Consider the following 57,671-nt stretch of genomic DNA (forward strand, 5'->3'; position numbering starts at 1 on the left):
GGACGGACCCCCGGCGCGACCGCTTCGGTCTCGCCCCCTACATCGACTTCGCGGCGACGGAGAAGAACTGGGAGGAGTACCGGGAGGGGTGGCTCACGTCCTGACGGCCCGGCTACCGCCGCCGGATCTTCGAGCCCAGCCACACCAGCGGGTCGTACTTGCGGTCCGCCGCCCGCTCCTTCATCGGGATGAGCGCGTTGTCGGTGATCCGGATGCCCTCGGGACAGACCTCCGTGCAGCACTTGGTGATGTTGCAGTAGCCGAGACCGTGTTCGTCCTGGGCCGTGCGCTTGCGGTCCAGGCCGGACTCCTCGGCCTCGTCCAGCGGATGCATGTCCAGCTCGGCGACCCGCATCAGGAAACGCGGCCCGGCGAACGCCTGCTTGTTCTCCTCGTGGTCGCGGACCACGTGGCAGACGTCCTGGCACAGGAAGCACTCGATGCACTTGCGGAACTCCTGCGGCCGGTCCACGTCCTCCTGCATCATCCGGTACTCGCCCGGCCCGAGACCTTCCGGCGGCACGAACGCGGGAACCTGCCGGGCCTTGGTGTAGTTGAAGCCGACGTCCGTCACCAGGTCCCGGATCACCGGGAACGCCCGCAGCGGCGTCACGGTGATGGTCTCGTCGCGGCCGAACACCGACATGCGGGTCATGCACAGCAGCCGGGGACGGCCGTTGATCTCCGCCGAGCACGAACCGCACTTGCCGGCCTTGCAGTTCCAGCGCACGGCGAGGTCGGGGGCCTGGGTGGCCTGGAGGCGGTGGATGATGTCGAGGACGACCTCCCCGTCGTTCACCTCGACCGCGAAGTCCTCCAGGCCGCCGCCGTCCACGTCCCCGCGCCACACCTTGAAGCGGGCCTCGTAGCTGCTCACTCGTACAGCTCCTCTTCGGCGAGGTACTTGACCAGCTCCTCCTTCTCGAAGAGGGCGAGCAGGTCCGGGCGGATGGGTTCGGTGGTCTCACGCGACAGGGTGATCTGGCCGCGCACGGGGTCGGTCGCCGCGAGACCCCCCGTGGGGTCGGTCAGCCGGCACAGCAGGTTGACGTTGCGCCAGACGCGGTCCATCGCGGCGTGGTCCTCGCGTGTGTGGCCGCCGCGCGACTCGGTGCGCTCGAGGGCGGCCCGCGCCACGCACTCGCTGACCAGCAGCATGTTCCTGAGGTCCAGTGCGAGGTGCCAGCCCGGGTTGAACTGCCGGTGCCCCTCGACCCCGGCCCGGCGGGCGCGCACCCGCAGCTCCGCCAGCTTCTCAAGGGCCTGCCGCATCTCGTGGTCCCGGCGGATGATGCCGACCAGGTCGTTCATGGTCTGCTGGAGTTCCTGGTGCAGGGTGTAGGGGTTCTCCGGCGGGCCGTCGTCCCCTTCCCCGTCCTCCGACTCGGCAGAGAACGGCCGCAGCGCCTCCGCCGCCGCCGTGTCGATCTGCGGGTCGTCCACCCGCGGCCGGCGTCCGCCGCCCTCCCCGGCCGCGTACGCGGCGGCGTGCAGGCCCGCCCGGCGGCCGAAGACCAGCAGGTCGGACAGCGAGTTCCCGCCGAGCCGGTTCGAGCCGTGCATGCCGCCGGCCACCTCACCGGCCGCGAACAGTCCCGGCACCCCGCGTGCCGCCGCCGTGTCGGAGTCGACGGCGATGCCGCCCATCACGTAGTGGCAGGTCGGGCCGACCTCCATCGGCTCCGCCGTGATGTCGACGTCCGCCAGCTCCTTGAACTGGTGGTACATCGACGGCAGCCGCCGCTTGATCACCTCGGCCGGCATCCGCGTGGACACGTCCAGGAACACCCCGCCGTGGGGGGAGCCCCGGCCGGCCTTGACCTCCGCGTTGATGGCGCGGGCCACCTCGTCGCGCGGGAGCAGCTCCGGCGGACGCCGGTTGCGGTCCGGGTCCTCGTACCAGCGGTCGCCCTCCTCCTCGGACTCCGCGTACTTGTCCTTGAAGACGTCCGGCACGTAGTCGAACATGAACCGCTTGCCCTCGGAGTTGCGCAGCACCCCGCCGTCGCCGCGCACCGACTCGGTGACGAGGATGCCCTTCACCGACGGCGGCCAGACCATGCCGGTGGGATGGAACTGCACGAACTCCATGTTCAGCAGGGGTGCCCCGGCCAGCAGGGCCAGGGCGTGCCCGTCGCCGGTGTACTCCCAGGAGTTCGACGTGACCTTGAACGACTTGCCGATGCCGCCGGTGGCGATCACCACCGCGGGGGCCTGGAGCACGAAGAAGCGGCCGGTCTCCCGTTCGTAGGCGAACACCCCCGAGACGCGGTCGTCCTCCTTGAGCACCCGGGTGACGGTGCACTCCTGGAAGACCTTCAGCCGGGACTCGTAGTCCCCGGTCTCCCGGAAGTCCTCCTGCTGGAGGGCCACGATCTTCTGCTGGAGCGTGCGGATCAGCTCCAGGCCGGTCCGGTCGCCGACGTGCGCGAGACGCGGGTACTCGTGGCCGCCGAAGTTCCGCTGCGAGATCCGCCCGTCCCCGGTCCGGTCGAACAGCGCGCCCCACGTCTCCAGCTCCCACACCCGCTGCGGTGCCTCCTGCGCGTGCAGCTCGGCCATCCGCCACTGGTTGAGGAACTTCCCGCCGCGCATCGTGTCGCGGAAGTGCACCTGCCAGGTGTCACCGGAGTTGACGTTGCCCATGGCCGCCGCGATGCCGCCCTCGGCCATCACGGTGTGCGCCTTGCCGAACAGCGACTTGCAGATCACGGCCGTGCGGGCGCCCCGCTCGCGCGCCTCGATGGCGGCGCGCAGTCCGGCGCCGCCCGCCCCGACCACGACGACGTCCCACTCCTGCCGGTCGACCACGGTCATTCCTCAACGCCCCAGTCATCGAAAGCCATCAGAAACACGGACACCGTCAGAAGAAGCGCGGATCGTCGAAGACGCCGGTGGCGACGAGATACACGTAGAGGTCGGCGAGCGCCACGCTCAGCAGGGAGGCCCAGGCCAGCTGCATGTGGCGGGCGTTCAGCCGCCCCACCCACTGCCACATCCGGTAGCGCACCGGATGCTTGGAGAAGTGCTTCAGCTTCCCGCCGACGATGTGCCGGCAGGAGTGGCAGGAGATCGTGTACAGCCAGATCAGCACGATGTTGACCAGGAAGACGAGGGTGCCCAGGCCCATGTGACCCCACGCGTAGTTCTCGTCCCGGAAGGCCAGCACGGTGTCGTAGGTCAGGACGAGCGCGACCAGCAGGGCCGCGTAGAAGAAGTACCGGTGGACGTTCTGCAGGATCAGCGGGAAGCGGGTCTCACCGGTGTACGTCCGGTGCGGTTCGGCCACCGCGCAGGCCGGCGGGGACGCCCAGAACCCCCGGTAGTAGGCCTTGCGGTAGTAGTAGCAGGTCAGACGGAAGCCCAGCGGGAAGATCAGGATGATGATCGCGGGCGAGATGCCCCACCAGCTGCCGAACAGCTCCCAGTTCGGTCCGGCCCGCATCGGCACGCAGTTCTCCGCCAGGCAGGGCGAATAGAACGGCGAGACGTACGGTGCCGCGTAGTAATCGGTGTTCGCGAAGGCCCGCCAGGTCGAATAGACGACGAACGCCAGCAGACCGGCCGCGGTGGCGGCCGGGGCCAGCCACCAGCGGTCGGTCCGCAGGTGCGGGGCCGCGATCGCGGCGCGCGTACCCGTTCGTACGCCGCCGCGGCGGGGATGGGGTTCGGTGGCGGGAGGTTCCGTACCAGTGGCCACGTGTCCGCTCCGGTAGGGGTCGACGAGTCGCGGCGGTCGGGGACAGGACTGCGGTGGTCGGGTCGGGGACAGGACTGTGGTGGTCGGGTCGGGTCGGGTCGGGGACGGGGGCCGGCGGGCCGCGGGGCCCGCCGGGGCCGGGGTCAGGGGGCGCGCCGGTCGCGGGCGCCGAGTCCCTCGTCGTCGGTGTCGATCCACAGCGAGGGGTCGTACGGCGTGTCGGAGATGGTCACGAGGTCGGGCCGCGGCGGCGCGCCGGCCGGACCGGCCGCCGTCTCCCGCAGCAGCGCCACGCTCTCGCGCAGGTGATCGGTGTCGGTGCGGACGCGGCGCATCTCCAGGCCACCGCTGCCCAACTGCTTCTCCAGGCGCCCCACCGACCGCATCAGGTCGTCGAGGCAGCGCTGGACGGACGTCAGCTCGTCGTGCACGGACATGACTTGCCCTCACTTCCGCGGGTCCTTCAGGCCCAAGGCGGCAACGTTCATGCGCCTGAGAGTGTCGCGCGTCACACCTTGTGCTGTGAAGGGATGTGCATCGATTGGCCGAGGCGCACAGGCGCACCGGCCGGTGCGTTGCGCCGCACGGGTGGGCTTCCCGGCCGTGGTCGCCGTGTCGCCCTCGGTTGCCGAACCCTTTCCTCTTCAGTGGCCGCATACATCAGATGAGCACCAAATACCGCCAAAAGTGATCGTAACGCCCGCGGCCTTCCGGAGGTACCCAGAGATGTCCCACGACGGAGTCCGCCCGCGCGCGGTCCTGCGCTCGATCACCTTCCTCACCGCGGGCGCGCTCGCGGTGACCGCCCTGGCCGGATGCAGCTCCGAGGACCCCTCGGGCAAGCCGCTCGCCGGCGCGGACGTGGCCCCCGCGGAACGCTCGAAGATCGCCGACGGCGGCACCCTGCGCTGGGCCGTGGACACCGTCCCGGACACCCTGAACACCTTCCAGTCCGACGCCGACGCCACCACCGTCCGGGTCGCCCAGGCCGTCCTGCCGTCGATGTTCCGCATGGACGCGAGCGGACGGCCGGAACGCAACCCCGACTACCTGGAGTCCGCCGCGGTCGTCGAGACCGAGCCCAAGCAGGTCGTGCTCTACAAGCTCAACCAGCAGGCCGTGTGGAGCGACGGCCGCGAGATCGGCGCCGCCGACTTCGCCGCCCAGTGGCGCGCCCTGTCCGGCAAGGACACCGCCTACTGGACCGCCCGCAACGCCGGCTACGACCGCATCGAGAAGATCGAGCGCGGCAAGGGGAACCTGGAGGTCAAGGTCACCTTCAGCCGCGCCTACGCGGACTGGCGGTCGCTGTTCACGCCGCTGTACCCCAAGGAGGTCATGGGCTCGCCCGACTCCTTCAACGACAGCGCCCGCAAGAAGCTCAAGGTCACCGCCGGCCCCTTCGAGGTCAAGAAGGTCGACGGCAAGAAGGACGAGGTCACCCTGACCCGCAACGCGCGGTGGTGGGGCGACCCGGCCCGGCTGGAGAAGATCGTGCTGCGGGCGGTTCCCCGCGACGAACGGGTCTCCGCGCTCGCCGCCGGGGACATCGACCTGGCGGAGATCGACGCCTCCGCCGCCCGCCGCATCACCGTCAGTGCCACGGCGCGGGACGGGGCCACCCCCCTGATGGGCCCCGGCAGCGCCGCCTCCTCCTCCGCCGAGGCACTGCACTCCTGGGCCGTCGCCAACGGCTCGGACGAGAAGGCCGCCGAGGAGGAGACCACCGCCCGCGAGAAGGCGGCGGCCCGGGCGCGGGAGCAGAAGGCCCTCGGCGCCTTCGAGCTCCGCAAGTCCCTGGAGCCCGCCTACACCCAGCTCGCCCTCAACGGAGCCGAGGGCCCCCTCGCCGACGAGCGGGTCCGCCGGGCCGTGGCCCGGGCCCTGGACCGCAGGGCCCTGGCCGAAGCGGTCCTCAAGCCGCTCGGCCTGCCCGCCGAACCGGTCGGCAGCCACCTCGCCCTGGCCGGCCAGGCCGCCTACGCCGACAACAGCGGCGCCCTCGGCGACCAGGACGCCAAGGAGGCACGGGCGCTCCTCGCGGACGCCGGGTGGGTGCCGGGCGGCCCGGTGGAGAAGGAGAAGGGGGACAAGGAGAAGGCGGCCGGCTCCGAGGGGAAGAAGGCCGAGGGCTCCGGGAAGGACGCCGAGGACGACGACGGCACGTACATCGTCGGCGAGGACGAGAAGAAGGACGCCGAGAAGAAGGACACGAAGGAAAAGAACGCGGACGGCGAGAAGAAGGACGGCGGGGACGACGGCAAGGCGCCCGGCGAGACGGCGGGGGACCGGGAGGACCACCTGGCCCAGGACGGCCCCCAGCACCAGCAGGTGAAGCAGGGCACGGCCCCCGGCGCGTACGCCCCCAAGGGCACCGCCGCCCCGGCCAAGGCGGAGACCGCCCCGCTCGCCAAGAACGGCAAGGCGCTCACCCTGCGCTTCGTGCTCCCCTCCGGGCCCGGCTCCGACGTCCTGCGCACCGTGGCCGACCGGATCACCAAGATGCTCTCCGAGGTCGGCATCCGCACGGATGTCACCAAGGTCGAGGACGACAGCTTCTTCAAGGACCACATCGCGTCCGGCCAGTACGACCTCGCCCTGTACTCCTGGCCCGCGACCGCCTACCCCGCCACCGACGCCCGCCCCGTCTACGCCAAGCCCGTCCCGGCCGCCGACGGCTCGCTGAACGTGGAGCAGAACTACACCCGGGTCGGCACCGACCAGGTCGACCAGCTCTTCGACCAGGCCATCACCACGCTCGACGACGGTGAGCGCAGCGCCCTGATCCGCAAGGCCGACTCCCGGATCTGGGCGGCGGCCGGGTCCATTCCCCTCTACCAGCGCCCCCAGCTCACGGCCGCCCGCAAGAACCTGGTCAACGCGGGCGCCTTCGGATTCCGCTCCCCGGTGTACGAGGACATGGGCTTCCTCAAGAAGGGCGCCAAGGGCCCGGCGGGCGAGCGGGCGACGCACAGCGCGAAGTGATCCCGGGGCCGCACGGCGGGGGCCGGTCCGGCCCTCCCGGCGGCCCCTCGCGAAACTGTGCGGCAGGTCACGCCGGGCGGTGACGGAAGGGCCTCGGCGACGGCCCCGCCGGCCGCCCCGACCGGCTTCCGGGGCCGGTGGAGTGCGGCGTTTCCGCCCGAGGGCGGTGGTGGAGGGGAGCCCGGCGAGGCGCTGATCAGGGGGTGCGGAGGGCCCGGGCGGGCCGTTGCGCGCGGGCGGCGGGATGCGAGGCCCGTAACATGGGGAGAGGCCGTGGCGTGTTCAGCCCGGCAGGGTCCGCGCACCACAGCCGTCTGCGCAGGGCCATTCCTCACCATTCCGGGAGTACGCCAACCCATGGCTTTGTCCATCCAGCGTCACGACATCCGCAACGTCGCCATCGTCGCCCACGTCGACCACGGCAAGACCACCATCGTCGACGGCATGCTCAAGCAGGCCGGTGCCTTCGCCGCCCACCAGCTCGACCAGGTCGACGAGCGCATGATGGACTCCGGCGACCTGGAACGTGAGAAGGGCATCACGATCCTCGCCAAGAACACGGCGGTGAAGTACCACCCCAAGGACGGCGGGGACCCGATCACGATCAACATCATCGACACCCCCGGCCACGCCGACTTCGGCGGCGAGGTCGAGCGTGCGCTGTCGATGGTCGACGGTGTCGTGCTGCTCGTCGACTCCTCCGAGGGGCCGCTGCCGCAGACCCGCTTCGTGCTCCGCAAGGCGCTCCAGGCCCGGCTGCCGATCATCCTGTGCATCAACAAGACGGACCGCCCGGACAGCAGGATCGACGAGGTCGTCAACGAGGCCTACGACCTCTTCCTGGACCTGGACGCCGACGAGGAGCAGATCGAGTTCCCGATCGTCTACGCCTGCGGCCGTGACGGCATCGCCTCGCTGACCAAGCCGCAGGACGGCACGGTCCCCTCGGACTCCGACTCCCTGGAGCCGTTCTTCTCCACGATCCTGCAGCACATCCCCGCGCCCACCTACGAGGAGGGCGCCCCGCTGCAGGCCCACGTCACCAACCTCGACGCGGACAACTTCCTCGGCCGTATCGCCCTGCTGCGCGTACACCAGGGCGAGCTGAAGAAGGGCCAGACCGTCGCCTGGATGAAGCGCGACGGCTCCGTGCAGAGCGTGCGGATCTCCGAGCTGATGATGACCGAGGCGCTCACCCGCAAGCCCGCCGAGAAGGCCGGCCCCGGTGACATCTGCGCGGTGGCCGGCATCCCGGACATCATGATCGGCGAGACGCTGGCCGACCCGGAGAACCCGGTCCCGCTGCCACTCATCACGGTGGACGAGCCCGCGATCTCGATGACCATCGGCACCAACACCTCCCCGCTGGTGGGCCGTGGCGGCAGCGGCAAGGGCGCCGACAACAAGGCGGCCGTGAAGGACCGCAAGGTCACCGCCCGTCAGGTCAAGGACCGGCTGGACCGCGAGCTGATCGGCAACGTGTCGCTGCGCGTGCTGGACACCGACCGGCCCGATGCCTGGGAGGTGCAGGGCCGCGGCGAGCTGGCGCTGGCCATCCTGGTCGAGCAGATGCGCCGCGAGGGCTACGAGCTGACCGTCGGCAAGCCGCAGGTCGTCACCAAGGAGGTCGACGGCGCGGTGCACGAGCCCGTCGAGCGGATGACGATCGATGTGCCCGAGGAGCACATGGGCGCGGTCACCCAGGTGATGGGTGTGCGCAAGGGCCGTATGGACAACATGTCGAACCACGGCTCCGGCTGGGTGCGCATGGAGTTCGTGGTGCCCTCCCGCGGCCTGATCGGCTTCCGTACGGAGTTCCTCACGCAGACCCGCGGCACCGGCATCGCCCACTCCATCCACGAGGGCCACGAGCCCTGGTTCGGCACGCTCCAGACCCGTAACAACGGCTCCCTGGTCGCCGACCGCGCCGGTGCGGTCACCGCGTTCGCGATGACCAACCTCCAGGAGCGCGGCGTGCTCTTCGTGGAGCCCGGCACCGAGGTGTACGAGGGCATGATCGTCGGTGAGAACTCCCGCTCCGACGACATGGACGTCAACATCACCAAGGAGAAGAAGCTCACCAACATGCGCTCCTCCACGGCCGATGTGACCGAGTCCATCGTGCCGCCGCGCAAGCTGTCGCTGGAGCAGTCGCTGGAGTTCTGCCGCGACGACGAGTGCGTCGAGGTGACGCCGGAGTCCATCCGGATCCGCAAGGTGAACCTGGACGCCCGCGAGCGCGCCCGCGCCGCGAGCCGCGCCAAGCACGGCTGATCCGCCAGTCCGGGGGCCCTCCGGGGCCCTGTGGCCGCCCTTCGGGGCGGCCCGGACCGGCGTGCGGTCCGAGGCCGGCGTGAGCGTGCGGCCCAAGGCGGGACCGGGGTGGGGCCCGAGGCCGGACCGGCGTGCGGCCTGACGCGGGACCGGCGTGCGGCCCGAGCCCGGCGTGAGCGTGCGGCCCGAGCCCGGCGTGACATCCCGCGCCGGCCGAAGTCGCGCCCCACAGGCCCCTGATGTGACGTGGGCCTCAGTGGGTGCGGCCGGTCTCCGTCCCGCGGGTGTCGGCCGGCCGACGGGCGGGTGAACGGCGCCCGCACAGGGGGTAGGGGGAAAACCCTCGATTCGCCCTGCGAACCCGTTCCGAGCGGCCCTTTCGCACTACCCTGCTGCCGGACGGCGCGCGTGGCCGTCCGTATGTCCGCCGATCCGTGCCCCCACGGTCAACGGCCGTACGGGGCAAGCGCGCTGAGTGCACGGCAGCCCTCACGGGCACCCTGCGCCGCGGTCAGGTTACGCGCAATCGATTTTTCTCTCCCGGGCGTCCGCATAGCGGACGCCCGCTTCCGATAGATGTGTAACAAGTCCGTTTCGCAGGGATCTTTCACCAAACCCTTTGTCCGGATTTTGGAAGATGTAGGACCGAGCTGTGATCGAACCGAGACCTCGTGGGTGTGGTTCGGCCCAGGCGCATGGCAGATAGTTAGGCGCGTAGAGCTCGGGAAAACGGGTCACGCGCTGACGGCGCCGACTCACGAGCACGGGGGCACCTGACAATCTCCGGCACCGGCGACGGGCGGTGGACGGTGATGTGTCGTGTGCTCCCCTTTGCGGTGAACCAATGGACTCATGAGGAGGAACCCATGCGCGGTGCCAAGAGCGCCAAGTGGGTCGCGATAGCCGCGGTTGTGGCGCTGGGCGCGACCGCCTGTGGTGGGGGAAGCGGTGACAGCGGCAACGACAACAGCAACGCCGCGGTCGACCCGAAGGGGATTTTCTCGGTTGACGTCGGGGAGCCGCAGAACCCGCTCCAGCCGGCGAACGCCAAGGAGTCGAACGGCTCCAAGGTCATCAAGGCCGTGTTCTCGCAGCTTGTCGACTTCGACGACAAGGGCAAGATCGTCTACGAGAACGCCGAGTCCATCAAGACCGAGGACAACAAGGTCTGGACGGTCACCCTCAAGGACGGCTGGAAGTTCCACAACGGCGAGGCCGTGACGGCGAAGTCCTACGTGGACGCCTGGAACTGGGCCGCCAACATCAAGAACAACCAGACGAACAGCTACTGGTTCGCGGACATCAAGGGCTTCGAGGACGTCCACCCGGAGAAGGGTGACCCGAAGGCCGACGCCATGTCCGGTCTGAAGGTCGTCGACGACAAGACCTTCACCATCGAGCTGTCCTCGCCGATCCCGTACTTCGAGTACAAGCTCGGCTACGACGTCTGGTCGCCGCTCCCCTCCGGCTTCTTCAAGGACCCGGCTGCCTTCGGCGAGAAGCCGGTCGGCAACGGCCCCTACGAGTTCGTCAAGTGGGAGCACAAGAAGCAGATCGAGCTCAAGACGTACGCCGACTACAAGGGCGCGGACAAGCCCAAGAACGGCGGTGTGATCCTCAAGAACTACACCACCGTCGAGGCCGGCTACCAGGACCTGCTCTCCAACAACCTGGACGTCATCCGCCAGATCGGTCCGAAGGACCTGCCCAAGCGCAAGGCGGACCTGGGCGACCGCGCGGTGGACCAGGACTACAACGCCGTCCAGACCATCACGCCGGCCTTCTACACCAAGCAGTGGAAGGACATCGACCCCAAGGTCCTGCAGGGCCTGTCGATGGCGATCGACCGCGAGACGATCACCAAGACCGTCCTCAACGGCACCCGTGAGCCCGCGAGCAGCTTCGCGGCCAAGGGCGTGGCGGGTTACCAGGCGGGTGTCGCCGGCGACATCCTCACCTACAACCCGGACAAGGCCAAGCAGTACATCAAGGACGGCGGCGGCGTCCCCGGCAACAAGATCACCATCCAGTTCAACGCGGACGGCGGTCACAAGGAGTGGGTCGAGGCGGTCTGCAACAGCATCCGCCAGGCCACCGGCGTCGACTGCGTCGGCGACTCCAAGCCGGACTTCCAGACGGACCTGGACGCGCGTGACGCCAAGGAAGTCAAGTCGATGTACCGCGGCGGCTGGGTGCAGGACTACCCGCTGAACGTCAACTTCATGCGGGACCTGTACGGCTCCAAGGCGGACGGCAACACGTCCGGCTTCGCCGACAAGGAGATCGACGCCCTGTTCAAGAAGGGCGACAACGCCAAGGACCTGGACAGCGCCATCGCGGCCTACCAGGAGGCGGAGAAGGCCATGTTCGAGAAGATGCCTTCCATCCCGCTCTGGTACTACAAGGCCAACTTCGGCTACTCCACCAACGTCAAGAACGTGAAGTTCGACAACAACGGTGACCCCGTCCTCACGGACATCGAGGTCCTGAAGAAGTAATCGAACAGTTCGCACGCGGTGACGGTCCCCGATCCGGGGCCGTCACCCCGTGCCGGCGGGGGCCGACGGGCGTGAGTCTCCGGAACGGAGCGAACACCCGTCGGCCTTTCCCGCTGTGACAAACATGGAGGAACCATGGGGCGCTACGTCGCGCGGCGACTGCTCCAGATGATCCCGGTCTTCATCGGGACGACACTGCTGATCTTTCTCATGATGTACGCGCTCCCCGGCGATCCCGTGCGCGCGCTGTACGGAGAACAGTCGGTGGACCCGTCGCAGATCGCCTCGATCAAGGCGGAGTACGGGCTCGACAAGCCGCTCTGGCAGCAGTACATCAACTACCTCGCCGGTCTGCCGCAGGGTGACTTCGGTACCCAGATCGCCAGCCGGCGACCGGTCGCCGAAGTGATGGGCGAGGCCTTCCCCGTCACGGTCCGGCTGACCATCATCGCCTTCGTCTTCACCGTCCTGGTGGGCGTGTCGATGGGCATCATCTCGGGCATGCGGGCCGGTAAGAAGACCGACACGAGCGTGCTCGTCGTCACGCTCCTGCTCATCTCGATGCCGTCGTTCGTTCTCGGCTTCCTGTTCCAGTGGTTCTTCGCCATGCAACTGGGCTGGGTGACACCGACCGTCCAGGACTCCATGAACTTCGGGCAGTTGTTCCTGCCCGCGATCGTCCTGGCCTCGCTCTCCCTGGCGTACGTGGCGCGGCTGACCCGGACGTCGATCGCCGAGAACCTCCGCGCCGACTACATGCGCACCGCCGTCGCCAAGGGCCTGCCGAGGCGCCGCATCATCTCCATGCACCTGATGCGGAACTCGATGATCCCCGTGGTCACGTTCCTCGGCATCGACATCGGCAACCTGATGACGGGTGCGATCGTCACCGAGGGCATCTTCAACGTCCAGGGCATCGGTAAGCTCGTGTACGACGCGCTCAGCCGGCGCGAGGGCGCGACAGTGGTGGGCATCGTCACGGTGATGGTCCTCATCTACCTCTTCGTCAACCTGATCGTCGACCTGCTGTACGCGGTCCTGGACCCGAGGATTCGCTATGCCTGAGCTGGCCTCGAAAACAGACACCGCCGTGGCCGCCCAGGCCGCGACCACACCGGACGCCGTGCTCAACACGGACGCCGGCCCCGCCCCCGGCAAGCCGCGCAGCCTCTGGTCCGACGCCTGGCACGACCTGCGCCACAACTGGATGTTCCTGATATCCACGGCCCTGATCCTGCTGCTGCTGATCATCGCCGCGGTCCCGGACCTGTTCATCTCGGGGTCGGTGAGCCCGCGCGACGGCGACCTGACGAAGCACTACCTGCAGAAGCCCGAGCTGGGACACCTCTTCTCCGCCGAGTGGCTCGGTTACGACCACCAGGGCCGCTCCATCTACGCCCGCGTCCTGCACGGCACCCGCGCCTCGATCCTCGTCGGTGTCATCGTCACCGTGGCGGTGACCCTGCTGGGCGGTCTGGTCGGCCTCGTCTCCGGCTACTTCGGCGGCTGGTTCGACTCGCTGCTGTCCCGCATCACCGACGTCTTCTTCGGCATTCCCTTCCTGCTCGGCGCCATGGTGGTGCTGAACACGTTCGCCGAGCGGTCGGTCCCGGTGGTCGCCCTCGCGCTGGCCGTCCTCGGCTGGACCTCCATCGCCCGCGTGATGCGCGGTTCGGTGATCACGGTCAAGCAGGCCGACTACGTGACCGCGGCCAAGGCGCTCGGCGCCGGCACGGGCAGAATCTTGTTCAAGCACATCCTTCCGAACGCCGTCGCCCCGGTGATCGTCGTCGCCACCATCGCGCTGGGTGGCTACATCACGGCCGAGGCAACCCTGTCCTTCCTGGGCATCGGTCTGACCGACTCGATCTCCTGGGGCCAGGACATCTCGGCGGGCAAGGACTACCTGCGGGTCGCGCAGTACGTCCTGTTCTTCCCCGCCGCGATGCTGAGCATCACCGTGCTGGCGTTCCTCATGTTCGGCGATGCGGTCCGCAACGCCCTTGACCCCAAGTCGCGCTGAGGGAGGCGTTACGTGAGCATCATCGACAAGACCGACGCCGTCCTCGAGCCGAGGGCCGAGGGCTTCGACGGGCCGCTGCTGGAAGTCCGTGACCTGCACGTGGAGTTCCACACCCGGGACGGCGTCGCCAAGGCCGTCAACGGCGTGAACTACTCCGTCGACGCGGGCGAGACGCTCGCCGTGCTCGGTGAGTCGGGCTCCGGCAAGTCCGTCACCGCGCAGGCGGTCATGGGCATCCTCGACATGCCGCCCGGCCGCATCCCGCAGGGCGAGATCAAGTTCCGCGGCCAGGACATGCTGAAGATGTCCGAGGAGGAGCGGCGCCGGATCCGCGGCCGGAAGATCGCCATGATCTTCCAAGACGCCCTGTCCTCGCTCAACCCCGTGCTCTCGGTGGGCTACCAGCTCGGCGAGATGTACCGGGTGCACCAGGGCCTGTCCAAGAAGGACGCCAAGCGCAAGGCCATCGAGATGATGGACCGGGTGAAGATCCCGGCCGCCGCGGCGCGGGTGAGCGACTACCCGCACCAGTTCTCCGGCGGTATGCGCCAGCGCATCATGATCGCCATGGCGCTGGCCCTGGAGCCCGACCTGATCATCGCCGACGAGCCCACGACCGCGCTCGACGTGACGGTCCAGGCCCAGGTGATGGACCTGCTGGCGGAACTCCAGCGCGAGTACCACATGGGTCTGATCCTCATCACCCACGATCTTGGCGTGGTCGCCGACGTCGCGGACAAGATCGCGGTGATGTACGCGGGCCGCATCGTGGAGCAGGCTCCGGTGCACGAGCTCTACAAGAGGCCGGCCCACCCCTACACCAAGGGGCTGCTGGACTCGATCCCGCGCCTGGACCAGAAGGGCCAGGAGCTGTACGCGATCAAGGGGCTGCCGCCGAACCTGACGCGCATCCCGAGCGGCTGCGCGTTCAACCCGCGCTGCCCGAAGGCGCAGGACGTCTGCCGTACGGACATCCCGCCGCTGCACCCGGTGACCGAGCCCGACGGGACCGAACTGGTCGGCCGTGCCTCGGCGTGCCACTTCTGGAAGGAGACGATCCATGGCTGAGCTCAGCAAGAAGGACGAGCCGGTCGACGCCACGCCGAACGTCTCCGATGTGGATGTCGTCGAGGCGGGGACCGAGGCGGAGGAGGTCGCCGCACTCGACGCCCCGGTGGAGCGCGGTGAGCCGATCCTCCAGGTCCGCAACCTGGTGAAGCACTTCCCCCTCACCCAGGGCATCCTGTTCAAGAAGCAGGTCGGCGCGGTGAAGGCCGTGGACGGCATCTCCTTCGACCTGTACCAGGGCGAGACCCTGGGCATCGTGGGCGAGTCCGGGTGCGGCAAGTCCACCGTGGCCAAGCTGCTCATGAACCTGGAGCAGGCGTCCGCGGGCGAGATCTTCTACAAGGGCCAGGACATCACCAAGCTGTCCGGGCGCGCGCTGAAGGCGGTCCGCCGCAACATCCAGATGGTGTTCCAGGACCCGTACACCTCGCTGAACCCCCGGATGACGGTGGGTGACATCATCGGCGAGACGTTCGAGATCCACCCGGAGGTGGCGCCCAAGGGCGACCGCCGCCGCAAGGTCCAGGACCTGCTGGACGTGGTGGGCCTGAACCCGGAGTACATCAACCGGTACCCGCACCAGTTCTCCGGCGGTCAGCGCCAGCGCATCGGCATCGCCCGCGGCCTGGCCCTGAACCCCGAGATCATCATCTGCGACGAGCCGGTCTCCGCGCTGGACGTGTCGGTGCAGGCGCAGGTCGTCAACCTGATGGAGGCGCTGCAGGACGAGTTCAACCTGTCCTACCTCTTCATCGCGCACGACCTGTCGATCGTCCGGCACATCTCCGACCGGGTCGGCGTGATGTACCTCGGCAAGATGGCCGAGATCGGCACCGACACGCAGATCTACGACCACCCGACGCACCCCTACACCCAGGCGCTGCTGTCGGCGGTCCCGGTGCCCGACCCGTCGGCCCGCGAGAACCGCGAGCGCATCATCCTCACCGGTGACGTGCCCTCCCCGGCCAACCCGCCCTCGGGCTGCCGGTTCCGCACCCGGTGCTGGAAGGCCCAGGACAAGTGCGCCCAGGAGGTCCCGCTGCTGGCGGTCCCCGAGCGCTTCAAGGGCACGGACTCCCCGGCGGCGCACGACTCGGCCTGCCACTTCGCCGAGGAGAAGAACGTGGTCCACGCGGCCTGACGCCCCGTCGGTCACCGCTGTCCGGAACCCGGCACCCCGTCACGGGGTCGCCGGGTTCCGGCGTGTGCGGGGGCGCCCCGAGGCCGCCCGCATACGTACATACGGCTGGAGTCGCCCCCGTACAGGCGCTGCATAGGTGCGCCGCGCACCCTTTGCCCCGATATTGGCCGGTAAAGGATCAGCGCACGACTGTGTAGTTACGAGGAGGCACTCCATGCGCGGAGCCACGCACGCCAAATGGGTCGCTTGCGCGGTGGTGGTCGCCCTCGCGGCGACCGCCTGCGGGGGCGGGGACGGCAACGGCGGGGGCAGCAGCGACGCCGGTGCCGTCCTGAGCGCCTCCTGGGGCGACCCGCAGAACCCGCTCGAACCCGCCAACACCAACGAGGTGCAGGGCGGCAAGGTGCTCGACATGATCTTCCGGGGACTGAAGCGCTACGACCCGGAGACCGGCGAGGCGCAGGACATGCTCGCGGAGAAGATCGAGACCTCGGACTCGCAGAACTTCACGATCACGGTCAAGGACGGCTGGACCTTCAGCAACGGCGAGAAGGTCACCGCCCAGTCCTTCGTGGACGCCTGGAACTACGGCGCCAGCCTGAAGAACAACCAGCGCAACGCCTACTTCTTCGGCTACATCGAGGGCTACGACGAGGTCCACCCCGAGGACGGCAGCGCGCAGACCGCCGACACCATGTCGGGGCTGAAGGTCGTCGACGCCCGCACCTTCACGGTCAAGCTCAGCCAGAAGTTCTCCACCTTCCCCGACACCCTCGGCTACAACGCCTTCGCCCCGCTGCCCAAGGCGTTCTTCGACGACCACGCCGCCTGGGTCGCCAAGCCGGTCGGCAACGGCCCGTACATGGTCGACTCGTACACCAAGGGCTCGCAGATGTCCCTGCGCACGTGGGACGACTACCCCGGTGACGACAAGGCGCAGAACGGCGGCGTCGACCTCAAGGTCTACACCGACAACAACACCGCCTACACCGACCTCATCGCCGGCAACCTCGACCTCGTCGACGACGTGCCTGCGGCCCAGCTGAAGAACGTCAAGAACGACCTCGGCGACCGCTACCTCAACACTCCCGCCGGCATCATCCAGACCCTCGCCTTCCCGTTCTACGACCCGGCCTGGGACAAGCCCGGCATGGAGAAGGTCCGCAAGGGCCTGTCGATGGCCATCGACCGCGACCAGATCACCGACACGATCTTCCAGAAGACCCGCACCCCGGCCACCGACTGGACCTCCCCGGTCCTCGGCGAGGACGGCGGGTTCCAGGAGGGCCTGTGCGGGGACGGCTGCGAGTACAAGCCGGACGAGGCGAAGAAGCTGATCCAGGAGGGCGGCGGGCTGCCCGGCGGCCGGGTCACCATCACCTACAACGCGGACACCGGCTCGCACCGCGAATGGGTCGACGCCGTGTGCAACTCCATCAACAACGCGCTGGACAACGACCGCGCCTGCACCGGCAACCCGGTCGGCACCTTCGCCGACTTCCGCAACCAGATCACCCAGCAGAAGATGAACGGCCCGTTCCGCGCCGGCTGGCAGATGGACTACCCGCTGATCCAGAACTTCCTGCAGCCGCTCTACTACACCAACGCCTCCTCCAACGACGGCAAGTGGTCCAACAAGGACTTCGACAAGCTCGTCGACCAGGCCAACCAGGAGACCGACACCGCCAAGGCCGTCGACCTGTTCAAGCAGGCCGAGGAGGTCGTCCGCGACAACATGGCGGCCATCCCGCTGTGGTACCAGAACGGCAGCGCCGGCTGGTCCGAGCGCCTGTCCAACGTGAAGCTCAACCCGTTCAGCGTCCCGGTGTACGACCAGATCAAGGTGAGCTGAGCCCGCCGTGGGACGCTACGTCCTCCGGCGGCTGCTCCAGATGATCCCGGTGTTCATCGGGGCCACGCTGCTGATCTTCCTCATGGTCAACGTCATGGGCGACCCCATCGCCGGCCTGTGCGGCGAACGCCGCTGCGACCCGGCGACGGCCGCCCAGCTGCGCAAGGAGTTCGGCCTCGACAAGCCGGTCTGGCAGCAGTACCTGACCTACATGGGGAACGTCTTCACCGGCGACTTCGGGACGGCGTTCAACGGCCAGGAGGTCACCGAGCTGATGGCGACGGCGTTCCCCGTCACCATCCGGCTCACGCTCGTCGCGATCTTCTTCGAGATCGTCATCGGCATCACCCTCGGCGTGGTCACCGGACTGCGCCGGGGGCGTCCCGTCGACACCGGTGTCCTGGTGCTCACCCTCGTCGTCATCTCGGTCCCCACCTTCGTCACCGGTCTGCTGCTGCAACTGCTGCTCGGGGTGAAGTGGGGGTGGATCCGGCCGTCGGTCTCCTCGGAGGCACCGCTCGACGAGCTGCTGCTGCCCGGCCTGGTCCTGGCGTCGGTCTCGCTCGCCTACGTCACCCGGCTCACCCGCACCTCCATCGCGGAGAACCGGCGCTCCGACTACGTCCGCACCGCCGTCGCCAAGGGGCTGCCCCGGCAGCGCGTCATCACCCGGCACCTCCTGCGCAACTCGCTCATCCCCGTGGTCACCTTCATCGGCGCCGACGTCGGCTTCCTCATGGGCGGCGCGATCGTCACCGAGCGGATCTTCAACATCCACGGCGTCGGCTACCAGCTCTACCAGGGCATCCTGCGGCAGAACACCCAGACCGTCGTCGGTTTCGTCACCGTGCTCGTGCTGGTCTTCCTGGTCTGCAATCTCGTCGTCGATCTTCTCTACGCCGTACTCGACCCGAGGATCCGCTATGCCTGACCAGCACCATCACGAACCCGAGGACAACGCCATCACCGACACCGGGATGGGGGGCACCATGGACCTGGGCATGGACGAGGCGGAGACCCTGGAGAAGACCCCGGGCGGCCCGGAGGGCACCGGACCGCAGGCGAAGCCGCGCTCCCTGTGGTCCGACGCCTGGCGGGACCTGCGGCGCAACCCGGTGTTCATCATCTCCGCGCTGGTCATCCTGTTCCTCGTCGTCATCTCCCTGTGGCCCTCGCTGATCGCCTCCGGCAGCCCGCTGAAGTGCGACCTGTCGAAGGCTCAGGAGGGCTCCCAGTCGGGGCACCCCTTCGGCTTCGACGGCCAGGGCTGCGACGTCTACACCCGCACCGTCTACGGCGCCCGCACCTCCGTCGCGGTCGGCGTGCTCGCCACGCTCGGGGTCGCGGTCCTCGGCAGCGTCCTCGGCGCGCTGGCCGGCTTCTTCGGCGGGGTGGGCGACTCGGTCCTGTCCCGCATCACGGACGTCTTCTTCGCCATCCCCGTCGTCCTCGGCGGGCTGGTGCTGCTGTCCGTGATCACCAGCAACACCGTCTGGCCGGTCATCGGCTTCATCGTGCTGCTGGGCTGGCCGCAGCTGTCCCGCATCGCCCGCGGCTCCGTCATCACCGCCAAGCAGAACGACTACGTGCAGGCCGCCCGCGCCCTCGGCGCGTCCAACTCCCGGCTGATCTTCCGGCACATCGCGCCCAACGCGATCGCGCCGGTCATCGTCGTCGCCACCATCGCGCTCGGCACGTACATCGCCCTGGAGGCCACGCTGTCCTACCTGGGCGTGGGACTGAAGCCGCCCAGCGTCTCCTGGGGCATCGACATCTCGGCCGCCTCCCCCTACATCCGCAACGCCCCGCACGCCCTGCTGTGGCCCTCCGGGGCCCTGGCGATCACCGTCCTGGCGTTCATCATGCTCGGCGACGCGGTGCGCGACGCCCTCGACCCAAAGCTGAGGTGAACCGCCGTCATGCTGCTGGAAGTGCGTGACCTGCACGTGGAGTTCCGCACCCGGGACGGGGTCGCGAAGGCCGTCAACGGCGTCAGCTACGGCGTGGACGAGGGCGAGACGCTGGCGGTGCTCGGCGAGTCCGGCTCCGGCAAGTCGGTCACCGCACAGGCGATCATGGGCATCCTCGACGTCCCGCCCGGCCGGATCACCGGCGGGCAGGTGCTGTTCCAGGGCCGGGACCTGCTGACGCTCAAGGAGGACGAGCGCCGCAAGGTGCGCGGCGCCGAGATGGCGATGGTCTTCCAGGACGCGCTGTCCTCCCTGAACCCGGTGCTCTCCGTCGGCGACCAGCTCGGCGAGATGTTCACCGTGCACCGGGGCATGTCCCGCAAGGACGCCCGGACCAAGGCCGTCGAGCTGATGGACCGGGTGGGCATCCCGGCGGCCCGGGAGCGGGTGCGGCAGTATCCGCACCAGTTCTCCGGCGGCATGCGCCAGCGCATCATGATTGCGATGGCGCTGGCCCTGGAACCGGCCCTGATCATCGCCGACGAGCCGACCACCGCCCTCGACGTCACCGTCCAGGCCCAGGTCATGGAGCTGCTCGCGGAGCTCCAGCGGGAGTACCGGATGGGCCTGATCCTCATCACCCACGACCTCGGGGTGGTCGCCGACGTGGCCGACCGCATCGCCGTGATGTACGCGGGCCGGATCGTGGAGACGGCTCCCGTGCACGACATCTACAAGGCGCCCGCCCACCCCTACACCCGGGGCCTGCTGGACTCGATCCCGCGCCTGGACCAGAAGGGGCAGGAGCTGTACGCCATCAAGGGCCTGCCGCCCAACCTCATGCACATCCCGCCGGGCTGCCCCTTCCACCCCCGCTGCCCCATGGCGCAGGACGTCTGCCGCACCGACGTCCCCCCGCTGTACGACGTGACCGACGTCGACGCCGACCGGGGCAGCGCCTGCCACTTCTGGAGGGAGTGCCTGCATGGCTGAGCCGATTCTGGAGGTCAGCGGCCTGGTCAAGCACTATCCGCTGACCCGGGGCATCCTGTTCAAGAAGCAGGTCGGCGCCGTGAAGGCCGTGGACGGCGTGGACTTCGCGCTCGGCCGGGGCGAGACGCTGGGCATCGTCGGGGAGTCCGGCAGCGGCAAGTCCACGGTGGCCAAGATGCTGGTGAACCTGGAACGGCCGACCGCCGGGTCGATCCGCTACAAGGGCGAGGACATCACCCGCCTGTCGGGGCGCGCGCTGAAGGCGGTCCGCCGCAACATCCAGATGGTGTTCCAGGACCCCTACACCTCGCTGAACCCCCGGATGACGGTGGGCGACATCATCGGTGAGCCCTTCGAGATCCACCCCGAGGTGGCGCCCAAGGGCAACCGGCGCAAGAAGGTCCAGGACCTGCTGGACGTCGTCGGCCTGAACCCGGAGTACATCAACCGCTACCCGCACCAGTTCTCCGGCGGTCAGCGCCAGCGCATCGGCATCGCCCGCGGCCTGGCCCTCAACCCCGAGATCATCGTCGCCGACGAGCCGGTCTCCGCGCTCGACGTGTCGGTGCAGGCCCAGGTCATCAACCTGATGGACCGGCTCCAGACCGAGTTCGACCTGGCGTACATCTTCATCGCGCACGACCTGTCGATCGTCCGGCACATCTCCGACCGGGTCGGCGTGATGTACCTCGGCCGGATCGTCGAGACCGGCACCGACACCGCGATCTACGACCACCCCACCCACCCCTACACCCAGGCCCTGCTCTCCGCCGTCCCGGTGCCGAACCCCGAGGCCCGGGAACACCGGGAGCGGATCATCCTCACGGGTGACGTGCCGTCACCCACCAACATCCCCTCGGGCTGCCGGTTCCGCACCAGGTGCTGGAAGGCCCGGGAGCGCTGCGCGGTGGAGGTGCCGCTGCTCACGGTGCCCGAGGCGTTCCGTGCGGTGGGCGGCCCGGCGGCCCACGACTCCGCCTGCCACTTCGCGGAGGAGAAGCGGGTGGTGCCGCCGGAGGAGCGCCCCGACGACCGGCCGCAGGGCTGACACGGGGTTAACGCGGACGCAACTCGGGCGACCCGGTTCCGATATGTGGACGGACGAGGCTGGACCGCGTACGGCCGTGCGGGTGCCGTGGAAGCGGGCCGGGACGCCGCCATGTCGTCCCGGCCCGTCGCCGTGCGGTCGCGGCCGGTCGCCGTGCGGTCGCGGCCGGTCGCCGTGCGGTCGCGGCCCCTCGCCGTGCCGTCGCGGCCCGTCGCGCCCCGCTGGGCCGGAGAGCTAAGGCCGGTCCAGGCCGAGGGAGCGCTTGAGGAAGTCGACCTGGAGCAGCAGCAGGTTCTCCGCGACCTGCTCCTGCGGCGTCATGTGCGTGACGCCCGACAGGGGCAGCACCTCGTGCGGGCGTCCGGCCGCCAGCAGGGCGGAGGACAGCCGCAGGGCATGGGCGACGACCACGTTGTCGTCGGCCAGACCGTGCACGATCATCAGTGGGCGGTGCTGGTCCGCCGGGGACGACAGCCCGTCGTCGGTGACCAGCGAGCTGCGCGCGTACACCTCCGGGTGCTTGCCCGGGTCGCCCAGGTACCGCTCGGTGTAGTGCGTGTCGTACAGCCGCCAGTCGGTCACCGGGGCGCCCGCGATGCCCGCGTGGAAGACGTCCGGCCGGCGCAGGACGGCCAGCGCCGCCAGGTAGCCGCCGTAGGACCAGCCCCGGATGGCCACCCGGGAGAGGTCGAGCGGGTGGGAGCCGGCGAGGGCGTGCAGCGCCTCGACCTGGTCGTCCAGGGTGAGGGTGAAGTCGTGGTGGACGGCCTTCTCCCAGGCGGGGGAGCGGCCGGGGGTGCCCCGCCCGTCGGCGACGACCACCGCGAAGCCCTGGTCGGCGAACCACCGGGAGGTGAGGTGGGGGTTGTGTGCGGCCAGGACGCGCGGTCCGTGGGGGCCGCCGTAGGGGTCCATGAGCACCGGCAAGGGGGTGTCACCGGCGTAGTCCCGAGGCATAAGCACGGCGCACGGAATTCGGCGTGCGCCCCCATGGGTGAGGGTCACCCGGGGGGACATACCGGGGTCTTCGGCGTACGAGGGGACAGTCGCCGTCGGTTTCCCGTCACGGAGCACCCGCACCCGCGAACCCGGCCGGTCCGGCGTCGCGGAGACCAGGACGGTCACCTCGCCCGACCGTACCGCGCTGTGCACGCCGGGCTCCTGCGAGACCCGCTCCACGCCCAGCTCGTTGACCCGGTACACATGGATCTCGCCGATGTCCGGCTCGGCCGCCTCCGCACCCGCCGACGCCGAGACCAGCACGTCGTCGGCGGACACGTCCAGCACCGCACGTACGTGCAACTGCGGTCCGGTCAGGGGGCGTTCGCCGACCAGCAGCCGACGCGCACCGCCCTCGTCCGCGATCCGCACCAGCTGCCCGGACGGGCTCCAGCACGGCACCCCGGGGAAAAGATCAAGCCAAAAAGGATCTTCGTCGGCGTGCACCATCCGGGTCGCCCCGGAGTCCGGGTCCACGGCCAGGATCAGCTGGCCGCGCTGGTCGCGCGCCTGGACAAGCAGCAGTGGTGCCCCCGCCGCTGACCAGTGCACTTGCGCCAGATACGGGTAGCGGGCGCGGTCCCAGGAGACCTCCGTGCGCACGCCGTCCAGGCCGAACACGAACAGCCGCACCTCCGCGTTGGCGGTGCCGGCGGCCGGGTAGGCGACCCGGTGCGGCTCCTGCTCCGGGCGGGCCGGATCGGCGATCCACCACCGTCCGACCGGGGTGTCGTCCGCCCGCGCCACCAGCAGCCGGTCCGAGTCGGGCGACCACCAGAAGCCCCGCGAACGCCCCATCTCCTCGGCCGCGATGAACTCCGCGAGACCGTAGGTGACGTTCTCCTTCTCGGGGAGCGCAAGAGCCCGGTCGTCCGCCCCCTCCGCGCCGACGACCCGCAGAGCGCCCCGGCAGACATAGGCGACGTGCCGCCCGTCGGGGGAGGGCCGGGGGTCGATCACCGGCCCGGCGACGGGCAGTTCACGGGTCGTCCCGGCCCGCAGCTCAGCCGTGAACAACCGCCCTGACAAGGCGAAAGACGCCAACTCCACGGCCGCGTCGGTGGCGTAGCCGACGATGCCGGCCCCGCCCTCACGGCTGCGTTCCCGCCGGGCCCGCTCCTCGGCGGACAGCCGCTCCGAGGCGCCCCCGAGGAGGGCGCGCGGGTCGGCCGCCACGCGCTCCCCGGCCCCCTCGGACCCGGCGGGAGCCGTGCCGGCGGGGGCGTCGGTGTCCCGCACCCACAAGGCGGTCGCCCGGTCCGTTCCGGACCCGGAGCGCAGGAACACGACCCGGGAGCCGTCGGGCGCCACGGTGAAGGAACGGGGGGCGCCGAGCGTGAAGCGCTGGGTACGGGCGTGCCGTCGGGGGAAGGAGTCAGCCTCGGTCGTCATGCCTTGACCATATTGGCCATGCGCCCCCTTGTGCGGCCGTGCGCCGACCGATGCGCACGTACGGATAGTTATGATCGTTAGCGCATAGTGGGTATGAACCTGCTGGCACCTCTGTGGATGTATCTGCTCCCGATTCAACTGCCCCCATGCTCCTGCGTATTCCTACCCCCGCGTCCTGGGATCTTTGGAGGTGAGCCGCCGTGGCACTCTCGATTTCGGCGGTGGTGCTGCTGGCGATCATCGTCTTCCTGCTGATCAAGAAGTCGGGTCTGAAGGCCGGCCATGCGGTGGTGTGCATGCTGCTGGGCTTCTACCTGGCGTCGTCGACCGTGGCGCCCACGATCAGCGAGCTGACGAACAACATCGCGGGGATGATCGGCAGCATCAAGTTCTGATCGCCGGCCCCGGCCCCTCGCGTGTTACCCGCCGGTAAGCAATGATGGCGGGACCATCATCCACGCGCGCAGGGCGGAGCCGACGGTGACGACTTCCGAGGACCGGAGCGAGGCACGGCACGAGGGACCGGACGAGACGCGCACCCGCGTGCACGTCTTCCGGGACGACGCACTCGGCGACCACGACGCGGTCTCCCTCGCCGAGGCGATCCGCCGGGGCGAGGTGAGCGCGGCCGAGGCCGCCCGCGACGCCGCGGCCCGGGTCCGCGCCGCCGACGCCCGCCTCCACGCCGTCGAGGCGCACCTCGACCTCCCGGCCCGGGACGCGGGCACCGGCGGCGCCCTCGCCGGGGTGCCGACCTTCGTCAAGGACAACACCGACTACCGGGGCCTGCCCTCCGGGCACGGCAGCCTCGCCTTCCGGCCCCGGACGGCCGGGCAGCACGCCCCGTTCACCCGCCAGTTCCTGAGCACCGGAGTCACGGTGCTCGGCAAGACCCGGCTGCCCGAGTTCGGCTTCAACGCCAGCACCGAGTACGAGGAGGGCGAGCCCGTCCGCAACCCGTGGCACACCGGCCACTCCGCGGGCGGCTCCTCCGGCGGCAGCGCCGCCCTGGTCGCGGCCGGCGCGGTGCCGATCGCCCACGCCAACGACGGCGGCGGCTCCATCCGCATCCCCGCCGCCTGCTGCGGACTCGTCGGACTGAAGCCCACCCGCGGCCGGGTGGTGGCGAACGCACAGGGCCGTCAACTGCCCATCGACCTCGTCACCGACGGCGTCGTCAGCCGCTCGGTGCGCGACAGCGCGGCCTTCCTCGCGGCGGCGGAGGAGCACTGGCGGAACCCGAAGCTGCCGCCCGTCGGCCTCGTCGAGGGCCCGCCCGGACGCCCCCTGCGCATCGGGCTCCTGGTGGACTCCCCGAACGGCGTCCGCTCCGACGACGACACCAGGACGGCGGTGACGGAGACGGCGCAGCGCCTGGAACGGCTCGGCCACACCGTCGAGCCGGTGGACCTCGCCCTCGACCCCCGGTTCACGGACGACTTCCTCACCTACTGGGGCCTGCTGTCGTTCCTGATCGGCGTCACCGGCCGACGGATCGGCGACGGCTTCGACCGCCACCGCATGGACGGCCTGAGCCGGGGCCTGCGGGAGATGTACGTCGCCCGCTGGCGCAGCACCCCGGGCGTGCTGCGCCGGCTGAAGCGCACCCGGTTCGCCTACGCGGCGGCGTTCCGCGGCCTCGACGTGATCCTCTCACCGGTCCTTGCCCACACCACCCCGCGCCTCGGCCACCTCAGTCCGACCGTGCCGTACGCCACGCTGGTCGAACGGCTCGTCGACTACGTGGCGTTCACCCCGGTCAACAACGTCGTCGGCACCCCGTCGATCTCCGTACCGGCCGACCACACGACCCCGGACGGCCTCCCCGTCGGCGTCATGTTCTCCGGCCGCCCGGGCGCGGAACGCACCCTGTTAAAGCTGGCGTTCGCCCTGGAGGCAGACCGGCCGTTCCGGCGGATCCAGGACGCGTGAGCGTCCGGACGTCCCTACGGTGAACGGCGGGCCGGCGTCGGTCCCGCCGTCTGTCAACGCAACCGCCTACCGCGGCCGGGTCCACCAGGCCGGTACCACGGTGAGGCGGCGCTGGGCGTCGGCGGTCCGGCAGTCGGCCGCACTGGGCAGTGGCGGGGAGCACGTGCGCTGTCCTGTTCCGCTGCATCCTCCCGCCAGGCTTCGTAAGCTGCTTGCCGGACCCGGTACGGACGAGCGTTGAGGGGCGGCGGCGCGTGGGCGACGAGACGGCGGACAGACGACTTCGGGAGCTGGCCAAGGCGTCCCCCAACTTCGGGCGCCTCTACGGACATCAGCCGCTCCTCGCCATCTACGGCTCGCAGGCCGAACTCACCGTCTTCACCAACCCGAACGCCTCCTACGTCAGCGCGGGACAGTTCGGCGAAGTACTGGCCCAGGAATTCGTCACGCGGTCGGGCACACGCGTCGAGGGGACGAACCAGGTCGACCGCATCAACGCCCTCACCCGCGCCGGTGTCCTGGTCGGCTGGAGCCGCGACGCCTTCCACAAGCTGCGCAGGGGCCGCAACGAAGCGGCGCACAACCACCTCTTCGACACGAGCATGGCCCTGGAAGCCCTGAAACTGTGCTGGCAGTTGGGCGACCTCTTCGACCGGGCCATGGACGGCACACGCGCCGTGACCGCTTTCGTCCCGCCCTCTCTGCCCGCCGAGACCCCGGAGGCCGATCCGCAGGAGATCGCGGAGCTGCGGGAGGCGCTGGAAGGCCACCGGCGCACGCTCGCCGAGTCGCGCGTGAAGCTGTCGGAGGCCGGCGACCGCCTGGAGGCCGAACGACGGGCCCGCGCCGAGGCCGAGCGCATCATCGCCGGGGCCGAGCAGGCCAAGGCCGTCTACGCCGCGCAGGTCGAGGAGCTGCGGGCGCAGGTCACCGAGTTGCGGGCGGCGCACCAGCAGCGTTACGACCGGGAACGTCTCAAGCCCCGCCCGGTGGCCGCCACCGCCCGTGACGCCATCGTGGAGCGCGCCCAGCGTCCCGCCCCGCTCAACGAGGTGCAGGCACGCGAGAGGATCGACGCGCTGCTGAGCAGGGCGGGCTGGCAGATCCAGGACAAGGCGGACGCCGACCCCTTGGCGGACACCGGTGTCGCGATCCGTGAGTTCAGCCTCGCCACCGGCCGCGCCGACTACGTCCTCTACGTCGACGGGAAGATCGTCGGAGTCATCGAGGCCAAGCGCGAGGGGACGCCGCTGGCCGGTGCCCTCGCCCAGAACGAGCGGTACGCGGCGGGCGTGCTGAAGGAACACGCCATGGCCGTCTGGCGCCGCGACGAGCCGTTCGCCTTCCGCTACGCCACCACCGGCACCGAGACCTACTTCCTCAACCGGCTCGACCCGGAGGCCCGCTCACGCGAGGTCTTCGCCTTCCACCGCCCCGAGACGCTGGCCGCGTGGATGCGCCACGCGGACGAGCACCCGGACGCGCCCACCTTCCGGGCAGCCCTGCGCACCGCCATGCCCCTGCTGGAGACGCACGGCCTGCGCATGGCTCAGGTCGAGGCCATTACGGGCCTGGAGACCTCCCTGGCCGCCGACCGGCCCCGCGCCCTCATCCAGATGGCGACGGGGGCCGGCAAGACGTTCACGGCCGTCACCGAGACCTACCGGCTGCTCCGGTATGCAGGAGCCCGCCGGATCCTCTTCCTCGTCGACCGCAACAACCTCGGCCGCCAGGCCCGCGCCGAGTTCGACAAGTACCGCACCCCGGACGAGAACCGGAAGCTCACCGACCTCTACAACGTCGACATGCTCGGCCGCGGGGGCATCCAGGAGACCTCCTCGGTGGTCATCTCCACGATCCAGCGGATGTACGCCCTGCTCAAGGGAGAGCCGCTGGACGACGGAACGGTCGCCCAGGACCGTGAGGACGACGCCGCCACCTCTCCTCGTGACGACTCCTACGTGACCGAGGAGCCGATCACCGTCGAGTACAACCGCGACGTCCCCGTCGAGTCCTTCGACGTGATCGTCATCGACGAGTGTCACCGCTCCATCTACGGTCTGTGGCGTGGCGTACTGGACTACTTCGACGCCCACCTCGTCGGACTCACCGCCACGCCCACCCGCCAGACCAAGGGCTTCTTCGACCACAACGAGGTCTCCCGCTACACCTACGAACAGGCGGTCGCCGACGGCGTCAACGTCGACTTCGACATCGCGCGGATCGTGACCGACCTGCGGGACGGGGATGTCGTCGCGAGGATCGAGGCGGGCACGACGGTCCGTATCCGCGACCGGCAGACGCGCGCCCAGCGCTACGAGCAACTCGACGAGGACTTCACCTACACCGCTCCGCAGATCGGCCGCACGGTGATCACGGAGGACGAGGTCCGCGCGGTCCTGACGGTCTACCGGGACAACTGGAAACGGTGGTTCCCCGGTCGCGCCGACCTCCCCAAGACCCTGATCTTCGCGGGCCCCTATGACGATCACGCCGATGAGGTGCTCAAGCAGGTCAGGGAGATCTTCGGGCGGGGTGAGGAGTTCGCCAAGAAGATCACCTACCGGTCACGCGACAACGGCGACGACCCCGAGAAACTCATCAACGACCTGCGCAACTCGCCCCGGCTGCGGGTGGCCGTCACCGTCGACATGATCGCCACGGGCACGGACGTGAAGCCATTGGAGTGCGTGATCTTCCTGCGGTCGGTGAAGAGCCCGGTGATGTTCGAGCAGATGAAGGGGAGGGGCGCCCGCTCCATCGACGCGGACGAGCTGAAGGCGGTCACTCCGGAGGCAGCGCCCGACCTCAAGAAGGACCGTTTCGTCCTCATCGACGCGGTCGGTGTCACCGACTCCCCGCTGGTCGACGCCCGCCCGCTGATCCCGGCCGGCGCACAGCGCGGCGTCCCGCTGGCCAAGCTCCTCGACAAGGCGGGCACCCGGTCCCTGACGGTCGACGAGGCCGAGACCCTGGCCCGGCGGCTCGCCCGCATCGACCGCCAGCTCGGCAAGGAGGAGAAGGGCCTCCTGGCCGAGGCGTCCGGGGGAGCGAGCCTCGCCGACCTGGCTCGGCGCATCACGGACGCGGTCGACGTCGACACGCAGGACCGTGCCCGGTACGAGGGCGGTCCCGAGCTGGCGCAGAAACTCGTCCACGACGCGATCGCCCCGCTCACCGCCCGGCCGCAGCTGCGCAAGCTGATCCTGGAGATCCGCCACCAGCAGGACCTGACGTACGACGAGACGACCGAGGTCACCGTCACCGAAGTACGCGAGATCCCCATGGAGGAGCGGGCGAGTAAGGAACTCGCCGAGTGGAACGACCTGCTGGAACGGGAGCAGCGGGATGAGAACGCGGCGATCCGGGTCGCGCTGGGCAGTGGTGCCCGGGTCGCGCCGAGCGAGGCCCGGGCCGCGCTGCGGGAACTCGCCGGCCGCATCCGCGCGACGAACCGTTCCTGGACGACGGGGGTTTTGTGGGACCTCTACGAGCAGCTGGGGAAGGCCGCGGCCGGTCCGGGCAAGGAGGCGTCCCTGGGTGATCTGATGCGGCTGATCCGCTTCGAGCTGGGAGCGGACGAGGAGCTGAGGCCGTACCGTACGGTGGTCGAGGAGCGCTTCGAGGGCTGGCTGCTGCGGCAGCGGCAGGCGGGCGTGGAGTTCACCGAGGACCAGCTGTGGTGGCTGGAGCGGATAAAGAACGCCATCGCTGTCGATGTGGGCATGGAACCCGGGGACTTCGCGGTCGCCCCGTTCTCGGAACGCGGTGGCGGCAGGGGCTTCATGCGGGCGTTCGGGGACAAGGACCGGGCGTTGGAATTGCTGGATGAGCTGAATCAGGAACTGGCTTGAGCGAGAGCGGCGGCGTGGACGGGGAGAGGGAGCTTCCGGCGGGGTGGGCTTGGGCGACCTTGCAGGATCTGCTGGCATGTGAGCCTCGCGCCATAACAGACGGGCCGTTTGGATCGAACTTGAAGTCGGCCCATTACACGGAATCCGGGGCTCGTGTCATCCGGCTCCAGAATGTAGGAGACGGGGAGTTTCGCGATGAGCGCGCCTACATCAGCCTGGAACACTTCGAGACCCTGCGTGCCCATGAAGCCGTTGAAGGGGACTTGCTCCTTGCGTCGTTGGGAGAGACGCTGCCCCGCGTTGCCATCCTCCCGAAGCTCAACGAGCCGTCCATTGTCAAGGCGGATGTCATCCGGGCGAGACTGCACCCGGAGATCCTTACCAAGTGGGTCTATTACGCCTTGCTCGCGCCTCAAACGCTTGCGTACGCCCGTGCACTGATCAAGGGGGTTGGGCGGCCTCGCCTGGGTATGGGTGCGATGAGGGCCATCCCTGTTCCCCTGCCTCCATTGGCGGAGCAGCGACGGATCGTTGAAGCGCTCGAAGAGCAACTGTCGCGCATTGATTCGGGCGTCGACACGCTGCGTATGGCTCGTCGCCGCCTTGATGGGCTGCGGAAGCGAGCGTTGATCTCGGTGGTGCCCGAAGAGGTGCCGGAATCGTGGCAGATGACGACCGTGGAAGGCGCGGGGACCCTTGAGCTTGGGCGTGCACGTCACCCCGACTGGCATCATGGCCCCGACATGCGCCCGTACCTGCGGGTCGCCAACGTCTTCGAGGACCGGATTGACACCACGGATGTCATGGAGATGGACTTCTCCGGAATCTGGGAGAAGTACCGGTTGGAGCCAGGGGACGTTCTGCTCAATGAGGGGCAGAGTCCGCACCTTGTAGGCCGACCCGCCCTTTACCGGGGCATCCCGAAGGACGTTGCCTTCACTAACAGCCTGATCCGGTTCAAAGCTGGTGGCAACGTTCTTCCGGAGTGGGCGCTGCTCGTCTTCCGGCGGCATTTGCATGCCAAGCGGTTCATGCGTGAGGTGCGTATTACGACGAACATTGCGCATCTATCTGTCAAGCGCTTGAAAAAGGTCGAGTTCCCGGTCCCTCCATTGGAGGTGCAGAAAGAGCTCGTTCAGCGCTGTGACGAGCTGCTCACTGGCATTGAGGCTATGGATCAGCAGATCAAATCAAGTTTGACGCGTTCTGATGCCTTGAGGTCGACCCTGCTGCGGAGAGCGTTCACCGGGGAGTTGGTCCCGCAGGACCTCGCAGAAGAGTCTGCTGCCGCGCTCCTGGCCCGTATCGCGACTGAGAGGGCCGCGGCTCCCACGCGCAAGCGCCCGCGCAAGGCCGCAGCCAATGCCGTCGCCCAGCGAAGCGTCCACCCAGCCGCCCCCGAACCGACCCCCGCCCCCGCCCTCGCCGTACAGCAGGAGTTCGAGCTGTGACCGCCGCCCCTGTAGATGCCCAGCAGCCCGCCCCCGAGCCGGTCAAGACGGCCAAGGCGGTCGCGCAGACCAACACGCTCGTCGCCAAGCTGTGGAATTACTGCAATGTTCTCCGGGACAACGGCATGTCCACCATCGAGTACGTCGAGCAGCTTTCCTACCTGCTCTTCCTCAAGATGGTCGACGAGATCGAGAACGATCCGTGGGAAGGGCGCGACATGAGCGGTGTCGTTCCTGCCGACTACAACTGGCAGTCCCTCGTCACGAAGCGCGGCCCCGAACTGGAGAAGCACTACCGAGCTGTCCTGGAAAACCTCGGGAGCCGTCCGGAGACCACGATCGGGACGATCTTCGACGAGGCCCAGAACCGGATCACCAAGCCTGCCCTCCTCGAAAAGCTGGTCGTCGAGCTGATCGGCCGCGAGGACTGGACGGTCACCGGCACCGACCTCAAGGGCGACGCCTACGAGGGCCTGCTCGCCAAGGGTGCCTCGGACACCAAGACCGGCGCCGGCCAGTACTTCACACCTCGGCCTCTCATCGACGCCATGGTCGACGTCATGCAACCCGGACCGGACGACACGATCACCGACCCGGCCTGCGGCACCGGCGGTTTCCTCATCGCGGCCCATGCCTACATCCGCGATCACCACATGAAGACGATGTCGCTGGACGACCGCAGGGCTTACAACGAGGGTCGCAAGATCTGGGGCAACGAACTCGTCACCGGCACCGCCCGCCTCGCCGCGATGAACATGCTCCTCCACGGCATCGGCACGAGCGACGGCCCGAGCCTGATCACCGTCGGAGACGCCCTCGCCGACAAGCCCAGCGGCAAGCACGCCACCCTCGTCCTGGCGAACCCACCCTTCGGCCGTAAGTCCGCGATCACGGTGATCGGTCAGGACGGCGAGGCGGAGAAGCAGGACACCGAGTACGACCGTGACGACTTCACCGCCACGACCACCAACAAGCAGCTCAACTTCCTGCAGCACATCATGTCGCTCACGGCGGTCGGCGGACGCGCGGCTGTGGTTCTGCCGGACAACGTCCTGTTCGAGGGCGGCGCGGGTGAGAAGATCCGCCGCAAGCTGCTCGACGAGTTCGACCTCCACACCATCCTGAGGCTGCCCACCGGCATCTTCTACGCGGGCGGTGTCAAGGCGAACGTTCTCTTCTTCGAGAAGAAGCCCCCGCGCGCCGACGGCAAGCCGCACACCACCGAGACGTGGGTCTACGACTTCCGGACCGGCCAGCACTTCACGCTCAAGCAGCGCCCGCTCACCCGCGCCCACCTGGACGACTTCGTGACGGCCTACCGGCCGGGCGAGCCCCGCTCCTCGCGCGTCGAGTCCGAGGACGAGAACGGGCCGTTCAAGAGGTTCAGCTACGACGACCTCATCGCGCGCGACAAGGTCAACCTCGACATCACGTGGATGAAGGACCCGGCCCTCGACGACGCCGACAGCGGACTGCCGCCCGAGGTGATCGCCGAGGAGATCGTCCGCGACCTCCAGTCCGCCCTGAGCGAGTTCACCGCCATCGCCCGCTCACTGGGCGGCGACGTGGACGTACCGGAGGCCGAGGTCGAGTAGAAGCAGGCCGCCAGATCAGCCCTCGACCGCGTACGGCAGGAAGCCGGCCCACGCGGCGGGGGCGAAGGCGAGCTGAGGACCGCCGATGTCCTTCGAATCACGGACGTGCACGGTGGCAGGTTCGGTGGCGATCTCGACGCAGGAGTCGCCCTCAGGGCCGCTGCTGTAGCTGCTCTTGAACCACACGAGGTCGGTGGTGTTTCTGGCGGGTGCCTTGCGGATCATGATTCTCCCAGCAGTTTCTCGATGAGGGCCAGTGTCTCCCCGGGCGGAAGAGCTTGCGCCCGGATCGTGCCATATCGCAGTTCAAGAATGCGTAGCTGCCGTGGGTCGGAGGTCGGGCGGCCGTTGAACGCACCGTCTGAGCGCCCCACCGCTGTCCCATCTTCGAACTTCAGCAACTCGATCCTGCCGCTCATGCCGGGGTGGGCCACGCTGTTCATCGGCATGACCTGGAGCGACACGTTGTTCAACTGTCCCACTTCCAATAGCCGTTCGAATTGCTGCTTCCGCACCATTGTGCCGCCGACGCGGCGGTTGAGGATCGCCTCCTCAAGGACAAAACTGAGGGAGGGCGCGGGTGAGCGATCGAAAACTGACAACCGCGCCATACGTGCAGCCACCAGACGGTCCACCTCCTCGGCTGGGTACGGAGGCTGGCGTACTTCGAACAGGGCGCGTGCGTACGCAGGCGTCTGCAACAGGCCCGCGATGCTGCTGCACTCGTAGACCCCCATCTCAACTGCCCGCGCTTCCAACTGTGCGAGATCCCGAACTTTCTTCGGATACCGGACCTTCTTCACGTCCTCGTGCATCGCTGCGATGAGCCCACCGGCGTTCAGTACCTCGTCGGCCTTGTCCAAGTACTCAAGCCTCGGGATCCGCTTCCCCGTCTCGATCTTGTACACGAGATCCGCCCCGTACCCGGCCGCCGCCGCGAAGTCGTTGACCCGCATCCCCGCCGCTTCCCGCCGCAGCCTCAACTGGCGCCCCACCGTGGCCACCACGGCCAGCGCCCAGTCGTCGTCCGGGTCGACTTCCCACCCCGGCTCGTCCGTCTGACCCGCTTCCGTCCCGACCCGCACCGCCTCATCGCTCACTGTCATGTGTGCCCCTCCGTAGGGTTGCGACGTCCTGTTCCGCCCTGTTCGCAGGAGCTACTTCGACAGTCTGGACAGAGCCCATTGAACTCTGGACCATAGCTCTACGTAACAGCTCAATTACCCGTCTCAGTATGTCCAGTCGGCCACCCTCGGTGATGTGAATCAGCAAAGTCAGGGAATCGCCGAGCCCGGGACCCGACACGAACCGGAAGCCGCCCTCCGGAACTTCAGCGTGCTGCTGTCCTCCACTCCGCGCGGTGCCCGCCTCGCCCGCCTGCTCGCCGTGGACACGCTCCGGAGTTGGGGCCTCCCGCACGAGCGGGCCGGCCACGTCATCGCGGAACTCGCGGCCAACGCGGCCACCCACGGACGTCTCCCGGGCCGCAGTTTCCGACTCACCCTCTACGTGGTCGGTGCCACGCTCCGCATCGAGGTCACGGACACGCGAGGTGAACGGCTGCCCGAGCCGCAAGTGCCGGATGCGGGAGCGGAATCGGGCCGGGGCCTGCTGCTCGTCGAGGCGCTGGCCGACCGCTGGGGGGTGACCGAAGGGCGGTTCCCGCGCAAGACCGTCTGGGCCGAACTGGGATTTCGAGCACCGCAGCCCGCACCCCCGTGCTCCGGTGACCTCGGCGACTAAGGACAAAGAACTACGGGGAAAACACCGCAGCCAAACCCGACCCTTCCGCCTGTGGCCGTACTCACTCGGGCGGGTGAACATCTCCGCTTCGGCTGGATTTTCCAGCCTCCGAGGCCCGACGCTCAGCACGACGAACGCACCACCCCGACCACAGACATGAGACGGCCCCCGCCGGGACGGCAATCCCAAAAGCGAGGGCCTGACCACCGAGGAAGTGAAGGCCTTCCCGATGGGTACCCAGAACCCTAGCGCGCCCCCGCGTGCCCAGGCCCGCCTTGCGGGCAACAACCACCAGGACCGAGCCCACCGCGCCACCCGTGGGCTCCAGCACGACAACGCTCCCCACACCACCCGCTTCACGGTGATCGGCAACCACCTCGCCCAGCACCGGCAGCTCTCGCTTCTCGCCATCGGGCTCGGAGTGCATCTCCAGTCGCTGCCCAACGGCGCCCCGGCGGACATCAAGAGCCTCAGCGCCCGGTTCCCCGAGGGGGCCACCCGCATCGCCGCCGCCCTGCGCGAGCTGGAATGCCACGGCTACCTGCGTCGCGAACGCCACCGCACCCCGAGCGGTTGCATCGTCAGCCGTACCGTCTCCTGCAACCAGCCGGCTGCGGCCCGCACCCACCCCGGGCCCCCTCCCCGGACCGCCGTCCGGCCGGAGCCGTCAGTGGCGCCGGAAACACCACGCCTGCCGCGACCGCAGCCGCACCCAAGCCCGCAGAAGCTCTGCCAAGAGCAACCGCCACAGGCGGCCACCCGTGCGCCCCGCAAGCCCCTCCCCGCCGTACCCCGCCCCGAGTGCCACGTGCCCGCGCTGTTCCGGGCCGCCGCCGATCTCCTCGCGGACCTGCGGCGCCACGAGGCGCAGTTGCTCCTCTCCGCGTCGGACACGGCCCACCTGACCCCCGGTGTCGCCGCCTGGCTGGAGCGAGACGTCACCCCCGCGGCCGTACGCCGTGCCCTGACCGTCGATCTGCCACCCGAGGGCCTGCGGCGGCCCGCCGCCTTCCTGGCGCACCGCCTCGCCGCCCAGCTTCCGCCCCCTGCTCCGTACCGCGAGCCGGTCGCTGCTCCACCGCCCGCACGGCCCCGGCTTCCGATGCAGAACTGCGACGGCTGCGACCGCGCCTTCCGCGCCCCTGAACCCGGCCGCTGCCGGGCCTGTCTCCGAGGGACGTGATCCGGCAACCTGGAGGACTGTTTCGGCCACCTTTGCCCCCGTCGTGTGACTGGGCTTGACCCAGCCCCCGTCAGCTCCGCGATCGTGCTGGTGAAGATCGTGGCAAAGAGTGATCGTGGGGTTGCAGATGGCTGTTTCCAGGCCCGAAACGCGTCAGTTCGAGGCGTTCATGACGAACCTGTCGTACGCCCGACGCATGGCCAAGGCGGGCCGGATCCTGACACCTTTCCGATCTCCCACGATCGACATCGACGACTTCTACCGGGCGGCCTGGGTCCAGGCCGTCGCCGCCCTCGACCACTGGCTGCACGAGGAGGTCCTGCGTCGGGTCGCCGAACTGACGCTTCAGGACAGCCCCGCGATGCCGCCCCAGCTGCGGAGGTACGAACTGCCGCTGCACAGGGTCGAGGCGGTGCGGCGCGGTGAGGTCACGCTCTCCGAGGCCGTGGTGGAGCACCTGCGTGACAAGCTCTCCGTCCAGGCGCTCCAGCACCCCGGCAAGATCGCCGAAGTGCTCAAGCTGGTGACGGAGAAGAAGGTCTGGTTCGAGGTGGCCGGCTGCATCAACAAGGAGTTCTTCCAGGGGCGCACCACATTCAACGAAAAGACGCTGCGCAGTCGATTCCTGGAGATCACCCAACGCCGGAACAAGATCGCACACGACGCCGATCTGATCGACGGCGATCTCAAACAGCGTCGTCCGATCGACGAGGCCGAGGTGACGGACGCCATCGACTGGATCGAGCGCATCGCGCTGGCCATCGCCCACGTCCTCGACGACGACGGATGACAGCCCCGGCCGGGCGAAGTGCGGCGGAGTGCGGGCATCGAGGCGCCTGATGCGGTACCGCGACCGCCCCCCGTGCCCCGGAGCCCGGTCTCTGCCGCGAGTGCCTGAGAAGGGCGTGAAAGGGCGTGATCGGACGATCCCGGGCCTGTGCCGAGGGGCGGTTCTCATAGGGTGGACCCATGACGGAATCGCCCTCTCCCGGCTCCCGGTCCGGGGGACCCCCCTCCCTCTCCGGCCGACGCCTGCTGCTGGTGCACGCGCACCCGGACGACGAGTCGATCACCAACGGCGCCACCATGGCCCGGTACGCCTCCGAGGGCGTCCACGTCACGCTGGTCACCTGCACCCTCGGGGAGCGTGGCGAGGTCATTCCGCCGGAGCTGGCGCACCTGAGCGGTGCGGCCCTCGGGCAGCACCGGATGGGCGAGCTGCGCGAGGCGGCGCGGGCGCTCGGCGTGAGCGACGTGCGGCTTCTCGGCGGGGCCGGGCGCTACAGCGACTCCGGGATGATGGGGCTGCCCGACAACGACGACCCCGGCTGCTTCTGGCAGGCCGACGTCGACGCGGCCGCCGGGCTGCTCGCCGAGGTGATCCGGGAGGTGCGGCCGCAGGTGCTCGTCACCTACGACGACCACGGCGGCTACGGGCACCCCGACCACATCCAGGCCCACCGCGTCGCGATGCGCGCCGTCGAGCTCGCGGCCGGGGAGGGCGGCTGGACGGTCCCCAAGGTCTATTGGACCCGGATGCCCCGCTCCGTGGCCGAGGAGGCGTTCGCGCGCCTGGCCGACGACCTCGCGGGCACGCCCTTCGACAAGGCGGCCTCCGTGGACGACGTCCCGGGCGTGGTCGACGACGCGCGCGTGACCACCGTGATCGACGGCACCGCCCACGCCGCCGCCAAGGCCGCCGCGATGCGGGCCCACGCCACCCAGATCACGGTGGCCGAACCGTACTTCGTGCTCTCCAACGAACTGGCGCAGCCGCTGTTCACCACCGAGTACTTCGAGTTGGTCTCCGGTGAACGCCCCGGTGTGCCGGAGACCGACCTGTTCGCCGGAATCGGTGCCGGGGAGGCGTGATGAGCGACCGGACCACCTCAGCGCTTGCCCAGCCGCTGCGCCCGCCTTCCCCCGCGCGGATCGCCGCCCACCTGGGACTGCTGGTGCTCGGCGCCGTGGTCGCGGTGGCCGGGTCGCTGGTGCAGCCGGGCTGGTTCCCGGCCGGGCTGCTGCTGGCCCTCGCCGGAGAAGCCGGGCTGTGCCTGGGCGCGGCCCGGGCCATGGGTTCCCGGGGCGGGGCGGTGAGTGCCGCCGCGGGCTGGACCCTGACCGTCATCCTGCTCACCGCCAGCCGCCCCGAGGGCGACTTCCTGTTCGCCGCCGGAAGCGGCTCCTACCTCTTCCTGCTCGGCGGCATCGCCGTCGCTGTGATCTGCGCCACCCTGGGCGCGGGGCGGCAACCGGGCGGCGGTCCCGCGCGACGTGGCAAGTGACGTACTCCTTCGCCGTTTCACGGGCGTGCGGGTCCGGTGTGGGTTTCCATAGCGGTCGTGGGAAACCGGCCGGATGTGGCCAGTATGGTGGTGCGCGCCGCCGAGCCTCCCCCGAACTCGGCTTCGCCCGAGCCGGGGGGACCTCCGTCGTGAGGTCGAGACGGGCGGCGGAGCCAACCGGGAGAACCTGCCTTGAGTCGTGAAACTGACACTCCGTCCACCGGGCCCGACGGGCGCGGCGCGGCCGCCTACCCGTCGGGCACCCCGCCCTACGGGATCCCGGCGATCCCGGACGAGGGTACGGACGCCGGCCGGTCGGCCGCGCGGCCGGAGGAACGCAAGACCGAGACCACGCTGACGACCCGGATCCGGATCAACATCCCCGGATCCCGGCCCATTCCGCCGGTCGTCGTGCGCAAGCCCGTCAAGGACACGGAGAACACGCCCGGCACGGACGACGCGACGCCGGCGCCCGGTTCCGCCGCGTCCGCAGGACCGGCCGAGGCTCCGGCCGCCGCCCCGGCGCCCGGTGCCCCCGCTCCGCTGCCGACCCGGCCCAAGGGCGGGCAGCCGAGCGCCCCGCCGTCCGAGGAGAAGCCGACCAGCGACTGGTTCGCGCCCCGCAAGTCCCCGGCCGCGAAAGGCGGTCCGGGCGCCGGTCCCGCCAACGGGTCCGGCCCGGCGGGCGGTTCCGGTCCGGCCCGCGGCACCGGCGGTGCGCCGTCCGGCCCGGGCGGCGCCGCGAAGGGCGCGTCCGGACCCGGTGGGTCCAAGACCGGTGCGCCCGGAACCGGTGCGCCCGGTGGCGCACGCCCGGGTGCCGGACGTCCCGGTGGTGTCGTCGGCGCCCTGAACGTCCCGGGCGGTTCCCGTCCCGGCGGCACGAACGGTTCCGCACCCGGCTCGGGCGGCACCCACGGCGCCGGACTCCCCGGTGCGACCGGCGGCCCGGTGGCTCCGGGGCACGGCGGCGGCACCGGCTCCTTCGACGTGACCGAGGCGCTGGCCGGCGGCACCCGTCCCGGCCAGGGCGGTCCCGGCGAGCCCGGCCGCGACGACCTGCCGTACTTCACCGAGGGCGGCCCCTCCGGTCCCACGACCGGCCCGGTCACCGGCACCGCCGGCCCGATGGTCCCGCCGGGCGGGCCGGGTGCTCCCGGGCGCCCCGGAGGCCCGGCCGGTCAGGGCGCCCCCGGGGCGCAGGCGGGAGCGGGAGTCCCCGGCGGCGGTCTCAGCGACGACACCGCAATCCTGACCCCGCAGGTCCAGGCCCCCGAACCGGGCCACCCCGGCTACGGGCCCCGCCACGACAACGTCTCCGGGAACACCGTCACCAGCGGCATCCCCGTCGTCCCGGCGAGCGCCGCCTTCGACGCGGACGGCCCGGCCGGCGGACCCACGGCCCACACGCCCCCCAAGCTGCCCCAGCCCGGCGCCCCGTCCCCGGCGGCCTCCTCGAAGCCGCCGAAGAAGAAGGGGCGCAACAAGCTGGTGCTGCTCGGCGGCGGCCTCGTCTTCCTCGGCGGCCTCGTCTACGGCGCCGGCCTGCTGATGAACCACTCCGACGTGCCCAAGGGCACCACCGTGCTCGGGGTCGACATCGGCGGCGGCACCCGGGACGACGCCGTGAAGAAGCTGGACGAGGCGCTCGGCGACCGGCTGAACAAGCCGCTGAAGCTGACGGTCGGCGGCAAGACCGTCGAACTGGAGCCGGACAACGCCGGTCTGCAACTGGACATCGACGCCACCGTCGGGGACGCCGCCAAGAGCGACTACAACCCGGTCTCCGTGATCGGCTCGCTGTTCGGCAACCACCGGAGCGTCGACCCCGTCATGCCCGTCGACGAGGAGAAGCTGCACGCCGCCCTCGACGGCGTCGGCGGCACCGCGTCCAACACCGACGGCACCATCAAGTTCGTCTCCGGCAAGGCCGTCCCCGTCTACGGCAAGCCCGGCCAGGGCATCGACGTCGACAAGTCGACCGAGGTCGTCGCCGCGGCCTACCGCACCCAGGTGGAGACCGGCGCCTCGTCCCCGGTCACCGTGCCGACGACCACCCGGCAGCCCACGGTCAGCAAGGCCGAGGTCGACCGGATGATGAAGGAGTTCGCCGAACCGGCGATGTCGGCCAACGTGACCGTGCAGACCGACGCGGCGCACTCGATCCCGATGAGCCCGCAGAACTCGCTGTGGAAGTTCCTCCGGGTCGAGGCCGTCAACGGCAAGCTGGTCGACAAGCCCGACCTGGGCGCCCTGAAGAAGCTGTACGGCCAGACGTTCGACGGGGTGCTGATCACCCGGGGCAACGGCGAGAAGACGCCCGTCACCCCCCAGGACGTCTACGTGGCCCTGCGCACGGCGCTGATGAGCACGTCGGACCGGGTGGCCGTGATCGAGACGGACCCGAGCTGACGGGCCGCCACCGCCCGCGGACCTGACGGAGGCGGCACGGAGGGAGGGTGCCCGGCGCACCTCCGTCCGTGTCGTCTCCGTGCCGTCTCCGCGCCGTGCCGCGCTGTCCGTCCGCCGGTATGACATCCGTCATCCGCAGGCCGGTACCGGAGGCACTGCCCCCGCACCGCCCGGCCGGGCCACGATGGACGGTATGACGACAGCGACGAGCACCACCGGTGGCGGCTCCTACGGGGGGCTGGGCGCCGCCGCCATGGGAAAGCGCCCGGAGAACCGCCGGCAGTGGCTGGTGAAGGCCCTGTGGTCCGGTATCTGGCTGGTCTTCCTCAGCGCCCCCGTGGTCGACCTGCTGGACGGCGGTCACGGGGCCCTCGCCCAGGTCCTCGGCTGGGCCGGGCTCGCCGTGTTCGTCGCCTGCTACCTGACCCTGGTCTTCCGCACCGGGCGCTCCGAGCGCAACGGCCGGGTCCTGCTGCTGCTCGCCCTCCTGTGCGCCGAGTCGGGCGCCCTGGTGCTGTTCCTGGGCCGGGAATGGCTGGTGCTGTTCGTCTACGTCGCCATCGCCTCCGGCGCGGCCCTGCCGCTACGGCTGGCCTGCTGGACCATCCCGGGGGCGTCGGCCCTGATGGCGGGCGCCGCCCTCGTCGTCCCGGAGGGTCGGGTGTTCCTCCCGGGGCTCCTCGTGCCCGCGCTGCTCGGCGGCTTCGCCATGACCGGGGTGCGCGAACTCGTCCGGACCACCATCGCGCTGCGCGAGGCACGCGCCACGGTCGCCCAGCTCGCCGCCAACGAGGAACGCCTGCGGCTCGCCCGCGACCTGCACGACCTGCTCGGCCACTCGCTCTCCCTCATCACGCTCAAGAGCGAACTGGCCGGCCGGATGCTGCCCGCCCACCCCGACCTGGCGGCCCGGCAGATCGCCGACATCGAGCAGGTCAGCCGGCAGGCCATGACCGACGTGCGGGAGGCCGTCACCGGCTACCGGCGGCCCCGGCTGGGCAGCGAGCTGGCCGGCGCCCGGGTGGCCCTGACCGCGGCCGAGGTACGGGCCGACCTGCCCGCCGACCCCGGCCTCGACGACGTTCCCGAGGACAGCGAGGCCGCCCTCGCCTGGGCGCTGCGCGAGGCCGTCACCAACGTGGTGCGGCACAGCGGGGCCGGCCGCTGCACGGTCGAGCTGCTGCGCCGCCGCACCGTGCACGGCGACCCGGTGCTGGAACTCTCCGTCGAGGACGACGGCTCCGGCGGCGCCGGACCGCACGGCAACGGCCTGACCGGTCTCGCCGAGCGGCTGCACCGGGCCGGCGGCACCCTGGAGGCCGGACCCACCGGGCACGGCTTCCGGCTGGTCGCGCGGGCGCCCCTGGCCGGGCCGGACGCGGACCCGGCCGCATCGGCGGCGGACGTAGGATCCCGCGCATGAGCCGCACGATCAAGGTCCTGCTCGCGGAGGACCAGTCCATGGTCCGCGAGGCCCTGGCCGCGCTGCTGGGCCTGGAGGACGACATCGAGGTCGTCGCCCAGGTCGCGCGCGGCGACGAGGTGCCGGCCGCCGCCCGCGAGCACGCCGTGGACGTCGCCCTGCTCGACATCGAGATGCCCGGCGCCACCGGCATCGAGGCCGCCGCGCGGCTGCACCGCGAGCTGCCCGGCGTGAAGCTGGTCGTCCTCACCACCTTCGGGCGGCCCGGCTATCTGCGCGACGCCATGGAGGCCGGCGCCGACGCCTTCCTGGTCAAGGACGCCCCGGCCGCCCAGCTCGCCGCCGCGCTGCGCGCCGTGCTCGCCGGGGAGCGGGTGATCGACCCCACGCTCGCCGCGGCGGCCCTGGCGGACGGCGCCAACCCGCTGACCGAACGGGAACGCGAGGTGCTGCGGGCCGCCGCCGACGGCTCCACCAACGCCGAACTGGCCCAGACCCTGCACCTCTCCCAGGGCACCGTCCGCAACTACCTGTCCACCGCCATCCAGAAGCTGGCCGTCCGCAACCGCGCGGAGGCGGCCCGGGTGGCCCGCGAGAAGGGCTGGCTGTAGGGCCGGAGGGACGTCCGTCCGGACCGGGGCGGGCCGGACACCGCGAGCCCGGCCCGCCCCGACGGGAGGCGTTAGTTGAGCAGGGCCCGGGCCGCCCGGGCCTGGCCGCGCATCCGCTCCGCCGCCGGTTCGTCCACCGCGCCCACCACCTCCGCGTACCCCTCCAGCTCCGCCGCCCCGCCGAGGAAGTCACCGCGCTGCACCAGCAGCTGGGCCCGCTCGTAGCGCAGCCGCGCCGGGTGCGAGGGCAGCAGCAGGGACAGGTCGACGGCCCACAGCGCCACCGCGGAGTGCTCGGGCCGGGCCGCCGCCCACGCGCGGATGTTGTTCAGCACGCGCAGCACCACGTCCAGCGGGTCGGCCGGGGCCAGCATCGAGGCGTCCAGCGGCGCACCGGTGGCCCCGGCGACCAGCAGCTCGGCGTCGGCCCCGGTGAGCAGCCGCCCCCCGTCGAACGGGTCGGCGAGCACCGGCGGCCCGGCCTGGCCGGCCTGCCCGAAGCCGACGACGAAGTGCCCGGGCAGCGCCACCCCGTACACCGGCGCCCCGGCGCGCCGCGCCACCTCCATCCACACCACGGACAGCAGGATCGGCAGCCCGCGCCGCCGCCGCAGCACCTCGTGCAGCAGCGACGACTCCAGGCGCCGGTAGTCGGCCGGCGTGCCGTGGAAGCCGCACCGCCCGCCCAGCAGGTCGCGCAGGGCGAGCGCCCAGGCGTGCGGGCCGCCCGGCCGGTGCGGGAGCAGCCCGGCCAGCCGGTCCAGCTCGATCTGCGCGGCGTCCAGGCCCGCCTCGTCCAGCGTGCCGTCCGCCTCCGCGCCCACCAGCAGGCACAGCGTGGCCAGGTCGGGCCGCTCCGACCGGGCCTCCTCGGCGAAGAGCCGCCGTACCTCGGCGGACCGTCCGGGGGACGGGGGATGGGGGGAACGCATAGCCGGTTCGTGCCCTCTCACGGCGATCCGCTACCGGCCGGAGCCGGAGATTCCGGTGCCGGTTCCGGCGCCCGGTAGTGGTGGTACACATGGTGCACGGTGAAGCCGAGCCCGGCATACAGCTGCCGGGCGGCCTCGTTGTCCTCCTCGACCTGCAGCCAGGCCGCCGACGCGCCCTCGTCGAGCGCCCGGCGGGCCAGCGCGGCCATCACCGCCGTGCCGAGCCCCTCCCGCCGCCGCGCCGGATCCACCTCCACCGCGGCGAACCCGGCCCACCGGCCGTCCACCGCACAGCGCCCGATCGCGGCGGGCGCCTCCGCCCCGGCCCCGGCCCCGGTCCCGGACGCGTCCGCGGGCACCGTCGCGAACCACACCGACGGCCCCCCGCCCAGGACACGCAGCGCCACCTCGTCGAGGCCCTTGCGCCCGTACCGGGCCAGCCACGCCCGGTCCACCGTCCGGGACAGCTCCACCCGGGCCGGGTGCGCGGGCAGGTCGGCGAGCGGGGCCAGTGCGCCCACCCACACCTCGGCGGTCACCTCCCGGACCCAGCCCCGCCGCTCCAGCTCGGCGCCCAGCACCTCCTGCGTGCCCTCGGCGCCGGTCGCGGTCTGCACGTACGCGGGCAGCCCGCGCTCCGCGTACCAGCCCCGTACGGCCGTCAGCGCCTCGTCCAGCGGGCGGCCCGGATCACCGAGCGGCAGCACCGAGTTGGCCCGCCGGGTGAAGCCCGTGCGGCGCCCGGCCTCCCCGCCCGCCGCGGCCCGCAGCTCCCAGTCGCCGAGCCGGGCCGACTCGGTGGGCGGCCAGGCCCGCGAGGCGACCCGCGCCAGTTCCTCGTAGGAGGCGGCCGGGCCCCGGCGACGCGCCGGGGCGGCGGGCACCGTCTTGCCGGCGACCAGCGCGGATTCCGGGATCCGGACACTCTCGCCGCCCCGTCGTGTGATCCGCAGCACACCTTCGTCCCATGATGTGAGAACGCCGACCGTGTCGGTGAACTTCTCACCCGAGGGACCATGTTTGATCAAGCTCCGTACCGAGACCCGTTTCCCCACGTCAGCAGCGGTGATGCGGACCTCGAGACGGCCGGCCGCAGAGAATTCCACAGGTCGGTCCACCCCTCCTGTTCGGATCATGCCCAGGAACGGAGATACTAGGGGCGGGCATCGACGACGCCGCGCTCCCGCGCGCCAGGCGGCGGAGCCTGAGGAGGCCCGCCAGCGCCCAATCGAGGAGGAACGACAGCGTGACCTACGTCATCGCGCAGCCTTGTGTCGACGTGAAGGACAAGGCGTGCATCGAGGAGTGCCCGGTCGACTGCATCTACGAGGGCCAGCGGTCCTTGTACATCCACCCGGACGAATGTGTCGACTGCGGCGCCTGTGAACCGGTCTGCCCGGTCGAGGCCATCTTCTACGAGGACGACACTCCCGAGGAGTGGAAGGACTACTACAAGGCGAACGTCGAGTTCTTCGACGAGCTCGGCTCGCCCGGCGGCGCCAGCAAGCTGGGTCTGATCGAACGGGACCACCCGTTCATCGCCGCGCTGCCGCCGCAGGCGTAGCCGGTCCCGCCCCGGCGGCCCGCACCGGCGTGCCGCCTCGGTCCCGTACGGCCCGGCCGCCCCGGTCGCCGTACGGGACCGAGGCGTCTGCCGGACCAGAACGCCGGATCAGAACCGGACCAGAAAGAGAGCCCGTACCCGTGTCCGTAGTCTCCGACCGGCTGCCCGCCTTCCCCTGGGACAAGCTGGAGCCCTACAAGACGACGGCCGCCGCCCACCCGGACGGCATCGTCGACCTGTCCGTCGGCACGCCCGTGGACCCGGTCCCCGAGGCCGTCCAGAAGGCCCTGATCGGCGCCGCCGACTCCCCGGGCTACCCCACCGTCTGGGGCACCCCCGAGCTGCGGGACGCCATCGTCGGCTGGGCCGGGCGCAGGCTCGGCGCCCGCGGCATCACCCACCACCACGTCCTGCCGGTCGTCGGCTCCAAGGAACTGGTCGCCTGGCTCCCCACCCAGCTCGGGCTCGGCCCCGGCGACCGGGTCGCCTTCCCGCGCCTGGCCTACCCGACGTACGAGGTGGGCGCCCGGCTCGCCCGTGCCGACCACGTCGCCTACGACGACCCGACCGAGCTGGACCCGGCCGGGCTGAAGCTGCTCTGGCTGAACTCCCCGTCCAACCCCACCGGCCGGGTGCTGTCCAAGGAGGAGCTGACCCGGACCGTCGCCTGGGCCCGCGAGCACGGCGTCCTGGTGCTGTCCGACGAGTGCTACCTCGAACTGGGCTGGGACGCCGACCCGGTGTCGGTGCTGCATCCGGACGTCAACGGCGGCTCCCACGACGGGATCGTGTCCGTGCACTCCCTGTCCAAGCGGTCGAACCTGGCCGGCTACCGGGCCGCCTTCCTGGCCGGTGACCCGGCGGTCCTCGGGCCGCTGCTGCAGATCCGCAAACACGGCGGCATGATGACCCCGGCGCCCAGCCAGGCCGCCGCCGCGGCGGCCCTGGGCGACGACGAGCACGTCCGCGTCCAGCGTGAACGCTACGCGGCCCGCCGCGCCGCCCTGCGCCGGGCACTGACCGGCCACGGCTTCCGCATCGAGCACAGCGAGGCGGGCCTGTACCTGTGGGCCACCCGGGACGAGTCCTGCTGGGACACGGTCGCCCACCTCGCCGACCGCGGCGTCCTGGTGGCGCCGGGCGACTTCTACGGCCCCGCCGGCGAGCGGTTCGTCCGCGTCGCCGTCACCGCCACGGACGAGCGGGTGCGCGCGGCGGTGGACCGCCTGACGGCGTAGGCCGTGCCTTTCGGAGCCCTCCGGGGCCGCAGGGCTCGGCACACACCTCTGCCGCGTTGTCGTCGGTAGCCGGTGCTCCGCGTCGACGCCGTCCTCCGCCTCGCAGCCGCACGCACCAAGCCCCGCTCACCGGCACCGTCAGGGCGCCGTCGGTCCGAGACGGGCTGATCGGCTGATCCGAAGGACACGGCCCAGCCGGGCATGCACGCGTGCGCTGTGCGCGTGCGGAACGGCCGACGGGCCCGGGGAGAACTCCCCGGGCCCGTCGCCGTGTTCGTCCGCCGGTCAGCCGAGCGGCAGGTCCTGCACGGGGAGGGTCTTGGCCGACGGCAGCCCGCGCGAGGTGAGCGAATCGGTCGGCAGGTCGCCGCCCTCGGTCGCCGCGCCCGCGGTGTCGTCCAGCACGTCCCCGGCGGAACCGGCCAGCGAGCCGGCCGCCTGCTGCGCCACGGGCGTGGCCTTCTCGGCGGCCTTCTCGACGGTCTTGCCGCCGGTCTCGCCCGCCACCCCGGTCACGGTCTGCGCCGCCCCGTCCAGGGCGGTCACCCCGCCGAGGTCGGGGGCGGCGGGCAGCCCGGGAGCCGCGCTGGCGGTACCGGCCGCACCGACCCCGGCGGCCGCTCCGGCGGCGACGAGCAGCGCGGCACGGGCGATCCGGCGGGTCAGGGGGAGGGACATGGTGCTCCTTCGAGGGGGAAGAACGGCTCGGACGCCGTGACTACCGCTCGAAGGCCGGGAAGGTTGCGGCGCGCCCCGGTAAAGACTCGGTAACGCGTCGCATTATCGGATGGGGAGGAAAGCGGACGAAGGTCTCCCCGGTGCGGCGGATGAAGAATCGCTTCAGCCCTGTGCTGCCGGGCCACGGCCCGCCTCCGCCGGCCGCGGCGCGCCCGGCCCCGCATCCGTCAGCACCGGGCACCGCGCATGACCCCTGCGAGTGACGGCCCGCACTACCGCCCGGTGGTGATCCGCACCGCGTCCGGCCCGCCGGCCGGCTTCCCGGAGCCCTTGGCGTCGTCCTGCCGCCACGTGCTGTCGGTGGTCCCGGCCACCCACACCCGGCCCGCGTAGGACACGCGCTGTATGCGGAGCTCCGAGGCGTTGGCCACGGCCCAGTGCGCCAGCTGCCAGCCCCGGGCACCGGCCCGCCGGGAACCGCCCGCCGCACCGTCCCGCGCGTCGTCGACCGGCAGCGACAGCGTCCGCCCGTCCGGCTCGACCGTCACGTCCGGGGCGCTCGCAGACGGAGTGGGCTTCGCCCCGTCGTCCACCTCGGCACCGGCCGGCTGGAGCAGGTCCCGCCCGAAGTCCCGGGCCAGCGCGGCCTGCACCGCCTCGGTGCCCGACGCGCGCGTCGCGCCCGGACGCCCCTGGCAGGTCAGGGTCGCCGCCGACCGCCCGGTCAGCGCGGCGGCCAGCAGGGCGGCGTCCGGCTCGTGCTTGGCGTACGCCTGCGGGAACCCGCTGCGCTGCACCTTCTGCGCGGCCACGGTCAGCGGCAGCCGGGTGTAGCCCGGCACCTCCTCCAGGCCCTCGTAGAACTTCTCCGCCGAGTACACCGGATCCATGATCTCCTCCGGCGTGCCCCAGCCCTGCGACGGCCGTTGCTGGAACAGGCCCAGCGAATCCCGGTCGCCGTAGTCGATGTTGCGCAGCGTCGACTCCTGGAGCGCGGTCGCCAGCGCGATCGTCACGGCCCGCTCGGGCAGGTCGCGCGCGGTGCCCACGGCGGTGATCGTCGCCGCGTTCACCGCCTGCTCGGGAGTGAACTCGTAGGTCGCGCCGTCGCCCTTGGCGGACACGACCTTGCATCCGGGCCCGCGCCCGCCCCCCGTCACGTACTGCACCACGAGGTATCCGGCGACCGCGAGCATCACCACGAAGGCCGCCCCGAAGCGGAAGAGGCGGCCCCGACGTCGTCTGGAAGGAAGCGGCGGCTCTGACACGCGTACAAGGTACTGGAGAGTACGGAAACGTGTGAGCCAGGTGTGAACAGTCGGCCAGGACACCGGCCGCGTTAGGGTCGGGCCATGGCCGACACCCCGCTTGACCTCACGCTGGACGCCGCGCGCCTGACCGCGCAGCTCGTCGACTTCCCGTCCGAGAGCGGCAACGAGAAGCCGCTCGCGGACGCGATCGAGGCCGCCCTGCGCGCCCTGCCGCAGCTCACGGTCGACCGGTACGGCAACAACGTGGTGGCCCGCACGCACCTCGGGCGGCCGGAGCGCGTGATCCTCGCCGGGCACATCGACACCGTCCCGATCGCGGACAACGTCCCCTCCCGCCTCGACGAGGACGGCGTGCTGTGGGGCTGCGGCACGTGCGACATGAAGTCCGGCGTCGCCGTCCAGCTGCGCATCGCGGCCACCGTCCCGGCCCCCAACCGCGACCTGACCTTCGTCTTCTACGACAACGAGGAGGTCGCCGCCGACCTCAACGGCCTCGGACACGTGGCCGAGGCGCACCCCGAGTGGCTGGAGGGCGACTTCGCGGTGCTGCTCGAACCCTCCGACGGCCAGGTCGAGGGCGGCTGCCAGGGCACCCTCCGGGTGCTGCTGCGCACGACGGGCGAGCGGGCGCACTCGGCGCGCTCCTGGATGGGCTCCAACGCCATCCACGCCGCCGCCCCGATCCTGGAGCGCCTGGCCGCCTACGAACCCCGGTACCCGGTGATCGACGGCCTGGAGTACCGCGAGGGCCTCAACGCGGTCGGCATCTCCGGCGGCGTGGCCGGCAACGTCATCCCCGACGCCTGCGTGGTCACCGTCAACTTCCGCTACGCGCCCGACCGCACGCCCGAGGAGGCGCTCGCCCACGTGCGCGAGGTGTTCGCGGACTGCGGGGTCGCCGAGTTCACCGTCGACGACCACAGCGGCGCCGCCCGGCCCGGCCTGTCCCACCCGGCCGCCGCCGCCTTCATCGAGGCGGTCGGCGGCACACCGCAGCCGAAGTACGGCTGGACCGACGTCTCCCGCTTCTCGGCGCTCGGCGTCCCCGCCGTCAACTACGGCCCCGGCAACCCCCACTTGGCGCACCGGCGCGACGAACGCGTCGACACCGCCAAGATCCTGGCCGGCGAGGAACGGCTGCGTTCCTGGCTGACGGCATGATCGGGATCACCCGCGTGTGGTTTACACCGGTGCATTGCGGACATGCTGAGGTCCCCTGTACGTAACCCGCGTAGATCTACGCTGAGGTGGAACAACCTGGCACACGGAGGGAGCGCGCATGATCACTGGCAAGCCGGAGGGCCCGCAGCAGCCACCTGAGGAGCAGCGTCTCGGTCCGGTGCTCCGCAGGCGGGACCAGGTGCAGACGAGCACCACCGACCAGCGGCTCCTGGACGAGCGCGCCCCCAGCGGCTGGGTGCACACCGATCCCTGGCGCGTGCTGCGCATGCAGTCGGAGGTCATCGAGGGCTTCGGCTCCCTCTCCGAGCTCCCGCCCGCCATCAGCGTCTTCGGCTCGGCGCGCACCCCCGAGGACTCCTGGGAGTACGAGGCCGGCGTCAAGCTGGGCCGTGGCCTGGTCGAGGCGGGCTTCGCGGTGATCACCGGGGGCGGTCCCGGGGCCATGGAGGCGGCCAACAAGGGCGCCCTGGAGGCGAAGGGCGTCTCGGTCGGCCTCGGCATCGAGCTGCCCTTCGAGCAGGGGCTGAACCCCTACGTCGACATCGGCCTGAACTTCCGCTACTTCTTCGTCCGCAAGCTGATGTTCGTCAAGTACGCCCAGGGCTTCGTCGTCCTGCCCGGCGGCCTCGGCACCCTGGACGAGCTGTTCGAGGCCCTCACCCTCGTCCAGACCCAGAAGGTCACCCGCTTCCCCATCGTCCTCTTCGGCACCGAGTACTGGGGCGGCCTGGTCGACTGGCTCAAGGGCACGGTCATCGCCCAGGGCAAGGCGGCGGAGAAGGACCTGCTGCTGTTCCACGTCACGGACGACGTGGAGGAGGCGGTGGCCCTCGTCTCGAAGGAGGCCGGCGTGCCGGAGAAGCGCCAGGGCAGCGCCTGAGCGACCGGCCGTGACGCGGCGGGCCTCCGGGGACTCCAGTGCCCGCCGCGGACGTGGACGCGGCGCACCGCCGCTCGGCGGGGGCCGCGGAGGGCGCGCCCACCGGCCCCCGGGGAGCCCGTCCGGATCACGCCGGGCGCGCGGGCCCCGGCCCGGTCCTGACGACGGGCCCTACGCCAGTCCCCGCCGGGCCACCGCGGGGGCCCGGTGCCCGGCGATGGACGCCACCATGTCGAGCACCTGCCGCGTCTCCGCGACCTCGTGCACCCGGTACACCTGCGCCCCCAGCCACGCCGACACCGCCGTGGTCGCCAGCGTCCCCAGCACCCGCTCCTTCACCGGGCGGTCCAGGGTCTCGCCCACGAAGTCCTTGTTGGACAGCGACACCAGCACCGGCCAGCCCGTGGCGACCATCTCGCCCAGCCGCCGCGTCGCCTCCAGGCTGTGGCGGGTGTTCTTGCCGAAGTCGTGCCCGGGGTCGATCATCACCGACTCCCGCGGCACCCCCAGCGCCACCGCCCGCTCCGCCAGGCCCACCGTGCGCTCCAGGATGTCGGCCATGACGTCGTCGTACGTCACCCGGTGCGGCCGGGTCCGCGGCCGTGCGCCGCCCGCGTGGGTGCACACCAGCCCGGCGCCGTACCGCGCGGCGACCTCCGCGAGCCGCGGATCGACCCCGCCCCACGCGTCGTTGAGCACGTCCGCGCCCGCCTCGCACACGGCCTCGCCGACCTCGTGCCGCCAGGTGTCCACGCTGATCACGACGTCCGGGAAGCGCCGCCGGACCTCCGCCACGAACCCGACGGTCCGCCGGGCCTCCTCGTCGGCGTCCACCTCTTCGCCCGGCCCGGCCTTCACCCCGCCGATGTCGATGATCGCGGCGCCCTCGGCCACGGCCTGCTCCACGCGGGCGAGGGCCGGCTCGTCGCGGAACGTCGCCCCCTGGTCGTAGAAGGAGTCCGGGGTCCGGTTCACGATCGCCATGATCACCGGCTCGTGCGGCTCGAATTCCCGCCTGCCCAGCCTGAGCATCCCCTGTGACCTCTCCTCGTCCAGTCCGGCCCCGGTCGTCGGACGGCGGCCACCGGCCGCCTGCGACCCCTACTGTCAGACTCGCATGGCACGATCGGAGCCACACACCCGACTCCGACAACATCCGACCGTGGGGGCCCCACCGATGGTGATGTTCTTGTTCCTGGTCGTCGCGCTCGCCGTCGTGGTCACCGCGGTGACCCTGGCGGTGGTCGGCGGCGGTGAGAAGGGCCCGCTGCCCGAGGCCGCCCCCGAGCGGCTCCGGGACGCCTTCCCGCCGGACCGCCCCGTCAGCCGCGCCGACGTGGACGTGCTGCGCTTCCCGCTCGCCGCCCGCGGCTACCGCATGGCCGACGTGGACGACGCCCTCGGCCGCCTCGGCGCCGAACTCGCCGAGCGGGACGCCCGGATCGCCGACCTGGAGGCCGCGCTGGCCGGTGCCCGCGCCGCGGCCGCCCACATGTCCCTGGACAAGCCCGCCCCCCGGCCGGAGACCGGACAGCAGTGACCGGCACAGCAGCCCTCACCGGCCCCGACGGCGCCTCGCGCTGCCCCTGGGCCCTGTCCACCCCCGACTACGTCGCCTACCACGACGAGGAGTGGGGCCGCCCGGTCCACGGCGACGACGCCCTGTTCGAGCGCCTCAGCCTGGAGGCGTTCCAGTCCGGGCTGTCGTGGATCACCATCCTGCGGCGCCGGCCCGGCTTCCGTTCCGCCTTCGCGCAGTTCGAGATCGCCCGGGTCGCCGAGTTCACCGAGGCCGACCGGGAGCGCCTCCTGGCGGACACGGGCATCATCCGCAACCGCGCGAAGATCGACGCCACGCTCGCCAACGCGCGCGAGCTGGCCGGCTGGGCCCCCGGCGACCTCGACGCGCTCATCTGGTCCCACGCACCCGACCCGGACGGCCGCCCGGTGCCCCGCACCCTCGCCGACGTCCCCGCGGTCACGCCCGAGTCGACGGCCCTGTCCAAGGCCCTGAAGAAGCGCGGCCTGCGCTTCGTCGGCCCGACGACGGCGTACGCGCTGATGCAGGCGTGCGGCCTGGTCGACGACCACCTGGCCGACTGCGTCGCGCGGCGGGGCTGAGCCGACGGCCTGAGCCGACGGCCCGGCCCCGCCGGGGGTCCAGGAACCGGGTCAGCGGCCCAGGTACTTCGGCTTCTCCTTGTTCACGAACGCCTGCACCGCGATCGCGTGGTCCTGCGAGCCGCCCGCCCGGGTCTGGAGCTCGTCCTCCTTGGCGAGGGTCTCCGCCAGGGAATGACCGAGGCCGTAGGCCACCGACTCCTTCAGCGCCGCGTACGCCACCGTCGGGCCCCCGGCAAGGGCCCGCGCCACCTTCTCCGCCTCCGCGCGCAGCTCCGCCGCCGGCACCAGCCGGCTGGCGATGCCCAGGTCGTACGCCTCCTGCGCGGAGATGTTGCGCGGGAACAGCAGCAGGTCGGTGGCCCGGCCGGGGCCGACCACCCGCGGCAGCGTCCACGAGATCCCGGAGTCCGCGGTCAGCGCGACCCCGGCGAACGAGGTGTTGAACGCCGCGGTGTCCGCCACGATCCGGTAGTCCGCCGCCAGGGCGAAGCCGAACCCGGCGCCCGCCGCCACCCCGTTCACCGCGGCGACCACCGGCTTGGGCGCCTCGGCCAGCGCCGTCACGATCGGGTTGTAGTGCTCGCGCACCGTGCTCATCGTCTGCCCCGAACCGGTCTCCCGGTCCTCCAGCAGCAGCCCGATGTGCTCCTTGAGGTCCTGCCCGACGCAGAACGCCCGGTCACCGGCCGCGGTCAGCAGCACGGCCCGCACGGCGTCGTCGCCCGCGGCGGACCGGACCGCGTCCCGGAGGGCGACCTTCGCCGCGACGTTCAGCGCGTTCATCGCCTCCGGGCGGTTCAGCGTGATCGTCGCGAGTCCGTCGCTCACCTCGTAGAGCACGGTGTCGGCCATGGCGTGTCCCCTCCAGCTGGCGGCTCCGGGACGTACCGGTGGGTACGCCCCCGTCTGCAGGACAGCATGACGGACATCACCGCCCGCGGACGGCGCCGGTCGTGTGACCTGCGTCAAAGAATTCCGGGTCGTTTTTGTTCGGCGGACGGGTGTGCGGCGGCGCAGTATCGCAGTCACATCCCCGAATTGAGTGGTTTTGCTCGCGCGCGTTGCCCAAGCGATGCCGACCTATGTTGGTCATCGGGTCCTGCGATGCGGGATAATGGCCTGGAAGCAATGTGTTCGATGCCGGTGCGGTGAGTCCTGTCCTTCAGGACCGCAGATGCCCTTCGTGGGCCGTCGGCTAGACGGTTGAGCTGGGTTTCAGGAAGGGGAACGAGCATGGCGGCCATGAAGCCGCGGACGGGTGATGGCCCGCTCGAGGTGACCAAGGAGGGGCGGGGCATCGTCATGCGCGTTCCGCTCGAAGGCGGCGGTCGGCTCGTCGTCGAGCTGACCCCGGACGAGGCCGACGCGCTCGGCGACGCCCTCAAGAAGGTCGTCGGCTGACGCGCAAGCGACCATACCCTTTCAGCCGCCCCGGCGCCGCTCCTGGTGCCGGGGCGGCTGTTTGCGCAGGTGGGAGGGTGTGCCTGGGTGATCGTGGGGCCTGGGCGGCCGTCAGCGCTTCACCGCGCAGAGCAGCCCGTCCCCGACGGGCAGCAGGGAGGACACCAGCTCCTGGCTCTCGCGCACGGCACGCACCAGCTCCCGCAGCCGCAGCACCTCGGTGGGCTGCGGTCCGGAATCCACCGTGCGGCCGTTCGCGAACACGCCTTCGAAGGCGACCAGGCCCCCGGGGCGCAGCAGGCGCAACGATTCAGCGAGATAGTCCTGGTACTCCAGCCGGTCGCCGTCGCAGAAGACCAGGTCGTAGCCGGCGTCCGCGAGCCGTGGCAGCACCTCCAGCGCGCGGCCGGGGATAAAGCGCGAGCGGTTGGCGGCGAACCCGGCGTCCCGGAACGCCTGCCGGGCGGACTGCTGGTGCTCCGGCTCCGGGTCGACCGTGGTCAGTACGCCGTCGGGCCGCATGCCGTGCAGCAGATGGATGCCGGAGACACCGCAGCCGGTACCGATCTCGGCGACCGCCTTGGCCTCCACGGTGGCCGCGAGCAACCGCAGGGCCGCGCCCGTGCCGGGCGACACCGAGCGCAGGCCTGCCTGGCGGGCCCGGTCCCGGGCCCAGTGCAGCGCCTCGTCCTCGGCGACATAGGCGTCGGCGAACGCCCAGCTCGTCTGCCGGTTGGCGGTAATGACCCTCTCCTGTCCCCGTGAATGCCTGGCGTGACTGTATCCGTTGGCGTCGGGAACCCGCAGATGGGACCGGTCGTTTAAAGGGAGAGAACGACAGGTGCGACAGGACCGGGGGGCGGGGAGTGGACGAGGGCGCGGGGCACATGCCGACGGAGCCGCACGAGCCGGACCGGCGCAGATCAAATTCTCGTAAAACCGCTTATCCGGAGCTAACGGGCGAGGTGGCTATGGTAGGGGCTCCACTGGACACCACCAGAGCCGATAGGGGAGGTGCGGCTGTACCTGTGGATCGGGGAGGAGTGCTGCGGCGCTTCCTTGGATCGGCGGGCAGGCCGAAATCCGTGAACGACACCGCTGCCGACCACAGCCGCGCCGGCGACCCGGCCCAGACCGCGAGCTTCACCACCGACGCGGACGGGCAGGCGTGGACTCCGCCCACCTGGGAGGAGATCGTCAGCATGCACAGCGGGCGGGTCTACCGGCTCGCCTACCGTCTGACCGGAAACCAGCACGACGCCGAGGACCTCACCCAGGAGGTCTTCGTCCGCGTCTTCCGCTCCCTGTCGACCTACACGCCGGGCACCTTCGAGGGCTGGCTGCACCGCATCACCACCAACCTCTTCCTGGACATGGTGCGGCGCAAGCAGCGCATCCGCTTCGACTCCCTCGGCGAGGACGCGGCCGAGCGGCTCCCCAGCAGGGAGCCCTCGCCCCAGCAGGTCTTCAACGACGCGCACTTCGACGCGGACGTCCAGCAGGCGCTCGACACCCTGGCCCCGGAGTTCCGCGCCGCGGTCGTGCTGTGCGACATCGAGGGGCTGTCCTACGAGGAGATCGCGGCCACCCTCGGCGTCAAGCTGGGCACGGTCCGCTCCCGCATCCACCGCGGACGCTCGCAGCTGCGCAAGGCGCTGGCCCACCGCTCGCCGAAGGCGCGCGCGGAGCGCGGCTCCTTCGTGCCCCGTGTTCCCGCACTGGGAGGAGGGGGCGCGAGCGCGTGAGCGGATCACTGCCGAAGTCGTCCGAGGGACACCTCGCAGAGCAGCATCTGGGAGACCGACTCTCCGCCCTGGTGGACGGAGAGCTCGGTCATGACGCGCGCGAGCGCGTACTGGCGCACGTCGCCACCTGCGCCAAGTGCAAGACGGAGGTGGACGCCCAGCGCCGCCTGAAGAACGTCTTCGCGGAGGCGGCCCCGCCCCCGCCGTCCGAGAGTTTCCTCGCCCGCCTCCAGGGCCTGCCCGGCGGCGACCCGAACAGCGGGTCACCGCTCTTCGGCGGCGGGCTGCCCGGCGGCGACCAGGGTGTGTTCGCGGGCCGGCGCGGCGACCGGTTCGAGTTCGCCTACGCGCCCGCCCGGCCGCACGGCCCCGCCCAGCCCGGCGGACCCGGCAGCCGCGGCTTCCGCATCCACGACGTCAGCCGTCACGAGACCGACCGGCCTGCCTCCCGCGGGCTGCGGTTCGCGTTCGTCGCGGCCGGAGCGGTGTCCCTGGCCGCGGTCGCCCTCGGCGGTGTCACGTCGAGCATGGTCCCCGACGCCGAGGTCCGCGGCTCCGGCAAAGGCAGCAACGTGACACCGGCCCGCACCCAGGGCACCGGCGCGGCGACGATGCCCGAGTCCCAGCGCCGTCGCGGCGCCGCACCGATGATCGGCCAGGGCCGGCTGGGCGAGACACCGGCCGCACCCACCGGCATCTCCGCGCCGCTGCTGCCCGGACTGCCGCCGCCCGCGGTCCGCGACCAGACCCTGACCGCGCCGATGATGGCGGGCGCGGCCGCGGTCTCCCCCCTGATACGCCCGCTGGACCAGCTCCCGCCGGTCTCCGCCGGATGGGCCACCCCCAGCGGCATCCGCCCGCCCAGCCTGCTCGAGGCGGCCCCCGCACCCGGCCCCACGTCGGCTCTGCCGCAGGCGTCCGCCTCCGGCAGGGTGCGCTGATCCCCGGTCCGTCCGGTGCGCGCGCGGGCGCGGACCTGATTGAATCCGGTGGGCGCGCCCAGGCCCACGCAGCCGGGTGCCGGACCGTGCTCCGTGGCCGCCGCGGCCATGGAGCCATGGGTGTCGAGGATCTGCGGCCAGCTGCGGGGAGAGCATGAACGAGGGGAAGCCGGGCCCACCGGGGGAGCGGGCGGAGACGTCCGCCGACGTCGCACCGACGGAGACGACCGGTGCGCGCGAGACCGACCGGGCCCCTGACGGGGGCGGCACGCCCCCGGGAGGACCGCGGGAGTCCCGCACCGGTGCGCGGGACACGGTCGACGCCGCACCGCGGGGGGCGGACGGCGGAGCGCCGGCGCCCGTGGCCGACGGCGACACCGACGGCGACTTCGAACTGGCCCGCCCCGCGGCCCCCGCCACCGACGCCGACGGCGACTACGCCCTCAGCGGCCCCCTGAGCCCCGGGCCGGAGCAGACCGTGCCCACCCGGGGCACGGAACCGCACCCCGCTCCCGGCGCAGGGACGGGCACCGTAGGCGGCAGGGATGGCACCTCCCACGCCCCGGCCGTACCCGCCCCCTCCGGGGAGCCGGCCGGCCCGGCCGCGGCGGACGTCTCCTCTGAGGGGCCCAGGCCGCTGCACGACCCCGACCCCTACAGCACCCCGCCCTACGGCGAGCCGGGCCCCTGGGCCCCCGCACCCCCCGTCCAGCACCCAGCGACGGCCTCGGCGCAGGCCGTGCCGCCCCACGACGCGCCGCCCGCCGGGCCCCCGCAGGCGGCCACGCCCGCGTACAGCCCCCCGCACGGTGCCACCGGGCCCGGCGTACCGGCACCGGGCGCGCTCCTCGACGCGCCCCCCGCCGGGCCACCGCACGGTGCCACCCCGCCGCAAGGCGTACCGGCGTCGGGCGTACCGGCACCGGGAGTACCGTCGCCGGGCGCGCCGCTCCACGACGTCCCCGCGCCGGGCGTCCCGCCCCACGAGGCGGCCGTCCCGCCGCCCGCCCCCGTGCCCGACGCACCGCAGGCCGCCGCGCCCGGCATGCCCGCGCCCGGCATGCCCGCGCCCGGCGTGCCCGCGCCCGGCGTGCCCGCGCACCCCGGGTCCGGTCAGGAGGCCGCACCGCCCGCCCCCGGCGCCGACCCCTGGGGCCGCTACGACCCCTGGGCGGCCTCCGCTGCCAGTGCGCCGCTCCAGGTGAGCGGCCCGGCCGAGGACACCGAGCGGGGGCGCCGCAAGCTGCGCGCGCGGATCATTCTCGTCGCCGTGATCGTCTTCGGGCTGCTGTGCGGTGTCGTCGGCGGTCTCGTCGGGGCCTACCTGGAGCGCAACGGCGGTG

At 71.2% G+C, this 57,671-nt stretch carries 50 protein-coding genes (2 of these 50 cut by a window edge); 36 read left to right on the top strand and 14 right to left on the bottom strand.

Going from position 1 to position 57,671, the window contains the following annotated elements:
* Positions 1-104: the 3' end of a hypothetical protein gene (locus tag ACIRPP_RS13295; RefSeq protein WP_403641320.1), read on the top strand. Its footprint begins 1,057 nt before the window's first position; 104 of the gene's 1,161 nt are visible here — the last part of the coding sequence; its start codon lies beyond the left edge, outside the window; it ends in the stop codon at positions 102-104.
* Between the two features lie 8 nt (positions 105-112).
* Here the strand turns inward: ACIRPP_RS13295 and ACIRPP_RS13300 are convergent, their stop codons facing one another.
* The 4 genes from ACIRPP_RS13300 to ACIRPP_RS13315 form a co-directional block, all read right to left on the bottom strand.
* Positions 113-877 carry a succinate dehydrogenase/fumarate reductase iron-sulfur subunit gene (locus ACIRPP_RS13300; RefSeq protein WP_403641322.1) on the bottom strand — a complete coding sequence of 255 codons (765 nt, stop codon included), beginning with the start codon at positions 875-877 and terminating at the stop codon, positions 113-115.
* A complete protein-coding gene (locus tag ACIRPP_RS13305; RefSeq protein WP_403641325.1) occupies positions 874-2,817 on the bottom strand; it encodes a fumarate reductase/succinate dehydrogenase flavoprotein subunit in 1,944 nt (647 codons plus the stop codon). The genes ACIRPP_RS13300 and ACIRPP_RS13305 overlap by 4 nt, the downstream gene beginning before the upstream one ends.
* Before the next feature lie 46 nt (positions 2,818-2,863).
* Positions 2,864-3,700, bottom strand: a complete 837-nt coding sequence (locus ACIRPP_RS13310) for a hypothetical protein (RefSeq protein ID WP_403641328.1) — start codon at positions 3,698-3,700, stop codon at positions 2,864-2,866.
* A 143-nt stretch (positions 3,701-3,843) separates the two neighbouring features.
* Positions 3,844-4,137, bottom strand: coding sequence for a hypothetical protein (locus ACIRPP_RS13315; RefSeq protein WP_164349937.1), 294 nt, complete (start codon positions 4,135-4,137; stop codon positions 3,844-3,846).
* Between the two features lie 289 nt (positions 4,138-4,426).
* On the opposite strand from ACIRPP_RS13315, the gene ACIRPP_RS13320 reads away from it, so the two are divergent.
* The 12 genes from ACIRPP_RS13320 to ACIRPP_RS13375 all read left to right on the top strand — a co-directional run bounded on the left by ACIRPP_RS13320 (position 4,427) and on the right by ACIRPP_RS13375 (position 21,492).
* Entirely contained in the window at positions 4,427-6,685 is a 2,259-nt protein-coding gene (locus ACIRPP_RS13320; RefSeq protein ID WP_403641331.1) for an ABC transporter substrate-binding protein, read from the top strand.
* 357 nt (positions 6,686-7,042) lie between these two features.
* Positions 7,043-8,959 (top strand): translational GTPase TypA, encoded by a 1,917-nt coding sequence (typA, locus tag ACIRPP_RS13325; protein ID WP_403641333.1) that lies wholly within the window; start codon positions 7,043-7,045, stop codon positions 8,957-8,959.
* 866 nt (positions 8,960-9,825) lie between these two features.
* Positions 9,826-11,457 (top strand): ABC transporter substrate-binding protein, encoded by a 1,632-nt coding sequence (locus ACIRPP_RS13330; protein ID WP_403641336.1) that lies wholly within the window; start codon positions 9,826-9,828, stop codon positions 11,455-11,457.
* Between the two features lie 135 nt (positions 11,458-11,592).
* A complete protein-coding gene (locus ACIRPP_RS13335) occupies positions 11,593-12,522 on the top strand; it encodes an ABC transporter permease (protein ID WP_403641339.1) in 930 nt (309 codons plus the stop codon).
* Positions 12,515-13,480 carry an ABC transporter permease gene (locus ACIRPP_RS13340; protein ID WP_403641342.1) on the top strand — a complete coding sequence of 322 codons (966 nt, stop codon included), beginning with the start codon at positions 12,515-12,517 and terminating at the stop codon, positions 13,478-13,480. The genes ACIRPP_RS13335 and ACIRPP_RS13340 overlap by 8 nt, the downstream gene beginning before the upstream one ends.
* A 12-nt stretch (positions 13,481-13,492) precedes the next feature.
* The gene (locus ACIRPP_RS13345; RefSeq protein ID WP_403641345.1) at positions 13,493-14,548 is read left to right on the top strand and encodes an ABC transporter ATP-binding protein; all 1,056 of its coding nucleotides are present in this window, start codon (positions 13,493-13,495) and stop codon (positions 14,546-14,548) included.
* Positions 14,541-15,689 carry a dipeptide ABC transporter ATP-binding protein gene (locus tag ACIRPP_RS13350; protein WP_403641348.1) on the top strand — a complete coding sequence of 383 codons (1,149 nt, stop codon included), beginning with the start codon at positions 14,541-14,543 and terminating at the stop codon, positions 15,687-15,689. Before ACIRPP_RS13345 ends, ACIRPP_RS13350 begins: the two co-directional genes overlap by 8 nt.
* Before the next feature lie 214 nt (positions 15,690-15,903).
* Positions 15,904-17,541: an ABC transporter substrate-binding protein gene (locus tag ACIRPP_RS13355; RefSeq protein ID WP_403641351.1), complete on the top strand. Its 1,638-nt coding sequence runs from the start codon at positions 15,904-15,906 to the stop codon at positions 17,539-17,541.
* 7 nt (positions 17,542-17,548) lie between these two features.
* Complete coding sequence (locus ACIRPP_RS13360) at positions 17,549-18,472, top strand: ABC transporter permease (protein WP_164333027.1); 924 nt, start codon at positions 17,549-17,551, stop codon at positions 18,470-18,472.
* Entirely contained in the window at positions 18,465-19,451 is a 987-nt protein-coding gene (locus ACIRPP_RS13365) for an ABC transporter permease (RefSeq protein ID WP_192230703.1), read from the top strand. Before ACIRPP_RS13360 ends, ACIRPP_RS13365 begins: the two co-directional genes overlap by 8 nt.
* A 9-nt stretch (positions 19,452-19,460) precedes the next feature.
* Positions 19,461-20,444 carry an ABC transporter ATP-binding protein gene (locus tag ACIRPP_RS13370; RefSeq protein WP_403641355.1) on the top strand — a complete coding sequence of 328 codons (984 nt, stop codon included), beginning with the start codon at positions 19,461-19,463 and terminating at the stop codon, positions 20,442-20,444.
* Positions 20,437-21,492, top strand: a complete 1,056-nt coding sequence (locus ACIRPP_RS13375) for an ABC transporter ATP-binding protein (protein WP_403641358.1) — start codon at positions 20,437-20,439, stop codon at positions 21,490-21,492. Before ACIRPP_RS13370 ends, ACIRPP_RS13375 begins: the two co-directional genes overlap by 8 nt.
* A 234-nt stretch (positions 21,493-21,726) precedes the next feature.
* On the opposite strand, the gene ACIRPP_RS13380 is transcribed toward ACIRPP_RS13375, so the two are convergent.
* Positions 21,727-23,883: a prolyl oligopeptidase family serine peptidase gene (locus tag ACIRPP_RS13380; RefSeq protein ID WP_403641361.1), complete on the bottom strand. Its 2,157-nt coding sequence runs from the start codon at positions 23,881-23,883 to the stop codon at positions 21,727-21,729.
* A gap of 200 nt (positions 23,884-24,083) precedes the next feature.
* Between ACIRPP_RS13380 and ACIRPP_RS13385 the strand changes: the two genes are divergently transcribed.
* The 5 genes from ACIRPP_RS13385 to ACIRPP_RS13405 all read left to right on the top strand — a co-directional run bounded on the left by ACIRPP_RS13385 (position 24,084) and on the right by ACIRPP_RS13405 (position 32,715).
* Complete coding sequence (locus ACIRPP_RS13385) at positions 24,084-24,278, top strand: hypothetical protein (protein WP_164333022.1); 195 nt, start codon at positions 24,084-24,086, stop codon at positions 24,276-24,278.
* 85 nt (positions 24,279-24,363) lie between these two features.
* Complete coding sequence (locus ACIRPP_RS13390; protein WP_403641363.1) at positions 24,364-25,815, top strand: amidase; 1,452 nt, start codon at positions 24,364-24,366, stop codon at positions 25,813-25,815.
* A gap of 254 nt (positions 25,816-26,069) precedes the next feature.
* The gene (locus ACIRPP_RS13395) at positions 26,070-29,669 is read left to right on the top strand and encodes a DEAD/DEAH box helicase family protein (RefSeq protein WP_403641366.1); all 3,600 of its coding nucleotides are present in this window, start codon (positions 26,070-26,072) and stop codon (positions 29,667-29,669) included.
* Positions 29,666-31,120: a restriction endonuclease subunit S gene (locus ACIRPP_RS13400; RefSeq protein ID WP_403641369.1), complete on the top strand. Its 1,455-nt coding sequence runs from the start codon at positions 29,666-29,668 to the stop codon at positions 31,118-31,120. Before ACIRPP_RS13395 ends, ACIRPP_RS13400 begins: the two co-directional genes overlap by 4 nt.
* Positions 31,117-32,715 (top strand): N-6 DNA methylase, encoded by a 1,599-nt coding sequence (locus ACIRPP_RS13405; protein WP_403641372.1) that lies wholly within the window; start codon positions 31,117-31,119, stop codon positions 32,713-32,715. Before ACIRPP_RS13400 ends, ACIRPP_RS13405 begins: the two co-directional genes overlap by 4 nt.
* A 15-nt stretch (positions 32,716-32,730) precedes the next feature.
* Here ACIRPP_RS13405 and ACIRPP_RS13410 read toward each other — a convergent pair whose 3' ends face one another.
* Complete coding sequence (locus tag ACIRPP_RS13410) at positions 32,731-32,940, bottom strand: DUF397 domain-containing protein (protein ID WP_403641375.1); 210 nt, start codon at positions 32,938-32,940, stop codon at positions 32,731-32,733.
* A complete protein-coding gene (locus tag ACIRPP_RS13415) occupies positions 32,937-33,821 on the bottom strand; it encodes a helix-turn-helix domain-containing protein (RefSeq protein WP_403641378.1) in 885 nt (294 codons plus the stop codon). Before ACIRPP_RS13415 ends, ACIRPP_RS13410 begins: the two co-directional genes overlap by 4 nt.
* A gap of 154 nt (positions 33,822-33,975) precedes the next feature.
* On the opposite strand from ACIRPP_RS13415, the gene ACIRPP_RS13420 reads away from it, so the two are divergent.
* The 8 genes from ACIRPP_RS13420 to ACIRPP_RS13455 all read left to right on the top strand — a co-directional run bounded on the left by ACIRPP_RS13420 (position 33,976) and on the right by ACIRPP_RS13455 (position 42,372).
* The gene (locus ACIRPP_RS13420) at positions 33,976-34,458 is read left to right on the top strand and encodes an ATP-binding protein (protein WP_403641381.1); all 483 of its coding nucleotides are present in this window, start codon (positions 33,976-33,978) and stop codon (positions 34,456-34,458) included.
* A 229-nt stretch (positions 34,459-34,687) separates the two neighbouring features.
* On the top strand, positions 34,688-35,641 hold the full coding sequence (locus ACIRPP_RS13425) for a helix-turn-helix domain-containing protein (RefSeq protein WP_403641383.1): 954 nt from the start codon (positions 34,688-34,690) through the stop codon (positions 35,639-35,641).
* 127 nt (positions 35,642-35,768) lie between these two features.
* Positions 35,769-36,431, top strand: coding sequence for a hypothetical protein (locus ACIRPP_RS13430; RefSeq protein ID WP_403641385.1), 663 nt, complete (start codon positions 35,769-35,771; stop codon positions 36,429-36,431).
* A 179-nt stretch (positions 36,432-36,610) separates the two neighbouring features.
* Positions 36,611-37,513 carry an N-acetyl-1-D-myo-inositol-2-amino-2-deoxy-alpha-D-glucopyranoside deacetylase gene (gene mshB / locus ACIRPP_RS13435; protein ID WP_403641388.1) on the top strand — a complete coding sequence of 301 codons (903 nt, stop codon included), beginning with the start codon at positions 36,611-36,613 and terminating at the stop codon, positions 37,511-37,513.
* Entirely contained in the window at positions 37,513-37,926 is a 414-nt protein-coding gene (locus ACIRPP_RS13440; protein WP_164338153.1) for a DUF6113 family protein, read from the top strand. The genes mshB and ACIRPP_RS13440 overlap by 1 nt, the downstream gene beginning before the upstream one ends.
* A 192-nt stretch (positions 37,927-38,118) precedes the next feature.
* Entirely contained in the window at positions 38,119-40,338 is a 2,220-nt protein-coding gene (locus tag ACIRPP_RS13445) for a hypothetical protein (protein ID WP_403641391.1), read from the top strand.
* Positions 40,339-40,591: 253 nt separating this feature from the next.
* Positions 40,592-41,761, top strand: coding sequence for a sensor histidine kinase (locus ACIRPP_RS13450; RefSeq protein ID WP_403642155.1), 1,170 nt, complete (start codon positions 40,592-40,594; stop codon positions 41,759-41,761).
* Complete coding sequence (locus ACIRPP_RS13455) at positions 41,758-42,372, top strand: DNA-binding response regulator (protein WP_403641394.1); 615 nt, start codon at positions 41,758-41,760, stop codon at positions 42,370-42,372. The genes ACIRPP_RS13450 and ACIRPP_RS13455 overlap by 4 nt, the downstream gene beginning before the upstream one ends.
* Positions 42,373-42,443: 71 nt before the next feature.
* Here ACIRPP_RS13455 and ACIRPP_RS13460 read toward each other — a convergent pair whose 3' ends face one another.
* Positions 42,444-43,304, bottom strand: coding sequence for a tetratricopeptide repeat protein (locus tag ACIRPP_RS13460; RefSeq protein WP_403641397.1), 861 nt, complete (start codon positions 43,302-43,304; stop codon positions 42,444-42,446).
* Between the two features lie 17 nt (positions 43,305-43,321).
* The gene (locus ACIRPP_RS13465; RefSeq protein ID WP_403641399.1) at positions 43,322-44,410 is read right to left on the bottom strand and encodes a GNAT family N-acetyltransferase; all 1,089 of its coding nucleotides are present in this window, start codon (positions 44,408-44,410) and stop codon (positions 43,322-43,324) included.
* A gap of 140 nt (positions 44,411-44,550) precedes the next feature.
* Between ACIRPP_RS13465 and fdxA the strand changes: the two genes are divergently transcribed.
* Complete coding sequence (gene fdxA / locus ACIRPP_RS13470; protein ID WP_004926152.1) at positions 44,551-44,868, top strand: ferredoxin; 318 nt, start codon at positions 44,551-44,553, stop codon at positions 44,866-44,868.
* Between the two features lie 140 nt (positions 44,869-45,008).
* The gene (locus ACIRPP_RS13475) at positions 45,009-46,106 is read left to right on the top strand and encodes a bifunctional succinyldiaminopimelate transaminase/glutamate-prephenate aminotransferase (protein WP_403641402.1); all 1,098 of its coding nucleotides are present in this window, start codon (positions 45,009-45,011) and stop codon (positions 46,104-46,106) included.
* 285 nt (positions 46,107-46,391) lie between these two features.
* Here ACIRPP_RS13475 and ACIRPP_RS13480 read toward each other — a convergent pair whose 3' ends face one another.
* Together ACIRPP_RS13480 and ACIRPP_RS13485 are read right to left on the bottom strand one after the other, a co-directional pair.
* The gene (locus tag ACIRPP_RS13480; RefSeq protein ID WP_403641405.1) at positions 46,392-46,784 is read right to left on the bottom strand and encodes an ATP-binding protein; all 393 of its coding nucleotides are present in this window, start codon (positions 46,782-46,784) and stop codon (positions 46,392-46,394) included.
* Between the two features lie 272 nt (positions 46,785-47,056).
* Positions 47,057-47,980 (bottom strand): heavy metal transporter, encoded by a 924-nt coding sequence (locus tag ACIRPP_RS13485; protein ID WP_403642158.1) that lies wholly within the window; start codon positions 47,978-47,980, stop codon positions 47,057-47,059.
* Positions 47,981-48,136: 156 nt separating this feature from the next.
* Here ACIRPP_RS13485 and dapE point away from each other — a divergent pair, with 156 nt between their 5' ends.
* Together dapE and ACIRPP_RS13495 are read left to right on the top strand one after the other, a co-directional pair.
* Positions 48,137-49,216, top strand: a complete 1,080-nt coding sequence (dapE, locus tag ACIRPP_RS13490; RefSeq protein ID WP_403641407.1) for a succinyl-diaminopimelate desuccinylase — start codon at positions 48,137-48,139, stop codon at positions 49,214-49,216.
* A gap of 118 nt (positions 49,217-49,334) precedes the next feature.
* Complete coding sequence (locus tag ACIRPP_RS13495) at positions 49,335-50,117, top strand: TIGR00730 family Rossman fold protein (RefSeq protein ID WP_403641410.1); 783 nt, start codon at positions 49,335-49,337, stop codon at positions 50,115-50,117.
* Between the two features lie 171 nt (positions 50,118-50,288).
* Here the strand turns inward: ACIRPP_RS13495 and folP are convergent, their stop codons facing one another.
* Complete coding sequence (folP, locus tag ACIRPP_RS13500; protein ID WP_403641413.1) at positions 50,289-51,149, bottom strand: dihydropteroate synthase; 861 nt, start codon at positions 51,147-51,149, stop codon at positions 50,289-50,291.
* A 145-nt stretch (positions 51,150-51,294) separates the two neighbouring features.
* On the opposite strand from folP, the gene ACIRPP_RS13505 reads away from it, so the two are divergent.
* The gene (locus ACIRPP_RS13505) at positions 51,295-51,657 is read left to right on the top strand and encodes a DivIVA domain-containing protein (RefSeq protein WP_164333795.1); all 363 of its coding nucleotides are present in this window, start codon (positions 51,295-51,297) and stop codon (positions 51,655-51,657) included.
* Positions 51,654-52,238: a DNA-3-methyladenine glycosylase I gene (locus tag ACIRPP_RS13510; RefSeq protein ID WP_403641415.1), complete on the top strand. Its 585-nt coding sequence runs from the start codon at positions 51,654-51,656 to the stop codon at positions 52,236-52,238. Before ACIRPP_RS13505 ends, ACIRPP_RS13510 begins: the two co-directional genes overlap by 4 nt.
* A gap of 51 nt (positions 52,239-52,289) precedes the next feature.
* Here the strand turns inward: ACIRPP_RS13510 and ACIRPP_RS13515 are convergent, their stop codons facing one another.
* Positions 52,290-53,093, bottom strand: a complete 804-nt coding sequence (locus ACIRPP_RS13515) for an enoyl-CoA hydratase/isomerase family protein (RefSeq protein WP_403641417.1) — start codon at positions 53,091-53,093, stop codon at positions 52,290-52,292.
* Between the two features lie 381 nt (positions 53,094-53,474).
* Between ACIRPP_RS13515 and ACIRPP_RS13520 the strand changes: the two genes are divergently transcribed.
* Positions 53,475-53,642, top strand: a complete 168-nt coding sequence (locus tag ACIRPP_RS13520) for a DUF3117 domain-containing protein (RefSeq protein WP_003966491.1) — start codon at positions 53,475-53,477, stop codon at positions 53,640-53,642.
* Positions 53,643-53,753: 111 nt separating this feature from the next.
* Here the strand turns inward: ACIRPP_RS13520 and ACIRPP_RS13525 are convergent, their stop codons facing one another.
* Entirely contained in the window at positions 53,754-54,449 is a 696-nt protein-coding gene (locus ACIRPP_RS13525) for an O-methyltransferase (protein ID WP_403642162.1), read from the bottom strand.
* Positions 54,450-54,727: 278 nt separating this feature from the next.
* Between ACIRPP_RS13525 and sigE the strand changes: the two genes are divergently transcribed.
* The 3 genes from sigE to ACIRPP_RS13540 form a co-directional block, all read left to right on the top strand.
* A complete protein-coding gene (sigE, locus tag ACIRPP_RS13530; protein ID WP_403641420.1) occupies positions 54,728-55,387 on the top strand; it encodes an RNA polymerase sigma factor SigE in 660 nt (219 codons plus the stop codon).
* Complete coding sequence (locus ACIRPP_RS13535; RefSeq protein WP_403641423.1) at positions 55,384-56,328, top strand: zf-HC2 domain-containing protein; 945 nt, start codon at positions 55,384-55,386, stop codon at positions 56,326-56,328. The genes sigE and ACIRPP_RS13535 overlap by 4 nt, the downstream gene beginning before the upstream one ends.
* Positions 56,329-56,482: 154 nt before the next feature.
* A protein-coding gene (locus ACIRPP_RS13540; RefSeq protein WP_403641425.1) for a trypsin-like peptidase domain-containing protein crosses the window boundary here: on the top strand, positions 56,483-57,671 show its 5' portion. It continues 1,007 nt past the right edge of the window; only the first 1,189 of its 2,196 coding nucleotides appear in the window; it begins with the start codon at positions 56,483-56,485; the stop codon falls past the right edge of the window.

The sequence above is a fragment of the Streptomyces sp. NPDC101219 genome, from assembly GCF_044767675.1.
Taxonomy (GTDB): Bacteria; Actinomycetota; Actinomycetes; order Streptomycetales; family Streptomycetaceae; genus Streptomyces.

Coding starts and splice junctions, on each gene's coding strand:
- ACIRPP_RS13305 (WP_403641325.1), bottom strand. CDS start 2,817: ATGACCGTGGTCGACCGGCAGGAGTGGGACGTCGTCGTGGTCGGGGCG.
- ACIRPP_RS13315 (WP_164349937.1), bottom strand. CDS start 4,137: ATGTCCGTGCACGACGAGCTGACGTCCGTCCAGCGCTGCCTCGACGAC.
- ACIRPP_RS13320 (WP_403641331.1), top strand. CDS start 4,427: ATGTCCCACGACGGAGTCCGCCCGCGCGCGGTCCTGCGCTCGATCACC.
- typA (WP_403641333.1), top strand. CDS start 7,043: ATGGCTTTGTCCATCCAGCGTCACGACATCCGCAACGTCGCCATCGTC.
- ACIRPP_RS13330 (WP_403641336.1), top strand. CDS start 9,826: ATGCGCGGTGCCAAGAGCGCCAAGTGGGTCGCGATAGCCGCGGTTGTG.
- ACIRPP_RS13335 (WP_403641339.1), top strand. CDS start 11,593: ATGGGGCGCTACGTCGCGCGGCGACTGCTCCAGATGATCCCGGTCTTC.
- ACIRPP_RS13340 (WP_403641342.1), top strand. CDS start 12,515: ATGCCTGAGCTGGCCTCGAAAACAGACACCGCCGTGGCCGCCCAGGCC.
- ACIRPP_RS13350 (WP_403641348.1), top strand. CDS start 14,541: ATGGCTGAGCTCAGCAAGAAGGACGAGCCGGTCGACGCCACGCCGAAC.
- ACIRPP_RS13355 (WP_403641351.1), top strand. CDS start 15,904: ATGCGCGGAGCCACGCACGCCAAATGGGTCGCTTGCGCGGTGGTGGTC.
- ACIRPP_RS13365 (WP_192230703.1), top strand. CDS start 18,465: ATGCCTGACCAGCACCATCACGAACCCGAGGACAACGCCATCACCGAC.
- ACIRPP_RS13370 (WP_403641355.1), top strand. CDS start 19,461: ATGCTGCTGGAAGTGCGTGACCTGCACGTGGAGTTCCGCACCCGGGAC.
- ACIRPP_RS13375 (WP_403641358.1), top strand. CDS start 20,437: ATGGCTGAGCCGATTCTGGAGGTCAGCGGCCTGGTCAAGCACTATCCG.
- ACIRPP_RS13380 (WP_403641361.1), bottom strand. CDS start 23,883: ATGACGACCGAGGCTGACTCCTTCCCCCGACGGCACGCCCGTACCCAG.
- ACIRPP_RS13410 (WP_403641375.1), bottom strand. CDS start 32,940: ATGATCCGCAAGGCACCCGCCAGAAACACCACCGACCTCGTGTGGTTC.
- ACIRPP_RS13415 (WP_403641378.1), bottom strand. CDS start 33,821: ATGACAGTGAGCGATGAGGCGGTGCGGGTCGGGACGGAAGCGGGTCAG.
- ACIRPP_RS13425 (WP_403641383.1), top strand. CDS start 34,688: ATGGGTACCCAGAACCCTAGCGCGCCCCCGCGTGCCCAGGCCCGCCTT.
- ACIRPP_RS13430 (WP_403641385.1), top strand. CDS start 35,769: ATGGCTGTTTCCAGGCCCGAAACGCGTCAGTTCGAGGCGTTCATGACG.
- mshB (WP_403641388.1), top strand. CDS start 36,611: ATGACGGAATCGCCCTCTCCCGGCTCCCGGTCCGGGGGACCCCCCTCC.
- ACIRPP_RS13440 (WP_164338153.1), top strand. CDS start 37,513: ATGAGCGACCGGACCACCTCAGCGCTTGCCCAGCCGCTGCGCCCGCCT.
- ACIRPP_RS13450 (WP_403642155.1), top strand. CDS start 40,592: ATGGGAAAGCGCCCGGAGAACCGCCGGCAGTGGCTGGTGAAGGCCCTG.
- ACIRPP_RS13455 (WP_403641394.1), top strand. CDS start 41,758: ATGAGCCGCACGATCAAGGTCCTGCTCGCGGAGGACCAGTCCATGGTC.
- ACIRPP_RS13460 (WP_403641397.1), bottom strand. CDS start 43,304: ATGCGTTCCCCCCATCCCCCGTCCCCCGGACGGTCCGCCGAGGTACGG.
- ACIRPP_RS13480 (WP_403641405.1), bottom strand. CDS start 46,784: ATGTCCCTCCCCCTGACCCGCCGGATCGCCCGTGCCGCGCTGCTCGTC.
- ACIRPP_RS13485 (WP_403642158.1), bottom strand. CDS start 47,980: ATGCTCGCGGTCGCCGGATACCTCGTGGTGCAGTACGTGACGGGGGGC.
- dapE (WP_403641407.1), top strand. CDS start 48,137: ATGGCCGACACCCCGCTTGACCTCACGCTGGACGCCGCGCGCCTGACC.
- ACIRPP_RS13495 (WP_403641410.1), top strand. CDS start 49,335: ATGATCACTGGCAAGCCGGAGGGCCCGCAGCAGCCACCTGAGGAGCAG.
- folP (WP_403641413.1), bottom strand. CDS start 51,149: ATGCTCAGGCTGGGCAGGCGGGAATTCGAGCCGCACGAGCCGGTGATC.
- ACIRPP_RS13505 (WP_164333795.1), top strand. CDS start 51,295: ATGGTGATGTTCTTGTTCCTGGTCGTCGCGCTCGCCGTCGTGGTCACC.
- ACIRPP_RS13515 (WP_403641417.1), bottom strand. CDS start 53,093: ATGGCCGACACCGTGCTCTACGAGGTGAGCGACGGACTCGCGACGATC.
- ACIRPP_RS13520 (WP_003966491.1), top strand. CDS start 53,475: ATGGCGGCCATGAAGCCGCGGACGGGTGATGGCCCGCTCGAGGTGACC.